Consider the following 55,371-nt stretch of genomic DNA (forward strand, 5'->3'; position numbering starts at 1 on the left):
GTTCGACAACCTCTATGGCTGCCGTGAAAGCCTCGTGGATGCCATCCGCCGTGGCACCGATGTCATGATGGCTGGCAAGGTTGCCGTCGTGGCCGGTTATGGTGATGTCGGTAAAGGCTCTGCTGCCTCCCTCCGCAGCGCAGGCTGCCGTGTGCTGGTGACGGAAGTTGACCCGATCTGCGCCCTTCAGGCCGCCATGGAAGGCTATGAGGTCGTCACGATGGAGAATGCCGCTCCCCGTGGTGACATTTTCGTGACCTGCACCGGCAACGAAGACATCATCACCATCGAGCACATGCGTGAGATGAAGGACCGGGCCATCGTCTGCAATATCGGGCATTTCGACAGTGAAATTCAGGTCTCTGCCCTGCGCAACCACAAATGGACCAACATCAAGCCACAGGTTGATGAGATCGAGCTGGCTCCGAACCGCCGTCTCATTCTTCTGTCCGAAGGCCGTCTGGTCAATCTGGGTAACGCCACCGGCCACCCGTCCTTCGTGATGTCCGCCTCCTTCACCAACCAGACACTGGCCCAGATCGAACTCTGGAACGCAAAGACTGGCCAGTATGAGGCAGGAAAAGTTTATACTCTGCCAAAAATCCTTGATGAAAAGGTTGCGGCTCTCCATCTTGCCAAAGTGGGAGCCACGCTCTCCAAAATGACACAGGCCCAGGCTGATTATATCGGGGTTTCCCCGACCGGGCCGTTCAAGCACGATCTGTACCGTTACTGATCACTTTGCCGTCCGTTCCCTGCCATCACTCCGGTGGCAGGGAACCGCTGACCACTTACTCCTGTTTCAGGGAAGGAACATATCATGGGTCTTTTCAACGACATCGTTTCCAAGGTCTCCGGCTTCGCCAAGAGCCTGTTCGGCTCCTCCACGGCAGACGCTGCCGAAACTCCGCAGCCCGATGCTGCTCCGGCCGCCGCTGATGCAGCAGCCCCCTCCATTGCTCAGGTGGATGTGGATGCCGTCCTGAAGGAACTGGCTGCCAAGGCAGGCCAACCCCTGAACTACAAGGAGTCCATTGTCGACCTGCTCAAGCTCCTCGGCCTCGACAGCTCCCTGAAAGCCCGCCAGTCTCTGGCTGACGAGCTGCACTATACCGGGGACAAGAACGACACGGCCACAATGAATGTCTGGCTCATCAAGCAGGTCTACACCGAGCTTGCCAACAATGGCGGCAAGATCCCGGCTGGCTGGGGTCACTGATCCCCATTCCTGGCAGGAAACTTCCTGACCAGACAAAGAAAACCCCTCCGCCCATTCATGAGCGGAGGGGTTTTCTTTGTCCTCAGATATCCAGCAGCAGACGGCGCGGGTCTTCAATCAGCTCTTTCAGCCTCACAAGGAAACTGACAGCCTCCCGCCCATCCACCAGACGATGATCGTAGGAAAGAGCCACATACATCATCGGACGGATGACCACCTGCCCATCCACCGCCACGGGACGGTCCTGGATGGCATGCATCCCCAGAACACCAGACTGCGGCGCATTGAGAATGGGGGTGGAGAGCAGCGACCCGAAAATACCGCCATTCGTGATGGTGAAGCTGCCGCCTTCAAGCTCCTTCAGGGCAAGGCCGCCCTTGCGGGCACGTCTACCATAATCGGCGATCTGCCGCTCCAGTTTGGCAAAACCCAGCGTCTCAGCTTCCCGCAGGACAGGGACAACCAGCCCCCGTTCCGTTCCCACGGCAATGCCCAGATTGACGTGATCCTGATAGACAATTTCATTGCCTTCAATCCGGGCATTCAGCACCGGAAAATCCTTCAGTGCCCCCACGATGGCCCGTGCAAAGAAAGACATGAACCCCAGACGGGCACCGTCATGCTTCTTCTCAAACAGGTCCCGATACTGGCTGCGCAGAGCCTTGACGGCACTCATGTCGACTTCATTGAATGTCGTCAGGATGGCCGCATTGTTCTGGGCCGCCTTGAGATTACGGGCAATGGTCTGACGCAGACGACTCATGGGCACACGCCGCTCCCCTGTCACCTTCCCGGCAGAAGCCTTTCCAGACCCGACAGAGGGCGGTACGGGAGCTGTCTGGATGACCGTCCCTCCAGACACTGTGTCAGACACATCACTGCCCGACACGGCCGGACCATGATCCGTCACATTCTGTTCAGCCGTCGTCTGGAGTGACACGTCCCGTTCCTTTAAGGCCTGCGGTTCAGGAGCCGTAGCCTGATCATCCACATGGGCAATCACCTGCCCGACCTCGACATCGGTCCCTTCCGCCAGGTCATGTTTCAGTTTTCCGGCAACCGGTGCGGGTACATCCAGTGTGACCTTGTCCGTTTCCAGCTCCAGAACAGCCTCCCCGGCCTGCACGTAGTCGCCGGACTGTTTCAGCCAACGCATCACGGTTGCCTGTTTCAGGCTTTCACCAAGCACAGGGACCTTAATTTCAACCGTCATCGTGACTCCTGCCATTCCAGAACTTGAAAAACAGGCCTGCCCCCCTACATGCCGGGGGAGGTCCAGCCTCCATGCTTTATTATATCCCCTGATGCGGGGATAGGGTAAAGCCTTCTCTCTGTCTTTTCACTTTTCTTGAGGGACATGTCATGTCTTACTCTCCCCCTCCCTTTCTCCAGTCTGATCATGTTTCATCCCGTACACGCTCCATCCTGCTCAGAAGAATGGAGCAGGAACAGGGCAGACGAGAAAATCTGTCCCCGGAAGCTTTCCAGCTTCTCGAGACCGTCTGTGATGACATCCTGCCCCAGCAGTTTCTTCTGGGTGATCTACGTCTCAATCTGGCTGTCATGATTGATCAGTCCCTTGCAGGATCGGGTGATGGTTGGCGTTTTGCTGAACTGCCTGCCGACCTTCAGGCATGGGAAGATGGCCTGACGTCACTGAATCAGTATGCCCAGGCTCTTTTTTCGCAGAATTATACCGCCCTTCATGCTGACCAGAGAGGCGTGGTTCTGGACCAGGCTTTTGACGGAACATTGCCAGAGCATGATCAGGCTGTTTTTTCACCTGAACAGATGGCATTATGGAGCGGTGACTTACGCCATAACATCGTATCCTTTTTTCTGGCGCATCCTGTCGTGCAGGACAGGCTGGGAATTTCAGCCAACATGACAGGAGGAGATCATATAATTCAGGGATTTAAGGCTGATTCCCTGACAGACAAGGAAGGCTTTGAGCCAGATCATAAACGCCATTTCATGGCTCAGTCATAGATCAGAAATATGGGGTCTGACTGCTTGTTTATAGGATCAGAAGAACCGGTTCGTAGAGCTGGATCACGGTGTTCCTTGGAAGACATGTTTCAGTGCTTCGTTCTGGTGTGATGCAGTTTTTTTCGTCTGACTGTCGAATATCACAACAGTTAAATTATAAATTTATAATTTAGATGATGTAGAAAAACCTTGTGGAAACTGGGGTACCCGGTTTTCTGAAAATGTACCCCAGCTTGCTCACAGTGTGTACAACTCCACAAAACAAGGAAGATCAAGGGATGCAGAATGTTATCCCTCCTTTTCCACAGAACCCCTGTGTACAATCCCCTTTTTATAAGGGGGTACAGTACCGTCCCCGGTACTCGGTACCTCATCTCCTGTCAGGCAGTAATGTCCCCATGTACCCCAGTACGAACGTCTTTCATTCATGAACGGATAAGAAGAGTCTCATGAGCCAACAGAATTCTCCCAATTTTTCTCAGGATACTGTCGATGTTGTCGTTATTGGAACGGGAGCAGGTGGTGCCCCCCTGACGGCCCGGCTTGCCATGGCTGGGCGTCGGGTTGTGGCACTGGAGGCGGGACCGGCTTTCAGTGCCCGGTCCCATACGCCGGATGAACCGGCGGCCCAGGAACTGTACTGGCTGCATGAACGTCTGTCAGGTGGCGGGACGCCTCAGGCCTTTGGTGGTAATAACAGTGGAACGGGCATAGGGGGGTCCCTTCTTCATTACGGAGCCTTTCTGCCCCGCATGGATGCCCGGGATTATCGGCTGTTCAGCGAGAGTGGCAAAGGTGTCGACTGGCCCTTCGGTGCGGAAGAGCTTCAGCCTTATGTGGAAGAGGTGGAACGTTTCATCGGCGTGAGTGGTCCAGCGCATTATCCGTGGGACGCCGACCGTCATTATGCCTATCCGCCGCTGGCACCCAACATGGCGGCTCTGAAAATGCGTCAGGCCTGTGACAATGTCGGGCTGCGTCATGCTGATGGTCCCGTGGCCGTGATTACGAAAGATCATGACCAGCCGCATTTTGGACGGCGGGAACAGTGCGTGAACTGTGGAGCCTGTCATCAGGGCTGCCGGAACGGGGCGAAATCAGGTGTGGACAACACATATCTGCCTCTGGCCTGTGCTCATGGGGCAGAGCTGCGTCCTGGCTGCATGGCGACGGGGTTTGAGCGGGATAGCCAGGGACGCATTACGGCAGTCATCTATGTGCGGAATGGTCGGGAAGAGCGGCAGAAATGCAGGGCTGTGGTGCTGTCCGCCGGGGCCGTGGAAACGGCCCGTCTGCTGCTGAATAATGGTCTGGCGAACAGTTCCGGGCAGGTGGGCCGTAATTACATGACGCATGTTTCCACGCAGGTATGGGGCATCTTTGATGAGGAAACCCAACCGAACAAGGGTTATCCGTCCCTGACCATCTCTGAAGACATGATGCGGCCGAAGGATGCCGATTTTGCAGGGGGATATCTGCTCCAGTCTCTGGGCATGATGCCGCTGACATGGGCTGCCAATCTTGTCCGGGCCGATGGACGGCGTGGTGAGGCACTCAGCCGTACACTGGCTGCCTATAATTACAGTGCCGGGATTGGCATGCATGGTGAGAGTCTGCCAAGCGAGAAGAACCGTGTGACGCTTTCTGACGAGAAGGATGCTTTCGGTCTGCCCAAGCCACGGATTGACCATACATATGGGCCGAATGAGGAAGCCATGCACCATCATGCGTCCCGTCTGATGGTGAAGATGTGGGAGTCCATCGGTGCGAAGGACATCCGTATCATCAGCCGTGCGGCCCACATGATCGGGACCTGCCGGATGGGGATGGATGCGGGGGCGGCCGTGGTCAATCCATATGGGCGCAGCTTTGACATCGACAATCTGTGGATCAGCGATCACTCTACCTTCCCGAGTTCTGGAGCGGCCAATCCGGCCCTGACCATCATGGCCCTGTCCCTGCGGACGGCAGATGCCATGCTGAAACAGGTTTGAAGGGCCTTTAAGGCCATGTGAGGGCTGCTTGACAGTGCAGCCCTCTTTCACCTAGGAAGAAAGCCGACCTGACGGTGGCGGCGTCCTGCCTTGCCTGCCGGGTCATCTCCTTCTTACCGGAAGGCAGTTTTGCCGGTTTTCGTGGGATGGTTTCTCGGACCGTCCAGGCTGGCTGGTCTGCCTGTGGCGTGGCCCCTGCATGGCTGTGCAGGTATCCGGCCTGTATTCTGGTTCTACGTCCATCCCGCTTTTCTCCCCACCGGGGCACATCAAGGCGCATCATTTCATGCATCTCGCCGAACTGAAGAAGAAATCTCCTGCTGATCTGCTGGCTTTTGCTGAGGAACTGGAGGTTGAAAACGCATCGTCCCTGCGCAAGCAGGACATGATGTTTGCCATCCTCAAGAGCCTCGCCGAGCGTGACCAGGCAATTTATGGTGAAGGCACACTTGAGATCCTGCCGGATGGCTTCGGCTTCCTGCGCAGCCCGGAAGCCAACTATCTGCCCGGTCCGGATGACATCTATGTGTCTCCTGCACAGGTGCGACGTTTTGCGCTGCGGCCCGGTGATACGGTGGAAGGCGAGATCCGTGCCCCGCGGGATGGTGAACGGTACTTTGCGCTTCAGAAGGTCAACACCATCAATTTCGAGGCTCCGGAGCAGGTCCGGACCCGGATCAATTTTGACAACCTGACACCTCTCTTCCCTGAACGCCGTCTCCGCATGGAGACTGAGCCGAAGGGTGAGGTCAGTGCTGCCCCGGCTCCGGCCAAGGGCAAGGGACGTGACCGCAAGGACCAGAAGGATTACACCTCCCGTGTGATCGATCTGGTCTCTCCCATCGGCATGGGCCAGCGTGCCCTGATCGTTGCCCCGCCAAGAACGGGCAAGACGGTGATGCTCCAGAGCATTGCGGCCTCCATTTCCGCCAATCATCCGGATGTGTTCCTCATCGTCCTTCTGATTGACGAGCGGCCGGAGGAAGTGACGGACATGGCCCGTTCTGTCCGTGGTGAGGTTGTGTCCTCCACCTTCGATGAGCCGGCGCACCGTCATGTGCAGGTGACGGAAATGGTACTGGAAAAGGCCAAGCGTCTTGTTGAGCACAAGCGTGACGTGGTCATCCTGCTGGATTCCATCACTCGTCTGGCCCGTGCCTATAACACCGTCGTGCCGTCATCCGGCAAGGTGCTGACTGGTGGTGTGGATGCCAACGCACTCCAGCGGCCGAAGCGTTTCTTCGGTGCGGCCCGTAACATCGAGGAAGGTGGCTCCCTGACGATCATTGCCACGGCCCTGATTGATACGGGGTCCCGCATGGATGAAGTCATCTTTGAAGAATTTAAGGGAACGGGTAACTCCGAGCTGATGTTGGATCGCAAGCTGGCAGACAAGCGGACCTTCCCGGCTATCGACATCACCAAGTCCGGTACCCGCAAGGAAGAGCTGCTGGTGGATCGGGCCTCCCTCTCCAAGATGTGGGTCCTGCGCCGTATCCTTGCCCCGATGGGCACGATGGATGCCATGGACTTCCTGCTGGACAAGCTGCGCTACAGCAAGACCAATCAGGACTTCTTTGATGCGATGAACAACTGAGCATCAGACTGAACGTATCAGTCTAAAAGAAAAGGCAGGCCCCGTATGGGACCTGCCTTTTTCTGTGACGAGTCTGTTGGACTGGTTTTCCTTTAATGTGGGATCAGCATGTGGAACAGGCTGGCCACCAGAATGATGGTGACCGTGCCCGCTACCCAGAGGCCGAGGAACCAGCCCAGACGTTTGCGAAAAGAAGCCGGGACTTTCTTTTCATCGTATGTGGTGAATTTAGTGATATCCATCGGCTTTGGTGACCTTTCCACGGAAGAGATAATAGGAATAGATTGAGTAACCCGTGATGATGGGCAGCAGGATGACCGTTCCGGCAAGCTGGAAGAGCTGGCTGGGGACAGGTGAGGCGACATCCCACAATGTCAAGGTCGGGGGGACGGCATAGGGCCAGATGGTGATGGCCAGTCCAACCAGACTGAGCAGGAACCACCCTATTGTGCAGAGAAATGGCGTGATGGCATGGTCCCTGTCCAGAGTGCGCCACATCAGGAAACCGGCCAGAGCCACCAGCAGCGGGACAGGCAGGCAGAGCAGGATGTTCGGGAAGGCAATCCAGCGATGCAGATAGGGGGCATGAAGGAAGGGCGTCCAGCAGCTGACGGCAATGATGCAGAGCAGCATCAGGACGGACAGTGTCTTGGACCAGCGGCGGCACTGCTCTTCCAGCTCATCTGACGTGCGCCAGACAAGCCATGTCGTGCCCAGCAGGGCATAGCCAATGACAACGGACAGGCCACAGAGGACACTGAAGGGGGACAGCCAGTCCATGGGGTTACCAGCAAAAGCTCCATTGCTGGTGTGGATACCCTGAACATACCCGCCAAGAATGCATCCCTGACAGAAGGCGGCAAGGGTAGAGCCTGCCATGAAGCTCGTGTTCCAGAAGGTCCGGTGGCTGGGGGAATGCGCCATGATGCGGAACTCGAACGCAACGCCACGGAAGATCAGCGCACCCAGCATGATGATGATGGGGATGTAAAAGGCAGGCAGCAGCGTGCTGTAGGCTCCGGGGAAGACCCCGAACAGGGTCGCGCCTCCCAGAACCATCCATGTTTCATTGCCATCCCAGACGGGGGCAATGGTGTTGACCATGATGTCACGATGGTCCGGCTTCTTCTCGAAAGCGAAGAGCATGCCGATGCCCAGATCGAAGCCATCGAGAATGACATAGACTGAAATGGCCAGAATGACGATGAAGGCCCAGATGAAGGGCAGATAGTAGGCGAGGCCGGACATGTCAGGGTGCCTCCTTGTTCTGAGAGACCGTGTGATGGTGGCTTCCGAGGATCATGATGTCATCCTGGGCACTGTCGGCGGCTTCTGGCGCGGCACGGAGCAGGCGGACGAGCATCAGGAGGCCGGAGCCGAAGACGAAGACATAGACCACGACAAAAAGCAGCATGGAGAAAGACAGGCTGGAAAGAGCCAGTGGTGAGGCACTGTCTTTCGTGCGGAGCAGGCCATAGACGGTCCAGGGCTGGCGGCCCACCTCCGTCGTGACCCAGCCACAGAGCAGGGCCAGAAAACCGGCCGGTGCCATGAAGAGCATGACCCGCAGGAAGAGCGGATGCTCAAAGAGACGTTTCCTGTGGCGCAGCCAGAGCGACCACAGACCGCAGAGGAACATGAGGCCCCCCAGAGCAATCATGATGCGGAAGGAGAAGAACACGATTGGTGAAGGGGCACGCTGGTCCGCCGGGTAATCCTTCAGTCCGGGAACCTTGCCATTGATGTCGTGGGTCAGGATGAAGGACCCCAGAAGCGGAATGCCTATGGCATAATCCGTATGTTCGGTCTTCATGTTCGGGATGCCGAACAGCAGTTCGGAAGCCCGTCTTTCGCTTGTCCAGTCGCCTTCCATGGCGGCAATCTTGGCAGGCTGATATTTCAGGGTGTTCAGCCCGTGCATGTCCCCGGCCACGATCTGGAGAGGGGCCGTGACGACAATCATCCAGAGGGACAGGGAGAACATCAGGCGGACCGTACTGTCTGCCTGAATCCCGTTCTTTCTGGCCCTGAGCAGATGCCAGGCACCCGCTGCCGCCACGGTGAAGGCCACTGACAGCATGGCGGCCAGTGCCATGTGGGTGATCCGGTAGGGGAAAGAGGGATTGAAGATGATGGCCAGCCAGTCATGCGGCAAGAAGTGGCCTGTCTTCGGGTCGATGACATAGCCCCGTGGGGTCTGCATCCATGAATTGGAGGCGAGAATCCACGTCATGGAAATCAGTGTTCCCGTCGTGACGGCGCAGGTCGCAAAGAAGTGCATCCTGCGGCCCACACGGTTCAGCCCGAAGAGCATGACCCCGAGGAAGCCGGCTTCCATGAAGAAGGCCGTCATGACTTCGTAGGAGAGCAGGACACCGGTGATCGGCCCTGCCTTGGCGGAGAACCCAGCCCAGTTGGTTCCGAATTCGTAAGCCATCACGATCCCGGAAACGACTCCCATGCCGAAGACGATTGAAAAGACCTTCAACCAGTATTTGAAGAGATTCAAATAACGGTCATCATTCGTTTTTAGCCACATTCCTTCCAGAAAAGTGAGAAAGACGGATAACCCTATGGAGAAGGCAGGAAAAATTATATGTACGCCGACAGTAAATGCGAATTGTATTCGTGCGATTATCAGGGGTAAATCATGGTCTTGAACCATAAATAATCATTCCTTTTCGTTGAAAGAGGAAGAATTTAACATATTTTTATTATTTAAGTTCAGGTATTTTAGAAAATTGATTTTCTTTTTCTTCTTATAGGTATTTTTTAACTGATGGCCACACCAGTCCACCCGCATTCCGTTCCGGGTATGCGGGGTTATGGGAAGAAATTGTTTGTTAGAGAATGATGGTCCCGTTTTTCAGGGGGCTGAAGCCTCACGTTCCAGCTCCAGGAGAAAGGCTTTTGTCTCCGTTCCTTCAAACCCGCTATAGTCACCATATCCCCTGCCATGTGCAGGCAGAACACGATGGCAGGGAATGAGGATGAGCAGAGGGTTACGGGCTACGGCCTGTCCGATGGACTGGGGGCTGCTGCCGACCGTTTCAGCCAGTTCGCCATAGGTACGGGTCTGACCGTGGGGAATGGTACGCAGGGCGGCCCAGACACGTTCCTGATACGCCGTGCCATCGAGCATCAGGGGGATGGACTGGAAGTTCACAGCCTCGCCGTCAAAGTAATCCTGCATCATGTCTCGCACTTTCAGCAGGAGGGGGGTTTCGCTCTGGTCCCGTCCCCAGCCTTCATCGAGGGAGACGATCTGTCCCTCTTCTTCACTGAGGGTCAGGGCACCGAGAGGGGAATGGAAGGAAAGCTGTGGCATGGCGGTCAGGCTGCCCGTTTTGCAGAGGGGCGTCAATTCTTTCTTCGGGCCGCTGCTTTTCCTGCCTGAGTGCTGTATGAAAGGCTGCATGACCTCAGCCAGCCTATCCACCCATACCATTTTTGCTGTGGCAACCGGCCCGGTACAGGGGGCCATTGCGGTCATGCGTGTGAGCGGGCCGGACAGTGCCGCCCTGTTGGAATCTCTCTGCGGGACAGTGCCTGCTCCCCGTCATGCCAGCCTGCGGGTCCTGAGGCATGAAGGTGACGTGCTGGATCATGCCCTCGTTCTCTGGCTGCCGGGGCCTCGCTCCTATACGGGTGAGGACAGTTTCGAGCTGCATCTTCATGCAGGCCCGGCCATTGTGGAGGCGGTCGCTCAGGCTCTCGTGTCTCTCGGTGCCCGCCCTGCCGAGCCGGGTGAGTTCACCCGCCGGGCCGTACAGGCAGGGCGGATGGACCTGTTGCAGGCCGAGGCCATAGCAGACCTCATCGAGGCCGATACACAGGCCCAGCGGCATCAGGCCCTGCGTCAGGCCGATGGGGCGTTGAGTCAGCTTTATGGGGGCTGGGCATCCCGGCTGCGGCAGATACTGGCCCAGCAGGAAGCCCTGATCGACTTCCCGGATGAAGAACTCCCCCCGGAGGTGGAAGATGCCCTTCTGGCCGACTGTCGGACCCTGGGTGAAGGGATTCAGGCTCATCTGGCTGATGAACGGGGTGAGGTCGTCCGTGATGGCCTGAAGATTGTTTTGGCAGGTGCCCCGAATGTCGGAAAGTCCAGCCTGCTGAATGCGCTGAGTGGCCAGGATGCTGCGATTGTCACGCAGAAGGCGGGCACGACACGGGATGCCATTGCTGTGGACTGGATGATTGAGGGTATTCGTGTCCGGCTGATTGATACGGCAGGCGTGCGGGAAACGGATGATGAGATCGAGGCGGAAGGCATCCGCCGAACCATGCGGCATGTGAAGGAGGCGGATCTACTCTTTCATCTTGTCGGGCCAGGGGATGAAACGCCCCTGCTGGCGGACCATGCCATAAGGCTGCGGACAAAGACGGACCTCGCCCCGGCACAGTCGGGTGAGCTTGGCATCCACACGAAGGATGAAGCCGGGCTGGCTCCTCTGCGGGAGTGGCTGAAAGCCCATCTGGCCCGTCTCATGGCCCAGCGTGGCACCCCGCCCCTGACCCGTGCCCGCCATCGGGCAGGGCTGAAGGAGGCGCAGGAGCATCTGACCCGCGCACTGGAAGCCTCATGGCCGGAGGTGCGTGGTGAGGAGCTGCGACTGGCCATGCAGGCCCTCGGCCGGCTGACGGGCCATGTGGATGTGGAAGCCCTGCTGGATACGATTTTTGGTCAGTTCTGTATAGGAAAGTGACGTTACCTCAATGAGTACATCACCTACGCATATCTATGATGTCATAGTGGTGGGGGGCGGTCATGCCGGGACAGAAGCCGCCGCCGCTGCCGCCCGCTTCGGAGCCCGAACCCTGCTGCTGACGCACAGACTGGACACTGTGGGCAGCATGTCCTGCAATCCGGCCATCGGTGGTATCGGCAAGGGCCATCTTGTGCGGGAGATTGATGCGTTTGATGGCCTCATGGGCAAGGCGGCGGACCGGGCGGGGATTCATTTCAAGCTGCTGAACCGTTCCAAAGGGCCGGCGGTGCATGGGCCTCGGGCGCAGGCGGATCGCTCGCTTTACCGGGTTGCCATTCAGGAGCTTCTAGCCGCTACGCCCAACCTGACCATGCTGGCCGGGGCTGTGGGTGATCTGATTGTTGAGCAGGGCCATGTCCGGGGTGTGATCTGCGAGGATGGCCGCCGCTTCTCCGCCGGGGCTGTCGTGCTGACGAGTGGCACCTTCCTGCGGGGCGTGATTCATACAGGGCGGGTCAGTCAGCCCGCCGGGCGGATTGGCGATGCCCCGGCCACACAGCTGGGGAAACGGCTGGAGGTTCTGGGGCTGAAAATGGGCCGCCTGAAGACCGGCACTCCGCCCCGTCTGGCCCGTGACAGCATCGACTGGGAGGCCCTGCCTGCTGATGAGGGCGATGCCGAGCCGGAAGCCTTCAGCACGCTGACGACCTCCCTGCCCAATAAGCAGATCGTCTGCCGCATCACGCAGACAACCCCGCAGACGCATAGGATCATTGAAGAAAACCTACATCTCTCGGCCATGTATGGCGGTGAGATCACCGGGCGGGGGCCTCGTTACTGCCCGTCCATTGAGGACAAGATCGTCCGTTTTGCAGGGCGGGACAGTCATCAGGTGTTTCTGGAGCCGGAGGCCCTTCCGGGCAATCCGGGCGGGGAGCTGGTCTATCCAAACGGTATCAGCACGTCCCTGCCTGCGGATGTGCAGGCCCAGATGATCGCTTCCATGCCGGGACTGGAGACAGCCCGCATCGTCACCCCCGGCTATGCTGTGGAGTATGATTATGTCGATCCGCGGGAACTGCGCCCGTCTCTGGAGCTGCGGGCCCTGCCCGGCCTGTATCTCGCCGGGCAGATCAATGGCACGACAGGGTATGAGGAAGCAGGCGCACAGGGCCTTCTGGCTGGACTGAATGCGGCCCGTGCCGTGGCGGGCAAGGAGCCGCTGACGTTGGGACGGGAGGAATCCTATCTCGGCGTGCTGATAGATGACCTGACCCTGCATGGCATCAGCGAACCTTATCGTATGTTTACGTCACGGGCGGAATATCGCCTTCTGCTGCGGGCTGATAATGCTGATCTGCGTCTGACGCCAAAGGCCATTGAAGCGGGTTGTGTTGGGCCGGAACGTGAGGCGGCATTCCGTGAAACGGTGCGCCAGATTGATGAGGCAATGGAGGAAGCCCGGAAACCGGCCTTCCTGCCCCAGCACCTGCGGGAACATGGCATTGAGGTCTCGCAGGATGGACGGCGACGCAGCCTGCTGGATGTGCTGGCCACACAGGCTGATGAGGCCCAGGTTGCCAGCCTTGCCCCGTGGTTTGCCACTCTGCCGGTCCGTATCGGGCGGCATGTGCAGACGGAGGCCCGGTATGGCGGGTATCTCCGCAGGCAGGAGCGGGAGATTCAGCAGCTGAAAAGTGAAGCCGCGGTGCGCCTGCCGGATGATCTGGATTACGGGGCGATCGGGGGGCTGAGTCAGGAAATGCAGGAGCGGCTGAGTGCCGCCCGTCCTACTGATTTTGCCGCTGCCGGGCGTGTCCGGGGCGTGACCCCGGCGGCTCTCATTGCTCTGCTCGCTCATGTCAGGAGCCGTACATGATGACGCATGTTTCACATGAAACAGAAAAGAAGCTCGCTCATTTTGCCAGCCTGCTGACCCGCTGGAATGAGAAGATCAACCTCGTCAGTCCGAAGGATATTACTCATCTTCGCCAGCGTCATATTGAGGACAGCCTCCAGCTTGTCCCACACATTGCGGCAGATGCCCGGATAACGGACCTTGGTTCTGGCGGCGGTTTCCCCGGCCTGATCGTGGCCATTGCGACAGGAAATCCGGTCACCCTGATTGAGTCCGACCAGCGCAAATGTGCCTTTCTGAGGGAGGCCGCTCGGGAATGCGGTGCCCGGGTCACCGTGCTGGCAAAACGGATTGAGCAGGCGGATGTTGAACCGGCAGACATCGTGACAGCCCGTGCGCTGGCCCCTCTGCCCCAGCTGCTCGACTGGGCACGGCCTCTGCTGAAGGAGGAAGGCTATTGTCTTTTCCTGAAGGGAAGAAAAGCATCAGATGAGTTGACCAGTGCCCGCTCCGACTGGCACATGACATATGAAACCCTTCCCAGTCGAACAGACCCTGACGGGGCCCTTCTCAGGATCAGTGATTTCAGACGTGTCTAAAGCTGCCTCACACACTCCGCATATCATCGCTATTGCCAACCAGAAGGGAGGTGTCGGCAAGACGACCACCAGCCTGAATCTGGCGGCGGCTCTGGCACGGCATAAGCGTGTCCTGCTGGTGGACCTCGACCCGCAGGGAAATGCCTCTACCGGCCTCGGGCTGGAATATGATGAGCGTGGTCGTGGGACATATGGCGCCCTGCTGGAGGATGCTCCTTCTGAGGCGCTCCTGCGCCCCAGCGTGGTGCCAAAACTGGATGTCATGCCCGCCTGTGGTGATCTGGCCGGGGCCGAGCTGGAAATGATCGATCAGGACCGGCGGGAATATCGGCTGCGGGATGCGCTGCAACCGTTACTGAACCGTTATGATATTGTCCTGATCGACTGCCCGCCCAGCCTTGGGCTGTTGACACTCAATGCGCTTGTCGTGGCGCAGAGTGTGCTGGTGCCGTTGCAATGTGAGTTTTTCGCTCTGGAAGGGATCAGCCAGCTGGTCCGCTCCATCGAGCGGGTGCGCCTGGCCTTTAACGCAGATCTGCACCTGGAAGGGATCGTGCTGACGATGTTCGATACCCGTAACAACCTGTCTGCTCTGGTGGCAGAGGATGCACGGGGTTTCTTCGGGGAACAGGTCTTCAAAACGGTGATTCCTCGTAATATCCGCATTTCCGAGGCACAGAGTCATGGCCGCCCTGTCATGGATTACGCCCGCAGCTCTACCGGGGCACTGGCTTATGAAGCTCTGGGAACCGAGCTGCTGAAACGGCTGAAGAAGAAAGGCTGAGCGACGACATGGCAAAGAAGGCATCCCCTTCCTCCCGCAGACTTGGCCGGGGTCTGGCGGCTCTTCTGGGGGATCAGGCCCCCAATCTGGCTCGTGTCGGTGCCCCGCAGGGGGAGGTTCAGGTTCAGTCCCAGCCGGGGAGTCTGGGTGTGGACCTGCTGGCCCCCAGCCCTTTCCAGCCCCGCCGGGACATGAATGAAGACCGCCTTGCGGAGCTTGCAGATTCCATCCGCTCCCGTGGGGTGATCCAGCCTATCCTTGTCCGGCCGGACCCGGAGCAGAAGGGCCGATATCAGATCATCGCTGGTGAACGCCGCTGGCGGGCCTCCCAGAAGGCGGGGCTGCACGAGGTGCCGGTCTATATCCGCCAGCTTGATGACACGGATGCCATGGCGGCAGCCATGGTCGAGAACCTCCAGCGTTCGGACCTCAACCCTGTTGAGGAGGCGATGGGACTGCAACGGCTGTTACAGGATTACAGCCTGACGCAGGAGGAACTGGCCGGGGCGATTGGCAAGTCCCGCTCGCACATCACAAACACCATGCGCCTCCTGAACCTGCCGGAAGCCGTTCTGATCCAGCTGCGGGATGGCGGGCTGAGTGCCGGTCACGCCCGTGCCCTGCTTGGTCATCCGGACCCGGTGGCCGGTATGGCCGTCGTGCTGGAAAAGGGGCTGAATGTCCGCCAGACGGAAGACTTTGTGGCCCGTCTGAACAAGGCGGCCAAGGAAGACAGGGCTGCGGTGGCGTCTTCCGCCCCTGAGATTACCCGGCTGGAGGAAGACCTTTCGGCACGTTTCGGCCTGAAGACGCAGATCCGTTTCAACGGGAAAAGCGGCTCACTGAAGATCAACTATTCGTCTCTGGAGCAGTTCGAGGCCCTGATGGCCTGCCTGACCGGGCGGAGCTGATTTTTTTGATAAAATGTTTAAAATCCCCTTGTCAGCCCTCATGAGGGCTGATAAACATCCTTCGTTGGTTACCGGTTGTGGGCACATAGCTCAGTTGGTAGAGCAGCTGACTCTTAATCAGCGGGTCCTAGGTTCGAGCCCTAGTGTGCCCACCACAGTCGGACCGTTCCCCAGAGAATAGAAACAGTTTTCTTGTGTATCCGGAGCGGGCATCCGCTTTTGTGGTTTTGCAGGAAAGTTCATGATTCCGTTTCTTCTCAAAACAGTTCTGTCCGCCGTGCTGGTAGCCTCCATTGCTACGGTGGCCCGTCGTCTACCGGCTCTGGGTGCGCTTATTGCTTCATTGCCGCTTGTTTCCGTTCTGGGGATGATCTTTCTCTGGGCTGAAAAGTCTGATCGTGAGCTGATGGCAACGCATAGTGAGGCAACTTTCTGGTATGTAATGCCTTCCTTACCCATGTTCCTGCTTATGCCGGTCCTTCTGCGGCGTGGCTGGCCCTTTTGGAGCAGTCTGGCAGCTGGCTGTGTGCTGACCGTCCTGCTCTATTTTGCCGTTGTCTGGTGTGCCCGAAGATATGGGATAACGCTGTAAGAAGATCATAGATTTATAACCGTTTTAGGTGCAGGATATTAGCTATGATCATGGGATTTGGTCTCTAGGGGGTAAAACCGCTTTGATGTTATGAATTATGATAATATCCGATGAATCATGGTTTGTTTGGTATTACCACAGTTTTTAAATGGGTTGTGTTCTCTGATAAGGTGATGCTGTTTTCATAAAAATAGACAACTGTCATGTGCTGAGGACTATATGATGTATTTATGATGGTTTCTAGTGATGCTGTTGTATGTTCAGCCTGAAAAACCTCTTTTGTATGGAATATTTTTGCTGCAACGTCTTGACGCTCGTCAGTGAAGGATAGCGCGGGTACTTTATGAGAAGCTGGCTGATTGTAAGTCTGTTATGGACAGGCGAGACAGGATAGAATGGCGGTATCAGAACAGACGAGAGTGCTATGCGTGTAAGCGAGTTCAAGCCTCGGCCAGTCGCAGGGCGGCATCAGCCGGTGATAGCCCTGGTCGGGTGCGATGGAAGCGGGAAGTCCACTGTGGGGGCGGCCCTGCTGGAGCTGTTGCAGGCTGAGCGACCGACGGTGTTCTGTCATCTGGGCAAGCAGGCTGGCAACCTGGAGCGTACGCTGGCCCCTCTTCCTTTCATTGGTCCTTATGTGACGGGTAAGGCCAGGAAGGAGAATGGCAGGATACAGTCCGGGAAGAAGGCAGGTGCCCTGGCGGCCATATCCGGGTTTGTGCTGTCCATGCGGCGGGTCTGGCGTTTTGGTGTCATGCGGTGCAGGCATGAGCGGGGCCTGACAATCCTGACAGACCGTTACCCGCAGAATGTCGTTCCCGGTCCCATGGATGGCCCCACTCTGGCCAACCTGAATCGTGATGGTGTCTTCATATGGCTTTTCAGCCGGGTGGAGCGTGGTCTTTATGGGCGGATGGCCCGTTTCCGGCCGGATGTCGTCATAAGGCTGAATGTTGATCTTGAAACGGCGTTGCAGCGCAAGCCGGACCATGTGCCCTTCAAGCTGGCCCGCAAGATTGATGACCTGTCAAAACTGGAATTTGCTGGCGCACCAATCGTCGATATTGACGGTACGGAGCCGCTGGAACAGGTACTGGAGCAGGCTGAGGAAACGGTCCGCAGGGTGCTGGCCCTGTATCCGCACGGAGGTACGCAGGATCGTCGGGCAGGGAAGCTGGTTTCTCTTGTCGGGTGTGACGGTTCTGGCAAATCCAGCATCAGCCAGTATCTGGTCCAGCATTTTTCTGAGACCCGTCCAACCGTGTATGGGTATCTCGGCCTTGGGTCGGGGGACTTGGGGCGACGGATTGGTGCCCTGCCCGTCATCGGACAGGCCCTGGAAAAAAAGCTGAACCGGAAGGCCAGGAAAGCTCGCACAAAGGGCGAGAAGATGCCCGGCATGATGACGGGTCTTGTCCTGTTCGCTTTCTCTCTGGTCCGGATGAAGCGTTTCCTGCGGGTCAGGCGGGCTGTCGAGAAAGGGTTTCTGGTCGTGACAGACCGGTATCCTCAGGTCGAGATTCCCGGCCAGTGTGATGGTCCCGGCCTGTCTGCCGCTTACAGTAACAATCCGCTGATCCGGGTTCTGGCCCGTCTGGAACGGACCATCTATCACAGGATAGCAGCGTTCAGGCCCGACCTGATCATCCGTCTGAATGTTGATGCCGAGACGGCTCATGGCCGCAAGCCGGACCATGATCTGGAGGCTCTGAAGGTCAAGACGGAGCTGATGCCGAAGCTGAATTTCAACCATGCCCCTCTGGTTGAAGTGGATGCCCGCCAGTCTTACGAGGTCGTACAGCAGGAAGTTCTGGACCTGCTGAAAGCGCATGAAATCGTCTGAGGCTCAGCGGGGGCTGCGTTCCAGGAAAGCCCGGATACGCTGGGGAATCTCCTCGGGGGACTGGAAGCGGTCCCGGCGATAATTCTGCGTGCCATCCAGTTTCTTCTCGATCAGCCCGTCATGAAAGTCCCCCATCATGCCGTTGATCGTGGCCAGATATTCGGAGAGCTGATCCAGAGCATGGGATGGCCGGATGGTGCGTAGCGTATCATTGAAAGCCACACGGCGGCTGATGATCTTGCGCATGACATGGAATTCATGGCCGGTTGTGGCATCCAGTGTGCGGATCAGCTTTGCCAGTCTGGCATTCTCCTTTTTCTGGTAGGCGATGATTCCTGCGGCGTCATCTTCTTTCCAGAGAGCGATGGGCGTGGAAATCAGCCAGTAAAAGGCGGGGGACAGGGCGACCCAGAGAATGAGGCCATTGGTCAGCGTGGCCCGTCGCTGATGGTTCTTGAAGGCATCCTGCATGTTTCCCATGATGATGGTGACAATGTGCAGCAGGAGCGGATAACGGTGATGCCGGGTGAAGTTCGCACAGGCAAAGCGCATGTGCTTGAACTTGGCCCGGGCATATTTGAAGGTCAGTTGCTCGTCATCACTGGCCGTGCCGGAGAGGGCAATCTTCAGGATGAGACGGCGGAAGGCCCTGCGGTTCACGCCATGCTCCAGAAGCTGCCAGCAGAGATTATAGCCATCCTCCACTTCCCTTGCGTCACAGCGGGGTAGGACATCCTCCGGGAGGGGGGTGTCCGGATGGGGCACATCATCAAGGAGAACATGTTCAAAGACGGTATCCAGCATCGACTGGGGAAAAGCCGGTGTGCTGCGGCGGCTGGCAGAAGGGCGGAAGGGGAAGACGGGCATGGGTCTGGTTCTTCTTCTGAAGAGGCTCAGCTGCCGGATGTGGCAGACAGGTCGTTGCTCTGGCGTGTTTCCCGTTCGTGAGGAAGGATGATCTTGTTACGGCGCAGATAGGTCATGCCCATCATGGCGAACATGAGCAGGGTAGCAAAGAATATGCCCAGAGCATAGGCAAGCCCCGCTCCGTTCAGGCCATAATGATGCCCCATATAGACGAGCAGCGGAACATACACACAGACGGAGAAAAGCTGGGCCAGCATGATGTAATGGGACCGTCCCGCCGTATAGAGGACGCCTTCCATGGGCAGTCCGGCAGTGAAGAAGACCAGGGAGGGTGACATCCACATCATCAGCGTGGCGGCATCACCAAAACGGAGTCCGAACATGCTGATGACGGGTTTGCCGCCGACATAGACGACCAGCATGGCCAGAAGCCCCAGTGCCCCGGAAAAGACGCTTGTCCGCAGGGCCAGCTTCCACGGGGCGGAGGTCCGGGGGTTCATGAGGACGACTTCAGGATAGTAGCTCTTTTCCAGCAGCTTGGCAGGCCGCTGGACGGCATCCAGAAACTCCATGGCCAGTGAGTAAAGGCCCGCAGCGGACGTGCTGACGATCTTGCCCACGAGCAGCTTGCTGATCGGTTCCCAGACTGTTTCTAGAACGGTGGTGATGCTGGCTGTCCAGACGAAGCTCCACATGCCAGCGGGCATCTGCCGGGAGGCCCTGATGATGCTGGGGCGCAGCCCCTTCAGCAGGTCATGGCGTTTCAGTTCCAGCAGGGCCGTGCCCCAGAGATAGATCTGTCCGGCAAGAAGGGCCAGATACCAGGCAATGACGAAGCCGGTCAGCTTGGTACCGCTGACCCATGCCAGCAGGCATCCCACGGCACGGACGGTCGGAGTGATGAGCTGCTGCCGGGAAACGAGGTCTATGCGGTCGAACAGGCGGAGGATGCCATAGGCTGCCGTGCTGCCCATGCCGGGGATGAGCGTACAGTAGATCAGTACCAGCACCGTATGCTTGTCATGGATGCCCAGAAGCCTGCCAAAGAAGAGGAAGGCCAGGATGCCGAACAGCATGGAGAGCAGTCCGGCACATATGTCCAGCCCTATGGCCAGACTGATGCTGGTCTGCACCGTGCTGCGTTCGCCTTTCTGCCAGGGTACGGCGGCATAATGCAGGACGATCTGCCAGCTCTGGAACTGTCCGATGGCGGCGATGGTCTCAATGTAGGAGGCGATGAGGGTCAGGACGCCGAAATCATGCGGGCGGAGCGTCCGCCCCGTGCTGACAAGGGCAATCAGCCCGACAGCCGCACCGATCAGCTTGGTGGACCCCAGCTTGCCAGCGTTCTTCAGGATAACACGGAAGAGATCATCACCGAACCAGCTTTTCATCATGCAGGCTCTTGAAAGTCAGGAAGTTCGTTGATCGTGACAACCCGCCAGTGGCCGGCAATATGCTCGATGATGCTCAGGGAAAGATTCTGGATGCAGAAGCGCAGGGCTGTTTCCACGGGGATGTCCAGACAGTGGGCCAGTGTCATGCGTATGGCTCCGCCGTGGCTGAGAACGACCATGTCCTGCCCCGGCCTCTTCCGGGCGTACTCCTCCAGTGCCTGCCCGATGCGCAGGCGGACGTCCTGCATGCTTTCCCCTCCGGGGGGGCGTTCATCCGCAGCGATGGACCAGAAAGGGGGAGCGGGTTTCCGGAGAAGTGAGTGGAAGGTTTCGTGCGGCGTGCCGTTCCATTCTCCGATGGACTGTTCGACAAAGGCGGGATCAATCTCCAGAGGGGCAGAAAATGCGCCCGCTTTCTGGATGGTCAGGCCTGTCTTCCGGGCACGCTGGAGAGGTGAGGACAGCCAGGCGGCCCTGCGGGGCAGGCGGCGGGCCAGTGCCTGATAGGCAGGCTGCTGCCTGGTGAGATGCTGAGGACAGAGCGGCACATCCAGCGTGCCATACATGGTCTGCCGTGCCGTTTCTTCCACGATGGCGTGACGCACCAGCCAGAAGCGTGTTACCCCGGCAGGAAGTTCTGGTCTGTCCAGAAAATGTTCCTGAGGGTTTGGCAGGGGGGGGTGCATCACGAAAAATCTTTCTAGCAGATTAGCAGGTTGTTACCAGCGTATGCGTAAGACAAAACTGGAAGAGTCTTTAAGACTTTATGATAAGGGCGCATAGCGGGGAAGGAAACCGCTCTCAAGAAGAAGTTTCATAATTTATGACAGTCTTATGATTCCGGGAGTGGTCGATAGGAGATCACATATGGAGTGGGATGGAGAGAAACAGCCATGAATCTTGCAGAAGTAAAAATCCGTCTGGCCCCTCTGGTCAGGCTGTTCCGGACGGTCTGGCCGAAGAGTGGCAATGAAGTGTTTGTGCTGGATGGCAAATGGGTGATCCTGTTCCATGTCATCATCGTGTTCACGCTTCTCTTTTTCCATCTGATACTGGTGAACATGAAGGATTTCTGATGGTCCGGAGCGGCGTCTTCTGCCGGGCACGCCGTTTCATGATGAGGCTGGCGAGCAGATAGAGGTTGACACCACCAAGGCTGATCCAGAAGGGGAGCGGAATGTCGCTGTACCATGAGAGAATCAGCCCCCCCCATGAGAGCAGCAGGGCTCCCAGAACGGAACAGAGAATGCCTCTGGCGGGGGAAAGGCCCAGCTTCAGGGCGGCAGAGGCCGGGCCGATCATCAGGCTGAAACAGAGCAGTGCCCCGGCAATTTCCGCACAGGCGGCGGAGGCCAGGGCGGCGAGCAGAAGGAATAGCTGGCCCAGCCGTGTGGATGAGAGACCCTGTGCCTCGGCCAGGCTGGGGCTGAGACTGATGAAGAGCAGAGGCCGCCAGAGTACGGCCAGCCCTGCGAGGCAGATGGCGACCAGTCCTGCCAGCAGGCCGAGTGTCGGCATGTCCAGCCCCAGCACGTCTCCGAACAAGAGGGTCGTGGTCTGGGATGATGCCTCATTGGCTTCATGCAGGCACCAGACACCGATGCCAAGGCTGGCGGCAAGGATCAGGCCGGTCATCGTGTCCCGCTGGGCGGGATGCCCCCTGCCCTGTTTTTCCTGCCCCATGAAGAGGCCCCCCATCATGCTGGCGGCCATCATGCCCGTCAGGGGCGGGAGATGCAGCCAGACGGCCGCCGCTGCACCGCTGAAGCCGATATGGGGCAGCGCATGGGCAGCGAAGGCCTGCCGTCGCAGCAGCATGAACCAGCCCAGACTCCCCGCCAGCAAGGAAACCAGAAAACAGCCCAGAAAAGCGTGCTGCATGAAGGGAAAGGTAAAAAGGCCGGGTTCAGACATGCAGTGCCCCTTCCCTCAACGTGATGTCCCGTACGGGCAGCGGAAGGTCTTTCGTGCTGAGTGAACCGTGGGCCGTGATGAGCAGATTCATGCCCTTCTGCTGGTGGAGCCGGGTAAAGAGCTGGAGCAGGGCGTCATGGCTCTTATGGTCCAGTGCGGCGAAAGGTTCATCAAGAATGAGCAGGCCCGGGCTGTTGGCAAGAGCCTGTGCCAGAGCCACACGCTGCCTTTCCCCGCCGGAGAGGACACCAAGAGGGCGGTCCGCCAGTGGCAGGGCATCGACTTCGGCCAGAAGCTGTTCCGTCTTTCGGCGTGTCCTGCCGGGGTGTGGGAGGCCCCAGCATGTGCCCTTTAGGCAGGCCATGACGTGACTGATGACAGGCAGCATGGGGGCAGTTTCATCCGCCCGCTGGGGCATGTAGCCGCAATGATGGCGGGCCTTGGCAGGTGGAAGATTGTTGATGAGAAGTGTCCCGCCCTGAATGGGCAGAAGGCCCATCAGGGCACGGAGGAAACAGGTCTTCCCTGCCCCGTTCCGGCCACGGAGGATGGTCAGCCCTTTCAGGGGCAGGTCCAGCGTGGCGTGGTTTAGAATGAGATGCCGCCCGACTTGAAAGCTGACATCGTGGCAGGCAAGGTGTGCCTTTTTCACGGTGTGCCGGTGCCGTGGGGGGCTGTCTGCTTCAGGGCGTTTTCCAGTGCCGTGAGACGCTGGTTCAGCCAGTCCTGCCAGTGAAGTCCGGCAGGCAGGCTTTCCCCAATGGAGATGACAGGAAGGCCTGCCTGCCGGGCCAGTTCTTCCATCGCATGAGCCTGCGGGGCATCAATCGCCGGGTTGCGGACCAGAAAACGGATGGTTTTCTGCTTGATGGCCGTTTCCAGCATGGCGGTATCATAGGGGGAGAGGCCGGACTCATTCATCAGGGCTCTGGCCCAGCTCTGGTCGGTCATGTCCAGTCCGGCGGCCAGAAGGAGGCGTTCCCCGGCAGGTTCTGTCATGGCAAAGGGGGCACCGTGATCCGTCTGGTCGATGACATCCAGACGGCGGGCAATCTGGTCGATCTGTTCTTCGAACCGGGCCAGGCGTTCATCAATGTCCTGTCTGGCCTGGGGTACCGTATCGGAGAGCCATGCGGCGACCTGCTGGGCGGTCTTGCGGACCGTGGGGAGATCAAAGAAGAGGTGCGGGTCCGTGCCGGACAGCCAGCCTGCATAATCGGCGGCAAGGAAGAGCTTTATGGAGGCAGGAAGCAGCTTCACGGCCCAGTCATCATAGGTGGCACCATTGAGCAGCACGGCATCACTGGCGGCCAGCTGACGGGCCATGAGGGGTGAAGGCTGGAGGTGATGCGGGTCCATGCCTTCACTGGTGATGAGGGAGCGTGTCCGCAGCGCAGGGCCACCGATCTGCTGGGCGATGTCGCACCAGACGGGTTCCACGCAGCTCAGCAGCGGGGCCGTATGTGCCTGGTGGTTCTCCTCTGCCCCGGCATGGGCTGGATGAGAGAGAAGACCAGCCATCACTGTCAGGAAAAGCAACAGGCAGGTGAAAGAACGCATTGTGAACATGGAAGCCCTTCAGGCCGTAAGCAGATGAAATGTTATATAATAACATTTCATTCACCTGAAAAGGAACGTCAACGTCTCTACTGTGACGTGACAAAGGTGATCTGCCCCTGGGGGGATAGTCGCCAGTGGGGTGGCTGACGTATGCTGCTACCGTTCGTTAAATAATGATACGGTGTTGCATCATGGCTGAAGCATTGTCAGAAAATGCACACGACCTCCGTCTGGTCGATATTTCACCCGATTACTGGTACCCCATCGCTTGGTCCAGGGACCTCAGGGCAGGGAAGGCCATTGGCCGCAATTTCAGTGGCCAGCCGATTGTGCTTGTCCGTCCGAAGAGAGGGCCGGTCTATGCTCTGGAGGACAGATGCGCCCATCGGCAGGTACCCCTCAGCGAAGGGGTTGTTGAAGGCGGGACCATCAAATGCGGCTATCACGGCTGGGCTTACAGCCGGAAAGGGGACTGTGAGGACATTCCCTATCTGGGCAAGGACGAGAACCAGAAGCGCATCCCCAACTGTGTCCGCCCTTACCCCTGCATCGAAACGGGGGGCATGATCTTCATTTTCCCGGGGGATCCCCGGAAGGCATGGAAAACCCCGCTGCCGGAGCTGGCTCAGGTGGGCAACAGGGCTTTCAAGACACGGCGTTTCAATCCATCCGTGAAGTGTCATTACACCTTCATGCATGAGAACCTGATGGACATGAACCATCAGTTCCTGCACCGGCGGCAGATGGGACAGATCAAGGCCCGTTATCTGGGCGGTGATCAGGGAGACGGGTATGTGGAGGCCCGGTACAGCTTTGCCCGTGTGGGCAGTGAAGGACAGCCTCTGGCGGAACGGCTGATCTTCGGCAAGCATAAATATGACCCCAGCAAGCCGCAGCCGGTGGAAGAGGTCGTGACCATCCGCACATCCTATCCGTATCAGAGCCTGCATATTCACGATAAGGATGGCGATCTCATCATGCAGCTCTTTGCCGTTTATGTGCCGGATAGTGGTGATGGCCAGAGCTGCCAGACATTCGGGCTTCTGTCCGTCCTGCGTCCTAAAGTGCCTCTTCTGCTGGACCTCATCTGGCCGGTTCTGGGCGTGTTCACCAACCGCATCTTCCATGAGGACAAGGACATCGTGGAGATGGAGCAGAAGGCGTGGAACGAACAGGGCGGCGACCGGAACATCGAGGTCTTCCCCATCGTGAAGAAACTGCGTCATCTGCTGCGGTCTGGCGGCATTGCCCGTCAGGCCATACAGGAAGCCTGACGGGACAGGAGAGGCACACATCATCCGATGGGCCTCTCCCCTGCTTCATTTGTAGCCGAAGAGGTGGCGGAGATCGTCGCTCAGATGCTGGAAGGCATCCTCGTTGCTGCGCCGCCGTCTGTTGCCCTTCTCGGATATGACCGTGACGGTCACGGTCATGCCGGCGGCGAGGTTGAGGTCTGCCGGAACGGCATCAAGGCTGATGCGGACGGGAATACGCTGGGCCAGCCGCACCCATGTATAGACAGGGTCCACCATCGGCAGGCCAAGAGTATTCGTCAGGGCATTCCTGCTGGCGATGCCACGGGTGATGCTGTGAACATGCCCGTAAAGGGGCGTGTGATAGCCCATCAGGTCCATGCGGACGGGATCGCCCACACTGAGGTCATGGACCTTCACTTCCTCAAAATACCCGTCTACCCAGAATGAATTCGTGTCGATGACATGGATGTTCACCTGCCCTGCCGAGGCATAGTCTCCCGGTCTCATGGTCAGGTTGGTGACGATGCCATCTATGGAACTGCGGACGGTCGTGCGGTCCAGATTGATCTGTGCCTGCCTGCGCTGGGCCAGGGCCGTGCTGTAGATGGCACGGGCCTGCTGGGCCAGAGCCTCATACTGCGTCTTTTCCTCCTGCGAGACGGCGGCTCCCGGAATGGCGTGACGCCAGCGGGCCTGATTGAGGCGGAAGTCAAGGTCGGCCTTCGCCTTGTTCACGTCCGCATCGGCTTTTTCAAGGGTGACCTGATAATCGAACGGGTCAATGACATAGAGTGCATCCCCTTTATGGACCTGCTGGTTGTCATGTACCGGCACGGAGACAATCTGCCCGGAGACACGGGGTGCAATGTTGGCTACCTGCACACGGACCTGCCCGTTACGGGTCCACGGGGCGGCGGTGTAGTAGTCCCAGAGTACGACGGCCACGAATCCGGCCACGCAGAGGACGGAGGCCGTGACGGAAAAACGGATGAGGCGGTAGGCACGTGTAAACACTGGCAGCCTTATAGCAGAATGGTGAACAGGCCGAGTAGGCAGATCATGATGGCGAACTGTGCCAGCGGCGGGTTGGCAAAGAAACGCCACAGCCGCATTTTCTGCAGGGTAAGCCGTAGCAGGAAGGTGCCCAGCAGGGCGAGGGCCAGATCAATGATGAAGGACGAGACAAACAGCCCGTCCAGATTGATGACAAGATAATGGTTTACCATCGTCTGCGTCCTATTCCGTAATGGCGGAGAGCAGACCTGTTCTGCCGGAGGAGGAAGTGGACTTCTTCAAGCCCCGCAGCGCAGAGGACTGCCGTGACATGTGCATGATCATCATGTGTCTGGGCCTGCATGAGCATCTTTTCTGCCATGAGGGGCAGATGGTCTTCCAGTGAGGTGAGCGTCATGCGGGTCAGGTCAGCCTGTAGGGTTCCGGCCAGGGGGGTAAGGGACGGATACTGGCAGGCGGCCTTGAGGTCCAGCTCCAGCCGGGCCAGGGCGGTGGTGAGGTCGGCCAGACTGATGAAACGTTCGCAGATGCGCCATGCCGCCTTTCCTTTTTTCTGTCGGCTGATCTCCTGAGTGAGCGTGTAGAGCTGGTGGAGACGGTCATATTTGCGGCTGAGCAGGGCAGCCGTGAAGGGAGGTGACATGAAGGCGAATTGGCGTTCCAGCTCCCGGGCGATGGAGAGGGTGATGCGGAAACGTGTCAGCCGTGGGCGTGGTGGAAGGAAGAGGATGAGAAAGAAGGCCGTGATTCCGGCGGCGCAGAGGTAGAAGGTATTGCGGTCCATGAAACTGATGAAGTTGTAGTCGTGGTGGTTGTTCAGCCCCAGAAAGACGAAGAAAAAAGAGGCGTAATGCGATCCGATGGCGGATGTGGCTGGATTGATGATGAGCAGGCAGCTGAACATGACCTGAAACAGCATGATGATGGCCATGCCGGGCATGGTGCTGACATGCGGAAGGATGAAAAAGGAGGTGATCCCGGCCGTCAGGATGCCCAGTGGCGTGCCGATCAGGATGCCACGGCCAAAGGAGGCACTGTCAGGCTGCGTGATGCCCAGACAGAGCAGCATGGCGCACTGGGAGAGAGCCGTGGAGGCACTGGGCAGGCCACTGCCGATGAACAGGGCCGCCGCCGCACTGAAGCAGAGCAGAACCCTGATGGCATTGATGAAGGCCGCCACCTTGTCCGGGTGAAAGGCAAACTGGCTCATGGCCTTTACCGTGCCCAAGGGGGCGGCCTTCAGGAGTGTATTGAGGCCTTTGCGGCTGCTGTGGCGGCTGGCGATCAGGCTGGCCGTGCGCTCCAGCCGCCATGCATCGGCCCGGCTCAGCTTCGGGGCCTCTGGTGGAAGACGTTTCAGCAGGTCGGTCATGAGGGCTTTCCGGTCCGTTCCCGGGGGGGCGTGCATGTCCGAGCGTGTCAGGGCCATGACGGCAGGGCTGACGGTCGCATGACGCATGAGGACCAGCAGGCTGCGGCAGCAGGACAGGGCCGTGACCATGCCGATCAGGCAGACCTGCGCCCCTTTGCTCCTCAGGCGGCCTTTTGTCAGTTCCGTGCGGGTATCATGAATCTGGTTGGCAAGGGAGAAGACCGTGCTGGAGAGGGCGACGGTTTCCAGTGACGTGAGGGTGGGAGTCGCATCATCAAGTGCAAGATGGGTCTCGTGGCGGACGTCGGCAGCGGTTTTCTGAAGGCTGCGTACGAGTTTCTGCCAGACATGGGGTGTGCCGGAAAGAAGGGCCACCGTGGCGATGGAGGCTACACCGATCATGACGGTCGACACACGGGCCACTGTGACGTGAAAGGCATCCTGAGGCGAATCAATGTGGGCAATGGCGATCAGGGCCACGACATAGCCAGAAAGTAACGCCCCATAGGCCCGGAAGCCCCGCCGTAACGTGCCGACATAGGCGCATATGGCCATCCAGACGGCACAGCCTCCCAGAAGAAGCTGCCGTTCCTGCCCGCACATGGAGACGAGACAGAGAGCGACGACACCGCCGATTAGGGTTCCCACGACACGATAGAAGGCCTTGCTGAGGGCCTGTCCCCGTAATGGCTGTGCCAGCAGCATGACCGTTACGGCGGCACTGGCGGGCGAATCAATCTGTGTCCAGAAAGCGACGATGAGGGACAGCGTGAGGGCCGCCCAGATGCGCAGGGTGAAGCTCCACCAGCCCGGCTGGAAGAAGGCCCCGGCTTTCGTCAGGAGCCGGTCCATCATCGTGACGTGCCGATGTTTCACGTGTGTCATGATATGACGGCGTAGTCAGCTCCGCGTTTCAGGCAGCACTGTAAGCCACGACAGATTTTAAGAGGAAATTTGGTGGAGCCAATCGGGATCGAACCGACGACCTCTTGAATGCCATTCAAGCGCTCTCCCAACTGAGCTATGGCCCCACTTTTGCACTGCATCAGGGATGCACCGTGCGGGGAGCATATATCCTTACATGACTGGAAAAGGCAAGGGGGAAGATGCAACTTTTTCCATAAATTATTGCCCTGCCCTCCGTTTTTCTGTCAGACGGGCAGCGCATCATGCTGGCGCAGGGCTGCCAGCAGCGGGATCAGGGGCAGCCCTGCAATGGTATCGCTGCTGCCGGAAACGGAGTCAAAAAGCTGTATGCCCAGCCCTTCAATCCGGTAGCACCCCACGCAGGACAGGATGGCCGTACCTTCCGTCTGGAGATATTGGGCCAGAAAGTCATCTGAGAAAGGCCGCATGGTCAGGGTCGGGCTGGCGACATGAGACCAGAGTGTCCGTCCGTCTTTCCAGAAGGTCACGGCCGTATGCAGGGCGTGTGTTTTCCCCCGCAGGGCCTGAAGATGGGTGCGGGCTTCGGTAAGGTCGGCCGGTTTGGCGAAGGCCCTGCCTTCCAGCTCCAGAATCTGGTCCGCCGCGATGATGAGCCGTCCGGGGTGCCGGGGAGAGGCCGCTTCTGCTTTGGCGTGAGCCAGAGTCAGGGCCGTTTCCCGTAAGGACAGGCCATCCTTGTGGGCCCGCTGGCGCAGGGCGTCTTCATCCACATCCACGGGACAGCAGGTGACAGTGACACCAGCGGCATGAAGAAGCTGGCGGCGGATGGCGGAGCCGCTGGCAAGAACGGGCATGAGGGGCACTCCTTACGGTCTGTTGAACAGCGGCTATCATATCATTCCGTTCCGTGACAGCAGATCATTCCGGAGTTGACGCCCGCGGCCCCTGCGGGGCAAGGATGATCCTATGGATGTCATACGATGGATATGGCCATGGCAGAGGGGCCTCCCCCCCCCTCTCCTTTTCCGGAATTTTGAACAGGGCACAGGCATGACACAGCAGGACAGGGCAGCTCCCGCAGGAATGGCAACGAAAGACAAACCGCTTCTGCGGGCCTTGAAGGGTGAGGCTGTCTGGCCGCCGCCTGTCTGGCTGATGCGGCAGGCCGGGCGTTACCTGCCGGAGTTCCGGGCCATGCGGGAGCAGGCGGACTTCATCACGCGCTGCATGACACCCGACATCGCCGTGGAGCTGACGTTACAGCCCGTCCGCCGCTACGGCATGGATGGAGCGATCCTGTTCTCGGATATTCTCATCCTGCCGTGGGCGATGGGCCAGGACCTGCGCTTTGAGGAAGGGCGTGGCCCGGTGATGACACCCATCCGCAGCGAGGCGGACCTTGCCCGGCTGGATGAAGGCCGGATGATGGAGGCCGTGGCCCCCGTGCGGGAGGCCCTGCGCCGCCTGCGGGTGGAACTGCCGGATGAGACGACCCTTCTCGGCTTTGCAGGCAGTCCTTTCACGGTGGCCTGCTACATGGTCGAGGGGGGCAGCTCCCGTGATTTCGCCCATATAAGGGCGATGATGCAGAATGACCCGGCCCTGTTCGACAGGCTGATGGACATTCTGACCCGCAACACGGCCGAGATGCTTTGCGGGCAGATCGAAGCCGGTGCGGAAGCCGTCATGCTGTTCGATTCCTGGGGGGGCATCCTGCCGCCGGAGGCGTTCCGCCGGTATGTGATCGAGCCGACACGGCAGATCGTGGCGCATATCTGTGCCCGTCATCCTGATGTGCCGCTGATCGGCTTCCCCCGTCTGGGCGGTGTCATGGTGGCGGAATATGCCGAAAAGACCGGCATCAATGCTCTGGCACTGGATACGGTGGCGGACATGGCCAAAGTGGCGGAAATGGTGCCGGAAACGGTGACACTTCAGGGCAATCTTGACCCGATGATCCTGCTGAATGGCGGTGAGGCCCTGAAGGCGGAGACACGGCGCATCCGGGACAGTCTCAGGGGGCGGCCGCATGTGTTCAATCTGGGGCACGGTGTCATCAAGACCACACCGCCGGAGCATGTGGCCACGCTGGTTGAGACGATCCGGGACGTCTGATCATGAAAGATGGAGTGCGGCAGGGCCTGAAGCTGGTCATTTTTGACTGTGATGGCGTGCTGATCGACAGTGAAGGCCCGTCCTGTCGGGCAACGGCGCAGTTTGCTCGGTCGCTGGGCGTGAACATCTCCGATGAAGAAGGGCTGGCCCGTTTTGCGGGCAAGGCCCTGCCGCAGGTGGTCAGGGAGCTGGAAGCGGAGCTTGGCCATCCCCTGCCCCCCGGTACGCATACGAAAATGCGGGATAATCTCGTCAGGCTCATGAAGGAAGGTGTCGCCCCCGTGGAGGGGGCCATTGCTCTGCTTGAGGCTCTGGCAGCGCGGTATGTGCCTGTCCGTGTCGGCTCCAATTCCTCCATGACGGAAATGGAGGCCAAGTTCGGCTGTACCGGAATGGACCGTCTCCTGCCGGAAGAACGCATCCATTCCGCAGCGGATATGGGAAAGCCCAAGCCGGACCCGGCTGTCTATCTGCGTGGTGCCGAAATGGAGGGCGTCAGGCCGGAGGAAACGGTGGTGATCGAGGATAGTGACACCGGGGCTGATGCCGCCCGCCGGGCGGGCATGTCCTGCATCCTGCTGCGTCCGGCCTCTCACCCTATGCCTGCGTTCTGGCCCGTGGAAGGGTTTGTCCGGGTGGAGCATCTTGATGAGGTCATGCTTCTGCTGGACGCTGCCCTAGCTCCAGCTTTTCGGCAGGGATAGCCGCAAGATGGCCACAGGTGGCGTTCATGTCTGATTCTGATGGCTGGATCAGAAAGTACGGAGGGTAACTGGATTATGGCACTGTTTCTGCTGAAGCATCTGAACTGGCTCGTTTCACTGCACATCATGGCATTCGTGTCATGGATGGCGGGACTGTTCTACCTGCCCCGCCTGTTTGTCTACCATACGCAGATAAAGCCCGGTTCCGAGGAAAATACCCGTTTCTGCCTGATGGAACGCCGTCTTCAGAAGCAGATCATGGCGCCGGCCATGATCGTGACCTTTTTTACCGGTGCCCTGATGGCATCCCTGCCAGGGGTGGTGAGCTGGTCTTCCGTCTGGTGGTGGGTCAAGCTTCTTTGCCTGCTGGGCATGTTCATGTTTCACGGAGCCTGTGCCGTCTGGCGTCGTGACTTTGCAGCAGGCCGGAACCAGCGGAGCGAGCGTTTTTACCGCATTGCCAATGAGGTTCCGACCATCCTGATGGTCCTCATCGTCATCATGATCGTGGTGAGGCCATAAAGGGAGGGCAAAGCCCTCCCCATGTTTCAGTGAGCGTATGGGCAGGAGCCGTATCTGTTGTCTTCCGGTTGGCTTTTTAGGCAGGAGAAAATGAAGAGCGGCAGACTGCCCACGATGGTCAGGGACAGGAGAAGCTACCATCCCGACCGTCCTGTATCATGCAGGCGTCTGACGCAGGCAGCGGCGAAGGGCACGAGCACTATCCCGTGAACGATTGACATGAGTACGGCAAAATAGAAGTAGAATGCCGTGTTGATGACAAACGGCATATAGGCGGAGATGACGGTTGCACCGTGGGGTGGGCGTGGCAGGTCAGGGGATGTCATGATGTATCCGGGAGGATTTAATCATGTTCCCCGAAGAAAGCCACATGCTTCTGCATGGTCCGTTATTTCCGGAGTGGAAATGAACGCTGAGACCCGATCAGTGGTGATGTGACCGCTTCTTTCTGGCTTCCCACTGTTTCTCGTCAGCAACAGCCTTTCTGATGAGCGTATGCTCGTGATGGCGGAGAAAGAAGAAGGAGCCGACCAGCAGGGTCACGATGCAGACAGCCAGCCCTATGCCGACCGGGCCGGTGAAACTGTCAATCTGGCTCCCCAGTTCATATGGGACGAAAACGTAGCAGACCCCCCAGAGCAGCCCGCCAAGCGCATTATAGATGGTGAAAGAGACCCACGGCATGCGTGAGGCCCCGGCGAGAATGGCGATCAGGATACGCAGGAAGGCAATGAAACGGCCAAGCAGGACCCCGGCTCCGCCAAAACGGCGGAAGAGGTAACGGCCCAGAGTGAGGCGGTCCTGATGCAGGCCGACCTTGTGGCCATATTTTTCCAGCAGCCGATAGCCAAGCTGATAGCCGATGAGATAGCCGATATTGTCCCCGATGATGGCCCCGCTGACAGCGGAGATGACCAGCCCTTCCGGGGTAAAATGATGCGCATGGGATGAATACAGGGAAGCCAGGATTAGTAGGCTTTCAGCCGGTAGAGGAATTCCTGTACTTTCCAAGACGATGATGGTCCCCAGTATCAAATAGGCATAAAGTGGGGGCAGATGTTCAAGAAAAGTGGAGAGATGCTGTATCAGGGGGAGCTTCCTTTAGAAACGGGCATCATGCCGCACCAGTCCAGTTAGGAAAAACCGGGTTTGTGATGGCCTCTCAGTGTGTTGTCCTGTCAGAATACCGGGGTAGTCTGAAACAAGGCAAGAGCGTTTTTGCAGGAGAGACATCATGACGTCAGCCCTTTCTTCAGGCCAGCTTTCCCGTCCCTGGGTCACGCCGGAGCTGATGACACGCCGGACCCGCAGCTTCGCGGAGATACGGGCCGTGGGGGGCTGGGTCCTCTGGCAGGAGCGGCGTCCTGATGAGCAGGGGCGGTGTGTCGTGGTCGGGCGTGCGCCTGATGGAACCCTGCATGACCTGACACCACCGGAGGCACAGGTGGGGACGGACATGCATGTCTATGGTGGCGGAGCCTGGGCGGCTGAATGTCACGGGCCGGACATGCTTGTGGTGTTCAGTGACAGCAGAAAAGGTGGCCTCTGGCGCAGTTTCAATGGTCGTGAGGCACAGCCGCTCTGTCCTGCCACCGGGCCGGAGGGTGTGACATACCGCTATGCCGACCTTTCTTTGCGTGACGGACGGCTCGTCTGTGTGCGGGAGGTGGAAACAGCCACCGGTGAAGAGCGGGCAGACCTTGTGGAAATTGATGCACAGGGCACTATCCGTTCTCTCCAGAGCGGGGCGGATTTCTACATGTCTCCCCGTCTCTCGCCTGATGGCCGGTTTCTGGCCTTCATCGCGTGGCAGAATCCTCACATGCCGTGGACGGAAACAGGCCTTCACGTGATGGACCTGTCCGGTTCCGGCGAGACGCTCTGCCTCGCTGGGGGAATGGGGCAGGGCTGTAGCGTGATGGGACCATTCTGGGACGGGCAGCGGCTTTATGCGCTGTCTGACGCTGCCCCGGCTGATGCCCTTTCCGGTTATGACCGGCACTGGACGCCCGTTGCCTTCGAGCCTGGGAAAGCGGCGGATTCTGGGACTGTGACATGGAGGGACTGTTCTCTGCCCCCGGCTCCGGCCGAGGTGGGGCTGCCTGCCTGGGTGTTCGGGCAGTCCTGCTGTGCGGCCCTGTCAGGCGGGTGGCTTCTGGCCCGTGCCGTGCGGCATGGCGTGCCTGTGACCCTGCTTCATGAGCCGGAATCCGGCTGGAGGAATGTGCTGGCCGGTGCCGTGCCGGATGATGTCCCCGTACCGCTGGGCGATGGGGAGCGGTTTGCGTGGCTGAACAGCCCGCCCGATGCGCCCCCTGCCCTGATGATCGGTACGCTGGATGGGGCAGCGCAGGAGCGGGAAATCGTCCATCGGGCATGGGAGCTGCCACCAGAGGTCGTTGCGGCGGACATCGCCCTGCCGGAAACACTGTCTTTTCCCGTGGAAGACGGGCCGGGGCCGCTTTGTGCCCAGTTCTACCGTCCGGCACAGGGGCCGCATTGTGAGGCAGTGATGGGGAAACCACCGCTTGTCGTGATCGTTCATGGTGGTCCGACCGGACAGGCCCGGACGGACCTGTCTTTCAAGGTCCAGTGGTGGACATCACGGGGCTTTGCCGTGCTGGATGTCAATTACCGTGGCTCTACCGGCTTCGGCCGGGCGTACCGGGAGGCACTGGATGGACGCTGGGGCGTGCTGGATGTTCAGGACTGCTGTCGGGCCGTTCAGGGTGTGATTGAAAAAGGGCTGGTGGACCCGCAACGCTGCGTCATCCGTGGCAGCAGTGCCGGGGGGCTGACGGTCCTCTCCGCTCTGGCGCAGTCCGATCTGTTCGTGGCGGGAACATCCCTTTATGGCGTGACGGACCTGCGGGGGCTGGCTGAGGAAACGCACCGCTTCGAGGCCCGTTATCTGGATGGCCTTGTCGCTCCGTGGCCGGAGGAAGAGGCGGTCTATCTCGCTCGCTCGCCACTCTCATGGCCGGAGAAGATCACGGCCCCCGTACTGTTCCTGCATGGTGATGCCGACCGTGTCGTGCCGCTCTCTCAGGGGCAGGCGTTACAGAAGCAGCTCCCGGCATCGTCCCTGCATGTCTATCCGGGGGAAGGGCATGGTTTCCGGGATGCAGACGTGATTGCGGATTCCCTTGCCCGGGAGCTGGCTTTCTATCGGGATGTGTTTACCGGCCGGAGGAATGCCTAGCGCATCCTGCCTTTCTGATGGGGAAGGGTCTGGCTGAGGCGGTGAATGACGGTGAGGGCGGCCACAAGGGCCAGAGAGCCGATGAGCGTGACCCCTAGAGCCTGACTGATCATGACCCCTCTGGGGCCATAATGGACGCCAATGGCGATGAAGGGGATGGTCCCCAGCGTTGCCCGTCCCCAGTTGAAGGCGGTGGAATAGAGCGGGTGGCCCAGATTGTTGAAGGCCGTGTTGGAGACAAAGAGCAGCCCGACAAACATGTAGCTGGCCACCGCCCAGTGGCAGAAGAGCCGGACCAGTTCCACTCCCACCCCCTGGACATGGAATATCTGGAGGATCAGCGGCTCACCAAGGGCGAAGATCAGCCAGTCCAGCCCGACACAGAGGGCCGTGAGCTTGAGGGCGGAGAGGAATGTTTCCTTTACCCGATGTGGCTGCCGTGCCCCGAGATTCTGCGCCATGATGGGGCCGACCGAGCCTGTCAGGGCGAAGACGAAGGCAAAGGCCACAGGCACCATGCGGTCCACCACGGCCTGACCGGAGACAGCCTCCAGCCCGAAGCGGGACATGGCATGGGTGACGATGAGATTGCCGATGGGCGTGGCCATGTTGGTGCCGATGGCGGGCAGGGCGATGGAGCCGATGGCCCGGCTGGCATTGGGGATCATGTTCAGGCGGGGGCGTTCCAGCATGTCATGCCCCCGGAGATTGAGGAACCCGCTGAGGGAGATGACGCAGCGTGACAGCACGGTGCTGATGGCGGCTCCTTCCAGCCCCAGATGCAGCCCGAAGATCAGGATGGGGTCCACGATGATCGTGCAGGCTGCTCCCGTCAGGGTCACTCTCATGGCCCTTCGGGCATCACCCACGGCCCGCAGGAGAGAGGAAAGAGCCATGCCGAGGCAGACCAGAGGCAGGGCCGGCGAGGTGATGTAGAGGAAGTGCGTGGCATGATCCAGCGCAGCACCGTGGGCACCAAGCAGGGCAAGGAGGGGGCGGGCCAGAAAGGCGGTGACCAGCCCCAGCAGGCTGGTGACGGCAAGCATGAGGACCAGAAAGGCCGAGGCCTGCCGTCTGGCACGGAAATGGCGGCAGGCACCGATCAGCCGCCCGGTACTGGCCCCCAGCCCGATGGACATGCCGAGCGAGACGGCCACCTGCACAAACCCCAGTGAGGTGGCGAAGGCGATGGCTGCCGTCAGGGTGGGGTCATGCAGATGGGAAATATAGAAGAAATTGAGCAGGTCCACGAAGAAGACGGCCATAAGCCCGATGGCACCCGTCCCGGCCATGGTGATGACATGGCGCATGATGCTGCCATGAACGAACCGTGCCCGTCTGGCTCTCTGCTGTGCGCAGGGCTGGCTTTTCACGCTTGCGGGCGTGATGGGTGTGGAGACCGACGTGAGGGTGGAATCAGGCTTGGGCTGCATGGCCCCTCATTCTGCCCTGTTTGCCAGGGCAGGGCCAGTGCAGAATGAGAGGAAGGTGGCGTGTCTGATATGCCCGTGAGGTCATTCCATTCCGATGAGTTTCCATTTCACCTGGTGATAATGGGCACGGGGGTCATAGAGGGCGACATGCAGCTTGTTTTCTTGCGGTCAGATGATAAGAATTGTCTGCGGGAGTAGTGGCGTTCTGTGATTAAGGGTCTCGCTCATGAAAAAACCTCGTTTCATGGTAGGGGAATGGTAAGGAGCTGTCTTCCCAAAGAGGGAGAACCTTCTTAATCTGGTATCCGTTCTGGGAGGAGAAAAGACGTCTCATGTCTGTCCGGCGGTTCTTGCGCATGATGGTGGGGGTGATGCTGTGTCTGATGATGCAGCTGCCGCCTCTTGTCATGCGTGCTGCCCCTGTCAGCGGGATGGATGCATTTTCTTCAGTCCGGTACGTTCATATGTATGAAAACCGGTCCCATGATGAGCTGCTGATGGCGGGCATGGGCATGATGGCGGAAGAGATGTCTCCGGCCCGGGCGAACATGGAAAATGACATGGCACCCTGCTGCCAGAGCCATCATGCGGTCTGTCAGGCCGGTCTGCCACCGGAAGGCCAGAAGCTGGAGTCGGTACAGCTCTGGCAGAAAGCATTCCTTTTTCATGAGGTCCGGCTCTTCCTGCGCTCCTCCACAGTCCAGCCCTGGCGGCCACCGGCCACCCTGCCTGTCTGACCTGTCTTTCTGCTGCCTCTGATGAGGTAGCATTCCATGTCACGTCTTTCAGGGACATTTTCATGTCACGTCATTTCATGCTGCGCCGCCAGTTCCTGACGGGTCTGGGGGCGGCAGGCTCCGTCATGGCCCTGCCGGGATCAGGCCGGGCCGTCTCCACCACAGTCGAATCTCTCCCGCCTCTGGAGATGGAGCTGCACATAACCCGCCGGAAGGTCCATGTTGCAGGGCGCAGAGGTGAGGGGTACTGCGTCAACGGCCAGATGCCCGGCCCGGTCCTGCGCTGGCAGGAAGGGCGGGAGGTCCGCATTCATGTCCATAATCATATGGATGAACCGACATCCCTGCACTGGCACGGCATCCGCCTGCCGAGTGACCAGGATGGCGTACCGGGACTGAGTTTTGCCGGGATTCCGGCCGGGGGGCAGTTCACCTATTCTTTCCCGGTCCTTCAGAGCGGAACATACTGGTATCACAGCCATATGGGGCATCAGGAATCAGCCGGTCTCTATGGTGCCCTGATCATCGAGCCTGCTGGTCCGTCTCTGCTGCCGGAGGCTGGTCAGGACCATACGATTCTGCTGTCGGACTGGTCTGACGTGTCGGCAGAGCAGATTGTCGACAATCTCAAGATGCAGGATGACTATTACAATTTCCGCCAGCGCAGTCTTGCGTCCCTGCCGGAAGAAAGCCGCAGGGCCGGTGGTCTGGGGGCGGCCCTGAAGAGCCGTCTGCAATGGTCCCACATGAGGATGAGTGCCACGGATATCTCCGATGTCAGTGGCGTGCTTTATACCTATCTCATGAATGGTGAGGCCCCTGCCCGGGGCTGGAGCGGACTGTTCCGTCCGGGAGAACGGGTCTGTCTGCGTGTCATCAATGCGGCAGCCATGACACTGTTTGACGTGCGTGTACCAGGGCTGGAGATGCAGGTGGTAGAGGCGGACGGGAATCCTGTCGTGCCCGTGCCGGTTGATGAGTTCCGCATTGGTCCGGGTGAGACCTATGTCGTGATGGTGACACCGCAGAAGGCGCAGCCTTACACGATTTTTGCCCAGAGCGAGGACCGCACCGGCTATGCCCGGGGTACGCTGATGCCACGATATGGTCTGCTGGGCGATGTTCCGCCGATGGATCCCCGGCCCGTGCGGGGCATGGTGGATATGGGCATGGCCATGTCCATGAAAGCAGGCATGAGGCCCATGAAAGGCATGGTGATGCCTCCCGTCATAAAACGCGCGCCAGCCGATGAAATTGATGATCCCGGCCCGCCTCCCCTGAATGTGGAGAATCAGAATGTGGCGGCCAGCCCGGTGGACCGTGTCAGCAGCCCGGGCGATGGTCTGGAAGACACAGGCCGCCGTGTTCTGGCGTATAGTGACCTCGTGGCCCTGCGGCCTCCACCGGATCAGCGTCCGCCTTCACGGGAGATCATCCTGCATCTTACGGGGAATATGGAGCGGTACATATGGGGCTTCAATGGCCGGAAATATTCCGAGTCCGGGCCAATCCATCTGGTCCGTGGTGAGCGGGTCCGTTTCACGGTCATCAATGATACGATGATGGAACATCCCCTTCATCTGCACGGCCTGTGGAGCGAGCTGGAGAATGGGGCTGATGACCAGCATCGGCCCCTGAAACATACGGTCATTTCGCAGCCCGGTTCCCGCATGAGTGTGCTGGTGACGGCGGATGCACCGGGCGTGTGGGCTTATCACTGCCATCTCATGTATCACATGCAGACGGGCATGTTCCGGGAGGTGGTGATCTCATGAAAACAGGAGATACGCTGTTTCCGGTTCTGCTGGTGTGCCTTCTTGCCGCGCCGGTGCAGGCCATGGACGGGATGGACATGGCCCGTTCCACATCTGATGAAGGGAAAACCAGTCATGGCATGAGTGGAATGACCATGTTGGATATGGGCGACATGGTCATGTCAGATTCAGATATGGAAGGCATGGACATGCCGGGCATGACCCGGCCCCACCCGGCTGCGCCGAAAGTAAGGCCTTCCGGAAAGCCGTCATCGGGGACGAAAAAGCCCCGCATCGTCCACAAGGCTGTGGATGCACCTGCTCCCGTGGTGGATATTGGCCATCATATGCACGCTATGGACATGGGCCGCTGGTTTCATGGTGTGCTGGACGAATTTGAAGGCCGGTATCAGGCAGGCGGCAAGTCGTCGCTCCGCTGGGATGGCGAGGCCTGGTATGGTGGGGATTACAACCGTCTCTGGCTGAAAAGTGAGGGCACCATGACAAAGGGCAGGGTTCATGATGGGGACCAGGAACTGCTCTACAGTCGGGCGATCTCCACATACTTCAATTTTCAGGGGGGTGTCCGGCTGGATCTGGACAGCCGCCGGACCCGTGCCTGGGGTGCTGTCGGTGTGGAAGGTCTGGCCCTGTACCAGTTTGAGGTACAGGCAACGGGCTATTTCAGTGACCGTGGCGTGGCGGCACGGTTTGAAGGGTCTTACGACATTTTGCTGACCAACAGGCTGATCCTTCAGCCTCAGGTGGAGCTGAACCTTTACAGTCGGGCCGATCCGAGGCGGCAGATCGGGTCGGGGCTGGCGGACATCGATACCGGGTTGCGGCTGCGCTACGAAATCTGGCGCAAGATGGCTCCTTATGTCGCCGTGACATATGATTCACCCCTGACACAGGGGCGGCACATGGTCCGGAAACGGGGTGAGAGAGCGAGTGAAGCCCGGTTCACCTTTGGTATCCGCAGCTGGTTCTGATGATGGGTGACAGGCCCTGTTTCGCATGGGAGAGCAGTCCTTTCGTGAGGAACAGGGCCATTTTTCTGGCGGAAAAATGCGTCTTTATTAGATCAATGATGTCAAAATAAAGACAATTATGACAATAATAGGAATATCTATTTCACATACACCTATTTTCTATCAGAAAATTCCTTTGTAAAAATCCGTATTAAATTTGCCTTAACCAAAATGACCTAAGCCATGTCCCGTTTTCATAATGGCTGACGGGATATATACATGGCCATAGCATTAATCAGGGTGGAAGCCGGCACAGCCACTATCTACGGTAGTGGCCCATTGCCCAGCCTTCTGGATGTTGGCGGGCTTTCATCCATCGTGGTGACCCGGACACAGGGCACGCCAGCGGGTGACCCTGTGCAGGTGGATCTATCTTCTTTCATAGGGCAGCTGCGGGGAGACTGTTCCATTACCGTAAAGGGTGGGGCAACGGTTTATGTCGGCGGCGGGCTGGTCAATCTGGGGCTGGGGAATGCGCTGACCCTGGATGGCGGTCGGCTTGTCATCCGGTCCAGCCTGCTGAGTGCGTCCGCAGTGTCGTCCATCACGGTGGGGCCGAATGCCGGGGAGCTGCGGATAGAGCCACAGGGTTTTGGCGTGCGGCTTGATGTACCCGTCAATTTTGTGGACGAACAGGGCCGGGCAACGACCAGGATTCCTCCCAATTTTGTCATGGACTTTCCGAATACGCAGTTTGTCGGGGCTGTCTATGATCTGACCACCAACCGGACGACCATTGGTGACGGGGTGGATGCTCTGGGGATCGTGAGCATCGGGCGGACGACGACGCTCAAGGGTGACCCGTTCAATCTGCGGGCCAATGGAAAGCCGCAGAAGGACTTCTGGGGGAACATCACGGGTTATGGGTACAATTTCACCAGAAACAATGGCCATGATGACGGGCGGGGCGGTGTCATAACCTGTTATCTGCCCGGCAGTCTGGTCCGGACGGATACGGGGGCCGTACCGGTGGAGACGCTGGCAGTGGGGGATTCAGTGCCTGTTTTTACGGTGGATGGCCAATCACGGGGGCTTCGGCAGGTGACATGGGTCGGGCAGGGGCATGTCACCGTCCAGCCTGAACTGCCGGATGATGAGGCTGGCTGGCCTGTATGCATCCGCCAGAATGCGCTGGCGGACAATGTGCCCTGCCGGGACATGCTGGTGACGTCCGAGCACTGTCTTCTGCTGGACGGGCATTTCATTCCGGTCCGGATGCTGGTCAACGGGTCGTCCATTTTCTACGACCGGAGCCATGCTGAATATGATTACTGGCATTTTTGAAGTCGAGCCTCATGCCATCGTTGAGGTGGATGGTGCCCTGACGGAAAGCTATCTGGATACGGGGAACCGTCATGGTTTCGTGTTTCAGGCGGGCCGGTGGGCTGACCGTGGCAGCCGCTGCTGGGAGCGGGATGCGGCGGCCCCGCTGGGAGTCCAACGGGGGCTGGTGGAGCCGGTATATCGTGCGCTTCAGGAACGTTCCGGGTAGGGAACATATGAAGAGAAAGAGCTGGTGACTGACCCTGACCTGACCGTGACGTGTCTCTCAGGGCAGGACCTCCCATTGGTCTGGAAGACGGGACAGCGTTACCTGTTCCGTCTGACAGACGGGTGTGATGAGGTGCTGCTTTCCTCCCGTGTCAGCCGCCCCTGTGACGTGATCGGCCCCTTTGTGGATGACAGACGCTGGCTTGGGGTGCCGGTCGGCCGTGTGCAGCTGTTCTGGGGTGATGGCACACGGGAGGACGTGACGGGATTCCTCTCCGCACCACGGGAGGATGGATGGGACGTGCAGGAGGCTTCCCCCAGCCGCTTTTCCTCTCCATCGAGCTGCTGGCGGGTGGACCTTACCTCTGTGACGCTGATCCTGCTGCTGATGAGGGCAGGGTCAGGCTGGAAAGCGGCATGGTCTGAGCTTGTGATCCCGGACGGGCATGGTGGACAAGCCATGCCTGTCTGGCCATATCAGGAAGGTGATGGCCATTCAGGTCATGGCATGATGGTATGTGAGGGAGGAGCTGGATCATGGCACAGGGCAGAACCGTACTGGTGACGGGTGGAACGTCCGGCATCGGGTTGGCGATTGCGGAAACATTCGCACGGGCAGGGGATAATCTCATCCTGCTGGGCAGCAGTCCGGAGCGTGATTATACGAAGGCCATTCAGACCGTGGAGGCGGCAGGCCGTGAAGCGGGCCATGATGTGCGTGTCTGTGCTCACGGTGTGAACATCACGGATTTTGCCGCCGTAAAGACGGCGATGAAGACCATCAGTGAAAAGGCAGGATCGCTGGACGTGCTGGTCCATTCCGCAGGGGTGTTCTTTGGCACGCCTATCACGGACGAAACGCCTGATGCGTTCGACAGGATGATGACCATAAACGTCAACGGCATGTGGCACGTCGTGCAGGCGGCCCTGCCTTTCATCCGGCGCAGGGAAGGTGATGTGGCGGGTGGGAAGATCGTGGCGATTTCCTCCATTTCCGGGTTTTTCGGGTTTGCGGGTTATGCCGGCTATGCGGCCAGCAAGGCGGCCGTGACGTCTCTGGTCCGCACTCTGGCACTGGAGCTTGGGCCGCTGGGCATCAACATCAATGCCGTGGAGCCGGGGCGTGTGAAGACGTCCATGCATGATGCGCTGATCAATGATCCCACAAAGGCGGAGGCCCTGAAGGCCGTGGCGGAGGCCAACCCCAGCAAGCGGAGCTTCTCATCGCCGGAAGATATTGCTGCCGTGGTGCAGTTTCTTGCCAGTCCGGGGGCCGTGGCCCTGCATGGAGCTGCCATCGTGGTGGATGAGGGGACATCACTCGGCCTCGTCTGACGGTTTCCGGCTCTCATGATGATTGTGAATGGCCTCTTCCTGTCTGGTTAACAGCTTGAAAGCGGGAAGGGCCTCTCCCATATCTGCACCATCTTTCGGCGGCGGGGCAGGATGGCCGCAGAAGATGAAGCCTGTATGGAGCCTGCCATTTTGGAGGAGAGCAACGCATCATGAGTGATGGCAAGAACGCAGCGGAGATGAAGCAGCACAGTTTCAGTGCCGAGGTCGGGCAGCTGCTCGACCTGGTCGTTCATTCTCTTTATTCCGACCGGGAAATCTTTCTGCGTGAGCTGGTCGCCAATGCGGCTGATGCCATGGACAAACGCCGTTTCGAGGCCCTGACCAGCCCGGCCCTGTCCCTGCCGGAAACGCCGTCCATCCATATTTCCACCGATAAAGATGCCAAAACGATCACGCTTTCCGATGACGGGCTGGGCATGAGTCCGGAAGAGCTGACTCAGAATCTCGGCACGATCGCCCGGTCCGGCACCAAGGCGTTTGGTGAGAAGCTGAGCAGTGCCAAACCGGAAGAGCGTCCGAACCTGATCGGTCAGTTCGGTGTGGGCTTCTATTCCGCTTTCATGGTGGCGGACAAGGTGGATGTCGTGTCCCGTCGTGCCGGTGAGGATGTGGCCGCCCGCTGGGTCTCCGAAGGCAAAGGCTCCTACAGCCTCGGCCCAGCCGAGCGTGACCGGCCGGGGACGGACATCGTCCTGCATATGAAGGAGGATGCCGAGGAATTCATTGATCCGTGGCGTCTGCGGAGCATCATCCGCAAATGGGCTGATCACATCGCCTGGCCTGTTGTGCTGCATGAGCCGGATGAGGACGGCAAGGAAAAGGAAGAGACCATCAATGAGGGCAAGGCCCTCTGGCTGCGTCCGAAATCCGAGATCACGTCCGAGGAATATACCGAGTTCTACCGTCATGTAGCCCGTGCGTTTGATGAGCCTTACGCCACGCTGCACTGGAAGGCTGAAGGCACGGTTGAATTTGCGTCTCTGCTGTTCCTCCCCGGTGCCCGTCCGTTCGACTTCATGGAGCAGAGCAGCCGTGAGAGCCGCCTGCATCTGCATGTGAAGCGCATGTTCATCACGGATGAAGCCAACCTGGTGCCGAACTGGCTGCGTTTCGTGCAGGGTGTGGTTGATACGGATGACCTGCCGCTGAACGTCTCCCGAGAGATGCTCCAGTCCACGCCGGTTCTGGCCCGCATCCGCAAGGCCGTGACCAAACGTGTCATCAGCGAGATCAAGAAGCGGGCACAGGAAGGTGGTGAGGCTTTCACCGGCTTCTGGAACAATTTCGGCCTCGTCATCAAGGAAGGTCTCTGGGAAGATTCCGAACACCGGCAGGAAATTGCCGAGTTCTCCCGCTTCCACTCCACACATGATGATGAGCTGACCACGCTGGATGATTATATCAGCCGCATGAAGCCGGAGCAGGAGACCATCTATTATCTGGCCGGGGACAATCTGAACGCCCTGAAGGCGTCCGCCCAGCTGGAAGGTTTCCGTGCCCGTGGTCTGGAAGTTCTGCTGCTCTCCGATGCCGTGGACAGCTTCTGGCCGGACCGTCTCCATTCCTACAAGGACAAGACGTTCCGCTCAGTGGCGCAGGCTCATGGTGACCTTGAGAAGTTCGCTCCGGAGACCGAGGAAGAAGGCGAAGCCGCTGATGTGGAGAAGCTGGCCCCTGCCCTGAAGGAGGCCCTTGGTGACGCCGTGAAGGATGTCCGCAGCACCGTGCGTCTGACAGGCAGTGCCGTGGTAATGACAAGCGAGGGGGGACCCGACCTGGCCATGCAGCGTCTCATGCGCCGTTCCGGGCAGGAGATGCCAGCCCTGCCGCCGGTGCTGGAGATCAATCCCCGTCATCCGCTCATCCGTGCGCTGGCAGAGCGTGTGGAAAAGGGCGAGAGCGTCAGTGAACATGCCCGCATCCTTCTGGACCTTGCCCGTGTCCAGGAAGGCGAGGCTCTGCCGGACCCCAGCGGCTTTGCCCGTACTCTCGCAGGCCTGCTCGCCGGGACCGTGGAGAAATAAGATCAGACCAGGTGTCTGATGGAATAGAAGGGGCTGCACATGGGAATGTGCAGCCCTTTTTCATTGGTGGGTGGGGTTTACGGTTCGTCCGTCAGTAGCGCAGGCAGGACTTCCTTGAGGCTGCGGGAGGCATTCTTGCTGTTCTGGCGCAGTTCCGTGAGGATGGTGGCGTCCTCCGTCAGGGAGAGTTTTTCTGCCAGCAGCAGGAGCAGGGCGAGGGAGGTGCGCAGGCGGGCAATGTAGCCTGCAATGTCCAGCATGACGCCCAGAAGGTGGGCGGGAACATCTCCTGAAGGAAAACAGGTCACGACCGTATCCAGCAGGCCGGACAGCGTGTCAGACCCGTTGCGGGGTTTCTCCCCATGCGTGCGCAGGAGATGGGCGATCTGCCGTTCCTGCTCACGGTTCTGGTCCAAGATGGTGGTGATCCAGTGCTGGAGAGGAAGAGGCGCAGCCGGACGGCTGAGCAGTTCCAGCAGGCTTTCCCGCAGCGTGCCCGTCAGGACGAGATGGGCGTGCAGCCGTTCCAGATAGGTGGGGCGTATCGAGGATGGTTCAGCAGGATGACGTGACACGTCTTTCTCCAGTGCGGGAGGGGAAGAGGGGCACGTCACGGGTGCCCTGTCCTCTGGGACGGGGCAAGCCTAGCCCGCCTGACGGCTCTGCGGAACAGGGAGGGAACGGTTTTGCTGCATGGCAGCCTTACCGTGAAGGCGAAGCTTCAGCATCAGGCCGCCCGGCATAATGGCGGGCGATGACGGTGCAGACGAAAAGCTGGAGCTGGTGGTAGATCATCAGCGGCAGGACGATGATTCCGGCGGAGCCGGGGAAGATGACGCTGGCCATGGTCACGCCGGATGTCAGGGCTTTCTTGGAGCCACAGAACTGCAATGTGATGTCATCTTCAATCGTCTGTTTCATCAGCCTGCCCAGCAGGTAGGTGATGCCCAGTGCCAGAGCGAGCAGCAGCGCATCAGCAATTCCGACTCTGACAAGCAGGAGAACGGGAATGCGATGCCAAAGGCCCTGAAGGACTGCCGTGCTGAAGGCGGAATAGACCAGCACGATGATTGAGCCACGGTCGCTACAGGAGATGAGAAATTTGTGACGGTGGACGACAGGCCCCAGCCAACGCTGGACGCACTGCCCCAGAATGAAGGGCAGGAGCAGTTCTTCCGCCACGTTGAGGATGGTCTGGAGGCCGGAGCCGCCGCTTCCGCCATGGTCAAAGAAAAGACCACTGAGCAGGGGGGTGATGAGAATGCCCAGAATGTTCGAGACCGTGGCGGCACAGATGGCTGCCGGCACGTTGCCCCGTGCCATGGAGGTCAGGGCGATGGAAGACTGTATGGTGGAGGGCAGACAGCAGAGGAACAGCATCCCTGCCCAGAGGTCCGGCCCCAGAAATCCGGAGGAGGACAGGAGATGGGCCAACCCGTACAGGCCTGCCCCCAGCAGGGGGAAGACGGCAAATGTGACGAGAAGCGTGCAGCCCTGTAACCGCCAGTTCCTGACACTGTCGATCAGTGCCCTGCGTTGCAGCTTGGCCCCCTGAAAGAAGAACATCAGCATGATGAGCAGTGTCGTCAGGCGGGAGAGCCACGGCTGCCAGGCCAGTGGGCAGGGCAGGAACGATGCCAGAAGAACCGCACCGATCAGGCACATCAGGAAAGGGTCGGGGCGTCTCATAAATGATGATCCCTGCGGCTGGAGCAACATGGCGATGGAAAGGCCATTCCGTCAGGAGATGGCCGGTGCAGAGGGAACGGTAAAGCAGAAGCTCCCTGCTGCCAATGAGTGAAGCGGCAGGATGGTGATACAGAATCAGTATAAAACATTTTTTATAATTAATGGTAAACAGCTTGCAAAACAGGACCGGATAGGGGCATTTTTCCGGCGACCTGAAATCGGGTCATCTTCATCAGAGTGCAGGGAGGGGGCGGATTATGACCGTCAATCGGCGTATGGTTCTGGGATCATTTCTGGCAGCAGGTGCGCTTCTGGGTGGCCGTGCCCGTGCCGCGGCTGCTCAGGGTGGGAGTGCGCCAGCGCAGCCCAACAATGCCCATGCGGAGCCAGGGAATGCGGCAGCGGCAGCCCCCCAGCCCGTACATGAGACGCTGGCAGACAAGCAGTATCGTCCGAACATTCATTTCTCCCCGCCAACAGGGTTCATGAATGACCCGAACGGGCTGATTTTTGATGGGCACTACTACCATCTCTACTATCAGTATAACCCCTTTGGCCCCTACGCAGGGCATGTGCATTGGGGCCATGCTGTCAGTACGGACCTCTATACATGGCAGGACCTGCCCATTGCGATCCGTGAGACGGAAGCCGGGGAAGCCTATAGTGGCTGCGCCGTGCTGGACAGGGACAACCGTTCCGGCCTGTTTCCGCCCCGTACGCAGGAGAAACCACAGCCGGGGTCTGTCGAGACAGCCGCCCAGAAAGCCGCCCAGCTTTTCCCGTCTTTGCCGGAAGATGAGCAGGAGCGGCGTTCGGTGGACAGGCAGGCACAGGGTCTGCTGGATGAAACCAGCACGAATACGGGTCTTCTGAAGCAGCTGAATGACCATCCCGTTTCCCGTGACCAGTCTCCTGTCCCCATGGCACCGGCCCTGCCGCCGATGGCGGGTGGCCTCGTGGCCATTTACACCCGGGCAACGCCCCAGCGTCAGACACAGTATGTGGCGTGGAGTCCTGATGGCGGGCTGACACTGAAGGATTATGAAGGCAACCCGGTGCTGGATATCGGGCACAATTCCTTCCGTGATCCCAAGGTGATCTGGCACGCTCCGACTGAAAAATGGGTCATGGTCGTAGTGCGCTCCCGTGAGCACAAGGTCTCCTTTTACGGATCATTCGACCTGAAGCACTGGATGCATCTGAGTGATTTCGGCCCATCCGGCATTACCGGTGTGGATTATGAATGTCCGGCTCTGGCCGAGGTGGAGGTGGAAGGGGAAACGCCCGGTGAAAAACGCTGGGTCCTGTTTGTGTCCATCAATCCAGGCGGGCCGCAGGGGGGCAGCATCACGCAGTATTTTGTCGGACAGTTTGATGGTGAGCGTTTCACGCCCGATGACACGATCGTGGACCTGACGGATTTCGGCAAGGACAGCTACGCTCTCCAGACTTATGAGAACATGCCGGGGAACCAGACGGTGTATGTCGCTTGGCTGGATAACTGGCAGTACTGTGAAGAGCTGCCCAACAAGAGCTGGCGCGGCATCATGACCATCCCCCGCAAGGTCGTGCTGCGGCGTGACACGTCAGGCTGGCTGCGGATTGCCCAGAATCCCTACAGGCTGGAGGCTCTGCGTCAGCCCGCCATCCCGTTTGCCCTGTCCCGTCTGGAACCACAGAGCAGCCGTCAGGTTGCCCTGCCAACCGGGGAGGCGGTGGAACTGCTGCTTGACGTGTCGCTGGAAGACCGTTCCAGCAATCTCCCCGATGGAGATCAGGGGCGGGCCGGACGTTTCGTGGTGGTTTTCTCCAACCGTCAGGGGGAAAGCCTGAGCATCGGCTTTGATGGTTTCTCCTGCCAGCTCTGGCTGGACAGAAGCAACCTGCACGGCTTCAGCCATCCCTTCTTCACGGGGACATTCTCGTCAGCCCTCGTACCGGGCAGCCGGCGTGTCAGCCTGCGGATCGTGCTGGATGCCTGCACGCTGGAAGTCTTCGCCAATGAAGGCATGTCCGTCGGCACGGCCCTGATCTACCCGGCCAACCCTCTGGAAACGCTGAGTCTTCAGGTCACCAACGCTGCGGCGGTGATCCATAAAGTGGCCCTCTATCCCCTGCGGCAGACGGTGGACCGCATGGAACAGGGGTGATCCGCTCCCCTGAGGTTCCGTCCCGGATTTGTCCGGGGCGGCCCTTTTCCGTCAGATGACGGCCAGCGCATCCTTGCAGCTTGGTGGCGGGAAGGCCTCATCAAGGGCCGCCAGATCATCCTGCGTGAGCCGGATTTCCTGAGCGACGATGTTGATGGTCTGATGATGGGGCGTGGCCGCCTTGGGAATGGCGATCATGTTCCGGCGGCGCAGCACCCAGGCCAGTGCGATCTGTGCCGGGGTGGCATGGCCGAGGCTGGTTCTGTGCTCACGGGCAATGGCCCGCAGGACGGGGTGGTGCAGCAGGTCACCTCCCTGGCCGATCGGGCAATAGGCCATGTTGGTGATATGCGCCCGCTCATCCCGTGGCAGAAGATCATACTCCGTGCCCCGATATTCTAGGCTGTACAGAATCTGGTTGACGAGTGGATAGGCCCCCAGTTCTGCCAGCTCGTCCATGTCGGCCGTATCGAAGTTGGAAACGCCCCAGTCCCTGATGAGGCCCCGTTCCCTCAGTGTCTCGAACGCATAGAGCGTTTCATTGAAGGGAATGGAACTGCGCCAGTGCAGCAGATAGAGGTCCAGATACTCCGTGCCGAGATGTTTCAGTGAGCGTTCACAGGCTGTCAGCATGTCCCTGTAGGACGCATGCTGGGGCAGGACCTTGCTGATGAGAAAGGCCTGATCCCGCCGCCCCCGCAGGGCCTCGCCGATCACGCTCTCCGAGCGGCCATGACCGTACATTTCCGCCGTATCAATGATTCTGAGGCCCGCATCTAGTCCGATCTGGAGGCTGCGGATTTCATGTGCCCGCTGGGCGGGATCATCGCCCATGCGCCACGTCCCCATGCCGAGGGCTGGAAGAGTGATGCCATTTCTGAGCGTAACAGTGGGGTGGTGGGAGGCTGCCGTCATGATGATACCCTTCCTTCGCACAAGAGGGTGGACTCGACTTTACTTCAGAAGAGTAAGTCCGCTCATGGCAGAGGGGAAGATATTTTATATGAAGGCTCCCTTACCGTCTGTCAGAACGTGACAGCATGGCACATCATGCGATGGCGAGCCGGTCAGTTTTTCGGGAAGCGAAATGGTGCCCAAGGGCGGGATCGAACCACCGACACTGCGATTTTCAGTCGCATGCTCTACCAACTGAGCTACTTGGGCACCGGGCCACGGCGACAGGGCCACCCGGCTATGGAGAGGGGTTTACCCTATGCCGGGTGGGTGATCAACCCTCTTTGCAGAAGAAAATGCACGGACCCGCTCCCTGATTCAGCAGGGCATGAGGGCGGGTCTCATGGCCTGTGGCGGGAGGCCTCTTCTGCCAGGCGTGCGGCTTCGGCTTCCAGCTCTTCCGGGTCATTATCCTGTCGCAGGGAAGGCACACGGTACTCCCCCTTGAACCAGCGGCCAAGGTCCACATCGGCGCAATGCCGGGAGCAGAAAGGACGGAAGGCCGTGACGGTGGGTTTCTGACAGATCGGGCAGCTCATGAAAGACTCCAGCAGGATGATGGAGAAACAGGATGGCTGTGAAGGGTAAGGCGTTGACCCGTGGCATGGAAGAGGTCTTCCAGTGCCACGGGGTCGGCTTCCAGTGCCCTGATGATGGCGGGGGGAGCGTGGAGCTGGTTGCCTTTCAGCCCTTCACTGACGATGCGCTGGAGAAGGACCAGCCCCTGCCCGTGGGGGGAGCTGTACAGTTCATGCAGCGGTGCCCGGTGGCGGGGTCGGGTCATTTCCAGCAGGCCGCTGGGCGTGATGCCGGTGATGCGGGGCTGGAGCGGGTCCTGTTCCCTGTCAGCCGCCTTGCGGAGGAAAGGGACAAGAGCGGGCCGCTTGCTGCTGCGGACTCCCGCCGGGTCGATTAGAAGGGTGCCGGAGAGATTGCGGAGCCTGATTTCCCGCAGCAGCGGGCCAAAACAGGCCAGATTGGCAGCGAAGTCCGGGTTCTGGTGGGCGTCCAGATCAATGGCCGTCAGGGCATGGGTGGGGGTGATGTGGGCGATCAGCGGCCCGACTGACGCATCAGGGCTGGTAAGGGCTGCCCAGTCTGCTTCCAGCACGTCATTAAAGCTGCGGCTGACCCGTTTCAGACGGGAATGCAGGGAAGCGGGCAGGCGGGCCGCCAGTGCGGCATCATCAACGATCAGGGGGCAGTCGTCAGGGGCCTGCCTGAGGATGTCGTCCAGTGGCGTGGGACCGGGCGTGATGAGACGTGGCGCAGTCCCGGCCTCCACACCATCCGGGACAGGAAGGGCACGCAGGCGCAGCCCTTTCCCATTCTGGGCCGAACGTGTCACCTGGGCGCAGACAAGACTGCCTTCAGCAGGCAGTTTCCGGCCTTTCATGAACCCCGTCTCCGTGGGGCCAGTCAGCCCCACGAACGCACCGCCCAGATGGGGGGCATGGGCCGTGATGCGGACGACATGCACGTCACCCCAGCCATCCGGGGCACCGGGCCGCCAGAGGGTGACATCCAGCAGCGTATCATCCTTCAGCAGGGCGATGCGGATTTCTCCCGGCGCACTGGCAAGGCGGATTTCCATGAGGGTCAGGGCAGCCAGTGCTGTCCGGCGGGCAGGGGCTGACCCCGGAGCAGCTGGGCCGTCTCGAACAGAGGGAGGCCGATTACGCCGGAGGGGCTGCCTCCCACCTGCCGGATGAAGGCTGCCGCCTGCCCCTGCAGTCCATAGCCTCCCGCCTTGCCGTGCCAGTCTCCACCGTCAATGAGGGCATCAATCTGCCGGGTGGTCAGACGGTTGAACGTGACATGGCTTTCCACCACACGTTCACAGCACCGGCCTTTGGTCCATTGTTCTGTGGGCTGGCAGACAATGGCGGTAATGACCCTGTGGCGGCGGCCGGAGAGCAGCATGAGGCAGCGTCGGGCCGTGTCGGCATCTTCCGCCTTGGGCAGGATGCGCCGCCCCGCAGCCACGACCGTATCCGCCCCGATGATGAGTGCAGGTCTGTCATGGGAGGCGGCAACATGGGCGGCCTTGGAGCGGGCCATCCGCAGGGCGTAAGGGCGGGGCAGTTCGTCCTTCCGTGGCGTTTCATCCAGGTCCGCCGGGCAGATGGCGTCCGGCTCCACCCCGATCTGGCGGAGCAGCGCAATGCGGCGGGGCGAGGCGGAGGCCAGGATGAGAGCGGGCCGGGAGGAATCAGCCATGAGGGGGGATATGGTCCTGTCTTCCGGAAGTGTTATTTGAAGCGGAAGGTGATGCGACCCTTGCTGAGGTCATAGGGGGTCATTTCGACATTGACCCGGTCACCAGCCAGCACACGGATGCGGTTCTTGCGCATTTTGCCGCTCGTGTGGGCAAGGATGGTGTGTTCGTTATCGAGCGTGACGCGGAACATGGCGTTGGGCAGAAGTTCAGTCACCGTGCCGGTAAACTCGATCAGGTCTTCTTTAGGCATGAATGTCCCTTGCAGGAAGTGGGTAAAAATTGTGCGGGCCACGCGACCAGCCTCGGGAGAGGGCTGGCTGCGTAGCCCAGTCATAACGGCGCATTATGTGCGGGGAGAGGGGGAGGACGTCAAGGTTTTTTGCTGGATGGAGCGGGATCGGGCAGGAGGGCTTTTGCCTGCCAGCAGTACCATGTCAGGGTGGAGCGGTGGGGGCTGAAGGAGGCCGTGGCCTCCCGCAGCTGACGGGGCGTGGGGCGGAGGGGCAGTTTTTTCAGTCTCTTCCAGCCTTCCTGCACGCCGAGGTCTCCGGCTGGCAGGACATCCGGCCTGCCGAGATGGAAGATGAGCAGCATCTCGACCGTCCATTGTCCCACGCCACGCAGGGAGGTCAGCTGCCTTATCAGCGTGGCGTCATCAAGCTGGCGGGCTTCGGTAGGGCTGGGGACAACTCCTTCAAGGCGGCCCCGGGCGATGGCCCGCAGGCTGGCAATCTTGGCCGCAGAAAGGCCGCAACGGCGCAACGTGTCATCCTCCAGAGCCAGGAGTTCCTGCGGGGCGGGCGGAGGGCCGTTTTCGTTGCGGTCTGCTCCGAGGGCGCAGAGCCGCCTGAATATGGTTCTGGCAGCAGCATTGTGGAGCTGCTGGCCGGTCACGGCCTTGATGAGCGAGGCATAAGGGGTCTGCGTCTGACTGTCGGGCGTGATCTGTTCAGGCAGGCGGCAGGGACCGGCAATGGCGATGAATGCCGCCAGATTGGCGTCCTGAGTGAAGCAGGGTGGCAGGGAGAACATGAAACGAACCTCGGCTATGGAATGAGGCGGGGAAGGGAAAAGGCAGTTACAGAAAAGTAAGTGGTGAGAAGGTTTCCGGTGATGACAACATGGCCCTTTCTGGGGCACAAGGGAGGGGTCATGACCCTTACCATTCTGCGCCCCTCTTTCAGCCAGCGGGTTTCCTGCCCGTGACACTGCCGGACAATGCCCCTGATCCACGGCGTCGGGAGCGTCTGGGTGATTACGCAGCCCCGGTGGCCGGGTTGCGGACGGAGGCACGCACGCCCATGCGGCGTACGCAGGTCCTGGTGGACCCGCCTCTTATCGGGCCGCTGTTTCTGGCTGCCAGTGTTCATGGCATCGCTCTCTGGATCATGCTCCAGACCAGTGCCGCCGTGCATGGGACACCCAATGGCACGCAGCAGCCTCAGGTGGAGATGGTGTTTGATGCGCCGCCCGTCAGACACAGCATGCAGGGGCCGCCAACGCATGAGGTAGGGGGGGCCACCAGTGCCCCGGCCCCCACCACACCGGAGGAGGCCACGCCTGCCCCGCTGGAACCGACCCCGCACACGCCTTCCTCACCACAGATGACGCCTTCACCGACCGGAGAGCTGACCAATGCGGAAATGTCGGAGAAGCCGATTTCCAGGGCAGCTCCCCGTCGGCCACATCGGAGCCGTGCGACGCCGACACACCAGCATGTGACCCGCCAGAGTGAGACGAACCCGTTTGCCCATCCGATGGACCTGTCCTTTGACGGGGAGCCTGCGCCCCATCCCCGCAAACGGGGGCGGCGTGGTGGCACACGGGGGCCGGTCGATTTCTCTCTCGGGCCGCTCAGCCTGAATGGGCAGATCAATGCACCGTACAAGACGAGCAGCAGCGTCAGAGGCGTCAGCTCTGATTACGGCAGCGAGATTGACCGCTGGGTGAGGAATCACATGTTCTATCCCGACGAGGCCGTGCAGAATGGGGAGGAAGGCCCCGCCTCCGTCCATGTGGTGATTGACCGGACCGGGAAGGTCATCCGTGTGCGGCTGACGGATTCATCCAATTCCTATGCGCTGGATGCGGCAACGGCGGGGATGTTCCAGGGGGCACAGCTTCCCCCTGTTCCGCCGGACATGCAGGGGGATCATTTTGATCTGGATGTGACGATCCATTACATGCTGATCCGTCATTAGTGGCCCGTGCTGTTCCGTCTTCCTGTGGTCATGGGCAGGAAAGGGCGTTAAGCTGTCAGGCATCGTCTAAATATTGCAGGGAAAGAGGGCTGTTCATGCGCTTCTGTCGTGCGCTGCTGGTATCGGGGCTGTGCGTCCCTCTCCTCGGGCTGGGGGGCTGCCTTCAGGTTTACAGGCCATTTGCCCATAATCCGGGCAGTCAGGCCCAGCATCTTGTGCGGGACAATATCCCTCCCGTGCGGCTGGCTGTTCCTGTCCCCGTACCGGCGAAGGCTCCGTGGCGGGCCGCCACGGCCATGTGGGCACGGGATGTGGTGATTGCTCTGGTGGGCCAGTCCATTCCGGCCGTGGCGAAGGTGCCGGAACCGGGGGACTGGTGGGTGCGTCTGGGGGCTGTCCGGGTGGAAAATGGGGGCATCCGCCCCCGCTATGCGATTGTCGGGCCGGATGGCCGGGTGAAAGCCCGTGGTTTCGGGGCCGTGATTGATGAGGAAGGCTGGCGTAGTGCTGACCCCGAGGCCCTGAATACGGTTGCGCTGCAGATGGCTCCCGAGATTGCCCGTGAGCTGACGGAAATCCAGACACGGATGATGATGGATGACCCGAAGAGCCTCATGCACCGTTCGGCCCGCATCTGTTTTGATGGTGTCACGGGCGCGCCGGGTGATGGCAACAAGTCGCTGGCCGAAGCGTTCTACATGATGCTGCCTGATGGCCGTAACAGCGTACAGACCACGCATGACGGGGCTGATTACATCGTGAAGACGGAAGTCAGCGTCAGACCGTCCCCGGATGCGTCCGCCCCGGATGAGGGGCCGAAGCAGCAGGTCACGATCATCTGGCATGTGCTGACCCCGCAGGGTGTGGAGGCCGGTGCGGCCACGCAGGTGCATGACGTGGCCGCACATTCGCTGGATGGCCCCTGGGCTGACGTGGCCGGTGCCGCTGCGCAGGAAGCTGCCGAGGCCGTGCGGACCATCGTCACCAACTATTCGGGACGGTCACGGAAGGCCGCCATGGCCCAGCCGGACATTGGCGGCAAGGCTTCCAAGGAAAAGGATGGCATGAAGAAGTTTGTATCGGCTCCGGATCAGGAGGGAACAGGCTCCACGAAGTGAGGGGATGCGGGGCTGGGAGTGCATCCGTCTTTTCCACGGGAACAGTGGATGTTCCGACAGGTCCTTTCAGGACGGGGCTGGTAGGAATAGACAGGGGCAGGCAATCAACTTATAGACATGAAGACCATGTAATAAATGGATTGCCATACGCCTCTTTACTCTGGAAACAGCTCTGATCCTGTGCGCATTCGTCCATTGCTCATCTGCATCTGCCAAAATCTATCATCCTGATTTTGACTGTACCCATGTAAACAGGGATGAACCGGCCCAGTTTCTTTTCTGTTTGGATTCTGAAGCCGCAAA

At 59.6% G+C, this 55,371-nt stretch carries 55 protein-coding genes and 3 tRNA genes (1 of these 58 running past the window's edge); 30 read left to right on the forward strand and 28 right to left on the reverse strand.

The features are described 5' to 3' along the window. Together ahcY and NQF87_RS05465 are read left to right on the forward strand one after the other, a co-directional pair. Positions 1-736, forward strand: the 3' portion of a protein-coding gene (ahcY, locus tag NQF87_RS05460; protein ID WP_266127421.1) for an adenosylhomocysteinase. Its footprint begins 563 nt before the window's first position; the window shows 736 of its 1,299 coding nt (coding positions 564-1,299); its start codon lies beyond the left edge, outside the window; its stop codon occupies positions 734-736. Positions 737-820: 84 nt separating this feature from the next. After that, on the forward strand, positions 821-1,219 hold the full coding sequence (locus tag NQF87_RS05465) for a DUF3597 domain-containing protein (RefSeq protein ID WP_266127422.1): 399 nt from the start codon (positions 821-823) through the stop codon (positions 1,217-1,219). An 82-nt stretch (positions 1,220-1,301) separates the two neighbouring features. On the opposite strand, the gene sucB is transcribed toward NQF87_RS05465, so the two are convergent. Continuing rightward, a complete protein-coding gene (gene sucB / locus NQF87_RS05470; RefSeq protein ID WP_266127423.1) occupies positions 1,302-2,432 on the reverse strand; it encodes a dihydrolipoyllysine-residue succinyltransferase in 1,131 nt (376 codons plus the stop codon). Between the two features lie 149 nt (positions 2,433-2,581). On the opposite strand from sucB, the gene NQF87_RS05475 reads away from it, so the two are divergent. The 3 genes from NQF87_RS05475 (at position 2,582) to rho (ending at position 6,799) form a co-directional block, all read left to right on the forward strand. Continuing rightward, positions 2,582-3,208 carry a gluconate 2-dehydrogenase subunit 3 family protein gene (locus tag NQF87_RS05475; RefSeq protein WP_266127424.1) on the forward strand — a complete coding sequence of 209 codons (627 nt, stop codon included), beginning with the start codon at positions 2,582-2,584 and terminating at the stop codon, positions 3,206-3,208. Between the two features lie 449 nt (positions 3,209-3,657). Beyond that, complete coding sequence (locus NQF87_RS05480) at positions 3,658-5,202, forward strand: GMC family oxidoreductase (RefSeq protein WP_266127425.1); 1,545 nt, start codon at positions 3,658-3,660, stop codon at positions 5,200-5,202. 286 nt (positions 5,203-5,488) lie between these two features. Then, a complete protein-coding gene (gene rho, locus NQF87_RS05485; RefSeq protein WP_266127586.1) occupies positions 5,489-6,799 on the forward strand; it encodes a transcription termination factor Rho in 1,311 nt (436 codons plus the stop codon). 92 nt (positions 6,800-6,891) lie between these two features. On the opposite strand, the gene NQF87_RS05490 is transcribed toward rho, so the two are convergent. The 4 genes from NQF87_RS05490 to NQF87_RS05505 all read right to left on the reverse strand — a co-directional run bounded on the left by NQF87_RS05490 (position 6,892) and on the right by NQF87_RS05505 (position 10,127). Beyond that, positions 6,892-7,041 carry a hypothetical protein gene (locus tag NQF87_RS05490; RefSeq protein WP_266127426.1) on the reverse strand — a complete coding sequence of 50 codons (150 nt, stop codon included), beginning with the start codon at positions 7,039-7,041 and terminating at the stop codon, positions 6,892-6,894. Continuing rightward, positions 7,028-8,047, reverse strand: a complete 1,020-nt coding sequence (gene cydB / locus NQF87_RS05495) for a cytochrome d ubiquinol oxidase subunit II (RefSeq protein WP_266127427.1) — start codon at positions 8,045-8,047, stop codon at positions 7,028-7,030. The genes NQF87_RS05490 and cydB overlap by 14 nt, the downstream gene beginning before the upstream one ends. 1 nt (position 8,048) lies before the next feature. Further along, a complete protein-coding gene (locus NQF87_RS05500; protein ID WP_266127428.1) occupies positions 8,049-9,464 on the reverse strand; it encodes a cytochrome ubiquinol oxidase subunit I in 1,416 nt (471 codons plus the stop codon). A gap of 201 nt (positions 9,465-9,665) precedes the next feature. Beyond that, entirely contained in the window at positions 9,666-10,127 is a 462-nt protein-coding gene (locus NQF87_RS05505; RefSeq protein ID WP_266127587.1) for a methylated-DNA--[protein]-cysteine S-methyltransferase, read from the reverse strand. 88 nt (positions 10,128-10,215) lie between these two features. On the opposite strand from NQF87_RS05505, the gene mnmE reads away from it, so the two are divergent. The 8 genes from mnmE to NQF87_RS05545 all read left to right on the forward strand — a co-directional run bounded on the left by mnmE (position 10,216) and on the right by NQF87_RS05545 (position 18,098). Then, positions 10,216-11,508 carry a tRNA uridine-5-carboxymethylaminomethyl(34) synthesis GTPase MnmE gene (gene mnmE, locus NQF87_RS05510; protein WP_266127429.1) on the forward strand — a complete coding sequence of 431 codons (1,293 nt, stop codon included), beginning with the start codon at positions 10,216-10,218 and terminating at the stop codon, positions 11,506-11,508. A 10-nt stretch (positions 11,509-11,518) separates the two neighbouring features. After that, positions 11,519-13,390 (forward strand): tRNA uridine-5-carboxymethylaminomethyl(34) synthesis enzyme MnmG, encoded by a 1,872-nt coding sequence (mnmG, locus tag NQF87_RS05515; protein ID WP_266127430.1) that lies wholly within the window; start codon positions 11,519-11,521, stop codon positions 13,388-13,390. Continuing rightward, positions 13,390-13,968: a 16S rRNA (guanine(527)-N(7))-methyltransferase RsmG gene (gene rsmG / locus NQF87_RS05520; RefSeq protein ID WP_266127588.1), complete on the forward strand. Its 579-nt coding sequence runs from the start codon at positions 13,390-13,392 to the stop codon at positions 13,966-13,968. Before mnmG ends, rsmG begins: the two co-directional genes overlap by 1 nt. Then, a complete protein-coding gene (locus NQF87_RS05525) occupies positions 13,952-14,752 on the forward strand; it encodes a ParA family protein (RefSeq protein WP_407652020.1) in 801 nt (266 codons plus the stop codon). Before rsmG ends, NQF87_RS05525 begins: the two co-directional genes overlap by 17 nt. Before the next feature lie 8 nt (positions 14,753-14,760). Next, entirely contained in the window at positions 14,761-15,663 is a 903-nt protein-coding gene (locus tag NQF87_RS05530; RefSeq protein ID WP_266127432.1) for a ParB/RepB/Spo0J family partition protein, read from the forward strand. 79 nt (positions 15,664-15,742) lie between these two features. Next, positions 15,743-15,818: transfer RNA gene (locus tag NQF87_RS05535), tRNA-Lys, on the forward strand. Positions 15,819-15,904: 86 nt separating this feature from the next. Continuing rightward, positions 15,905-16,255, forward strand: a complete 351-nt coding sequence (locus NQF87_RS05540; RefSeq protein ID WP_323670712.1) for a DUF3147 family protein — start codon at positions 15,905-15,907, stop codon at positions 16,253-16,255. Between the two features lie 424 nt (positions 16,256-16,679). Then, positions 16,680-18,098, forward strand: a complete 1,419-nt coding sequence (locus NQF87_RS05545; RefSeq protein ID WP_266127433.1) for a nucleoside/nucleotide kinase family protein — start codon at positions 16,680-16,682, stop codon at positions 18,096-18,098. Between the two features lie 3 nt (positions 18,099-18,101). Here NQF87_RS05545 and NQF87_RS05550 read toward each other — a convergent pair whose 3' ends face one another. The 3 genes from NQF87_RS05550 to NQF87_RS05560 are packed head-to-tail and all read right to left on the reverse strand — an operon-like array spanning position 18,102 to position 21,048. After that, complete coding sequence (locus NQF87_RS05550) at positions 18,102-18,965, reverse strand: hypothetical protein (RefSeq protein ID WP_266127434.1); 864 nt, start codon at positions 18,963-18,965, stop codon at positions 18,102-18,104. A 26-nt stretch (positions 18,966-18,991) separates the two neighbouring features. Next, complete coding sequence (locus tag NQF87_RS05555) at positions 18,992-20,362, reverse strand: lipopolysaccharide biosynthesis protein (RefSeq protein ID WP_266127435.1); 1,371 nt, start codon at positions 20,360-20,362, stop codon at positions 18,992-18,994. Further along, entirely contained in the window at positions 20,359-21,048 is a 690-nt protein-coding gene (locus NQF87_RS05560; protein WP_266127590.1) for a histidine phosphatase family protein, read from the reverse strand. The genes NQF87_RS05555 and NQF87_RS05560 overlap by 4 nt, the downstream gene beginning before the upstream one ends. A 207-nt stretch (positions 21,049-21,255) precedes the next feature. Between NQF87_RS05560 and NQF87_RS05565 the strand changes: the two genes are divergently transcribed. Continuing rightward, entirely contained in the window at positions 21,256-21,438 is a 183-nt protein-coding gene (locus tag NQF87_RS05565; RefSeq protein ID WP_266127436.1) for a hypothetical protein, read from the forward strand. Here NQF87_RS05565 and NQF87_RS05570 read toward each other — a convergent pair. From NQF87_RS05570 to NQF87_RS05580, 3 genes are read right to left on the reverse strand one after another with little or no spacing between them, the layout of a single operon-like run. After that, on the reverse strand, positions 21,389-22,276 hold the full coding sequence (locus tag NQF87_RS05570) for a metal ABC transporter permease (RefSeq protein ID WP_266127437.1): 888 nt from the start codon (positions 22,274-22,276) through the stop codon (positions 21,389-21,391). The genes NQF87_RS05565 and NQF87_RS05570 overlap by 50 nt on opposite strands. Continuing rightward, positions 22,269-22,928 carry a metal ABC transporter ATP-binding protein gene (locus NQF87_RS05575; RefSeq protein ID WP_266127438.1) on the reverse strand — a complete coding sequence of 220 codons (660 nt, stop codon included), beginning with the start codon at positions 22,926-22,928 and terminating at the stop codon, positions 22,269-22,271. Before NQF87_RS05575 ends, NQF87_RS05570 begins: the two co-directional genes overlap by 8 nt. Then, positions 22,925-23,845 carry a metal ABC transporter solute-binding protein, Zn/Mn family gene (locus NQF87_RS05580; protein ID WP_266127439.1) on the reverse strand — a complete coding sequence of 307 codons (921 nt, stop codon included), beginning with the start codon at positions 23,843-23,845 and terminating at the stop codon, positions 22,925-22,927. The genes NQF87_RS05575 and NQF87_RS05580 overlap by 4 nt, the downstream gene beginning before the upstream one ends. 182 nt (positions 23,846-24,027) lie before the next feature. Between NQF87_RS05580 and NQF87_RS05585 the strand changes: the two genes are divergently transcribed. Further along, a complete protein-coding gene (locus NQF87_RS05585; protein WP_266127440.1) occupies positions 24,028-25,110 on the forward strand; it encodes a Rieske 2Fe-2S domain-containing protein in 1,083 nt (360 codons plus the stop codon). 45 nt (positions 25,111-25,155) lie between these two features. On the opposite strand, the gene NQF87_RS05590 is transcribed toward NQF87_RS05585, so the two are convergent. The 5 genes from NQF87_RS05590 to NQF87_RS05610 form a co-directional block, all read right to left on the reverse strand. Further along, a complete protein-coding gene (locus NQF87_RS05590) occupies positions 25,156-26,106 on the reverse strand; it encodes an efflux RND transporter periplasmic adaptor subunit (protein WP_266127441.1) in 951 nt (316 codons plus the stop codon). A gap of 8 nt (positions 26,107-26,114) precedes the next feature. Continuing rightward, on the reverse strand, positions 26,115-26,318 hold the full coding sequence (locus NQF87_RS05595) for a DUF1656 domain-containing protein (RefSeq protein ID WP_266127442.1): 204 nt from the start codon (positions 26,316-26,318) through the stop codon (positions 26,115-26,117). Then, positions 26,312-28,363, reverse strand: coding sequence for an FUSC family protein (locus NQF87_RS05600; RefSeq protein ID WP_266127443.1), 2,052 nt, complete (start codon positions 28,361-28,363; stop codon positions 26,312-26,314). The genes NQF87_RS05595 and NQF87_RS05600 overlap by 7 nt, the downstream gene beginning before the upstream one ends. A gap of 70 nt (positions 28,364-28,433) precedes the next feature. After that, a tRNA-Ala gene (locus NQF87_RS05605) sits at positions 28,434-28,509 on the reverse strand. A gap of 120 nt (positions 28,510-28,629) precedes the next feature. Next, a complete protein-coding gene (locus tag NQF87_RS05610; protein WP_266127444.1) occupies positions 28,630-29,220 on the reverse strand; it encodes a Maf family protein in 591 nt (196 codons plus the stop codon). 229 nt (positions 29,221-29,449) lie between these two features. Here NQF87_RS05610 and hemE point away from each other — a divergent pair, with 229 nt between their 5' ends. The 3 genes from hemE (at position 29,450) to hemJ (ending at position 31,707) form a co-directional block, all read left to right on the forward strand. Next, a complete protein-coding gene (gene hemE, locus NQF87_RS05615; RefSeq protein ID WP_266127591.1) occupies positions 29,450-30,481 on the forward strand; it encodes a uroporphyrinogen decarboxylase in 1,032 nt (343 codons plus the stop codon). Positions 30,482-30,483: 2 nt separating this feature from the next. After that, positions 30,484-31,185 carry an HAD family hydrolase gene (locus tag NQF87_RS05620; protein WP_266127445.1) on the forward strand — a complete coding sequence of 234 codons (702 nt, stop codon included), beginning with the start codon at positions 30,484-30,486 and terminating at the stop codon, positions 31,183-31,185. Between the two features lie 75 nt (positions 31,186-31,260). Beyond that, positions 31,261-31,707 (forward strand): protoporphyrinogen oxidase HemJ, encoded by a 447-nt coding sequence (gene hemJ, locus NQF87_RS05625; protein WP_266127446.1) that lies wholly within the window; start codon positions 31,261-31,263, stop codon positions 31,705-31,707. A 134-nt stretch (positions 31,708-31,841) separates the two neighbouring features. Here the strand turns inward: hemJ and NQF87_RS05630 are convergent, their stop codons facing one another. Both NQF87_RS05630 and NQF87_RS05635 read right to left on the reverse strand, forming a co-directional pair. Continuing rightward, positions 31,842-32,033, reverse strand: coding sequence for a DUF805 domain-containing protein (locus NQF87_RS05630; RefSeq protein ID WP_266127447.1), 192 nt, complete (start codon positions 32,031-32,033; stop codon positions 31,842-31,844). Positions 32,034-32,130: 97 nt separating this feature from the next. Then, on the reverse strand, positions 32,131-32,718 hold the full coding sequence (locus tag NQF87_RS05635) for a DedA family protein (protein ID WP_266127448.1): 588 nt from the start codon (positions 32,716-32,718) through the stop codon (positions 32,131-32,133). Between the two features lie 223 nt (positions 32,719-32,941). Here NQF87_RS05635 and NQF87_RS05640 point away from each other — a divergent pair, with 223 nt between their 5' ends. Then, positions 32,942-34,909, forward strand: a complete 1,968-nt coding sequence (locus NQF87_RS05640; RefSeq protein ID WP_266127449.1) for a S9 family peptidase — start codon at positions 32,942-32,944, stop codon at positions 34,907-34,909. On the opposite strand, the gene NQF87_RS05645 is transcribed toward NQF87_RS05640, so the two are convergent. Next, a complete protein-coding gene (locus NQF87_RS05645) occupies positions 34,906-36,342 on the reverse strand; it encodes an MATE family efflux transporter (RefSeq protein WP_266127450.1) in 1,437 nt (478 codons plus the stop codon). The genes NQF87_RS05640 and NQF87_RS05645 overlap by 4 nt on opposite strands. 332 nt (positions 36,343-36,674) lie before the next feature. Between NQF87_RS05645 and NQF87_RS05650 the strand changes: the two genes are divergently transcribed. The 8 genes from NQF87_RS05650 (at position 36,675) to htpG (ending at position 44,735) form a co-directional block, all read left to right on the forward strand. Further along, on the forward strand, positions 36,675-37,079 hold the full coding sequence (locus NQF87_RS05650) for a hypothetical protein (RefSeq protein WP_266127451.1): 405 nt from the start codon (positions 36,675-36,677) through the stop codon (positions 37,077-37,079). A 62-nt stretch (positions 37,080-37,141) separates the two neighbouring features. Further along, positions 37,142-38,854 carry a copper resistance system multicopper oxidase gene (locus NQF87_RS05655; RefSeq protein ID WP_323670713.1) on the forward strand — a complete coding sequence of 571 codons (1,713 nt, stop codon included), beginning with the start codon at positions 37,142-37,144 and terminating at the stop codon, positions 38,852-38,854. After that, complete coding sequence (locus NQF87_RS05660) at positions 38,851-39,825, forward strand: copper resistance protein B (RefSeq protein WP_323670714.1); 975 nt, start codon at positions 38,851-38,853, stop codon at positions 39,823-39,825. Before NQF87_RS05655 ends, NQF87_RS05660 begins: the two co-directional genes overlap by 4 nt. Positions 39,826-40,083: 258 nt before the next feature. Further along, positions 40,084-41,148, forward strand: coding sequence for a Hint domain-containing protein (locus NQF87_RS05665; protein WP_266127452.1), 1,065 nt, complete (start codon positions 40,084-40,086; stop codon positions 41,146-41,148). Further along, positions 41,129-41,356 (forward strand): hypothetical protein, encoded by a 228-nt coding sequence (locus tag NQF87_RS05670; protein WP_266127453.1) that lies wholly within the window; start codon positions 41,129-41,131, stop codon positions 41,354-41,356. The genes NQF87_RS05665 and NQF87_RS05670 overlap by 20 nt, the downstream gene beginning before the upstream one ends. Before the next feature lie 24 nt (positions 41,357-41,380). Continuing rightward, a complete protein-coding gene (locus NQF87_RS05675; protein ID WP_266127454.1) occupies positions 41,381-41,920 on the forward strand; it encodes a hypothetical protein in 540 nt (179 codons plus the stop codon). Beyond that, a complete protein-coding gene (locus NQF87_RS05680; protein WP_266127455.1) occupies positions 41,893-42,690 on the forward strand; it encodes an SDR family NAD(P)-dependent oxidoreductase in 798 nt (265 codons plus the stop codon). The genes NQF87_RS05675 and NQF87_RS05680 overlap by 28 nt, the downstream gene beginning before the upstream one ends. Before the next feature lie 170 nt (positions 42,691-42,860). Beyond that, positions 42,861-44,735 carry a molecular chaperone HtpG gene (gene htpG / locus NQF87_RS05685; RefSeq protein ID WP_266127456.1) on the forward strand — a complete coding sequence of 625 codons (1,875 nt, stop codon included), beginning with the start codon at positions 42,861-42,863 and terminating at the stop codon, positions 44,733-44,735. A 77-nt stretch (positions 44,736-44,812) separates the two neighbouring features. Here htpG and NQF87_RS05690 read toward each other — a convergent pair whose 3' ends face one another. Together NQF87_RS05690 and NQF87_RS05695 are read right to left on the reverse strand one after the other, a co-directional pair. Continuing rightward, positions 44,813-45,349, reverse strand: a complete 537-nt coding sequence (locus tag NQF87_RS05690; protein ID WP_266127457.1) for a DUF892 family protein — start codon at positions 45,347-45,349, stop codon at positions 44,813-44,815. Between the two features lie 88 nt (positions 45,350-45,437). Continuing rightward, complete coding sequence (locus NQF87_RS05695; protein WP_266127458.1) at positions 45,438-46,424, reverse strand: bile acid:sodium symporter family protein; 987 nt, start codon at positions 46,422-46,424, stop codon at positions 45,438-45,440. A 257-nt stretch (positions 46,425-46,681) separates the two neighbouring features. On the opposite strand from NQF87_RS05695, the gene NQF87_RS05700 reads away from it, so the two are divergent. Further along, complete coding sequence (locus NQF87_RS05700) at positions 46,682-48,574, forward strand: glycoside hydrolase family 32 protein (RefSeq protein ID WP_266127459.1); 1,893 nt, start codon at positions 46,682-46,684, stop codon at positions 48,572-48,574. Positions 48,575-48,625: 51 nt separating this feature from the next. Here the strand turns inward: NQF87_RS05700 and NQF87_RS05705 are convergent, their stop codons facing one another. The 7 genes from NQF87_RS05705 to NQF87_RS05735 all read right to left on the reverse strand — a co-directional run bounded on the left by NQF87_RS05705 (position 48,626) and on the right by NQF87_RS05735 (position 52,781). After that, positions 48,626-49,489, reverse strand: a complete 864-nt coding sequence (locus tag NQF87_RS05705) for an aldo/keto reductase (RefSeq protein ID WP_266127460.1) — start codon at positions 49,487-49,489, stop codon at positions 48,626-48,628. A 173-nt stretch (positions 49,490-49,662) separates the two neighbouring features. Beyond that, a tRNA-Phe gene (locus NQF87_RS05710) sits at positions 49,663-49,738 on the reverse strand. Positions 49,739-49,869: 131 nt separating this feature from the next. Next, the gene (locus tag NQF87_RS05715; RefSeq protein WP_266127461.1) at positions 49,870-50,067 is read right to left on the reverse strand and encodes a DNA gyrase inhibitor YacG; all 198 of its coding nucleotides are present in this window, start codon (positions 50,065-50,067) and stop codon (positions 49,870-49,872) included. Further along, the gene (locus NQF87_RS05720) at positions 50,064-51,122 is read right to left on the reverse strand and encodes a ribonuclease E/G (RefSeq protein ID WP_266127462.1); all 1,059 of its coding nucleotides are present in this window, start codon (positions 51,120-51,122) and stop codon (positions 50,064-50,066) included. The genes NQF87_RS05715 and NQF87_RS05720 overlap by 4 nt, the downstream gene beginning before the upstream one ends. 5 nt (positions 51,123-51,127) lie before the next feature. Then, entirely contained in the window at positions 51,128-51,748 is a 621-nt protein-coding gene (locus NQF87_RS05725; RefSeq protein ID WP_266127463.1) for a Maf family protein, read from the reverse strand. Between the two features lie 32 nt (positions 51,749-51,780). Further along, on the reverse strand, positions 51,781-51,999 hold the full coding sequence (gene infA, locus NQF87_RS05730; RefSeq protein WP_043559458.1) for a translation initiation factor IF-1: 219 nt from the start codon (positions 51,997-51,999) through the stop codon (positions 51,781-51,783). 119 nt (positions 52,000-52,118) lie between these two features. Beyond that, complete coding sequence (locus NQF87_RS05735; RefSeq protein WP_266127464.1) at positions 52,119-52,781, reverse strand: DNA-3-methyladenine glycosylase family protein; 663 nt, start codon at positions 52,779-52,781, stop codon at positions 52,119-52,121. Between the two features lie 170 nt (positions 52,782-52,951). Here NQF87_RS05735 and NQF87_RS05740 point away from each other — a divergent pair, with 170 nt between their 5' ends. After that, on the forward strand, positions 52,952-53,950 hold the full coding sequence (locus NQF87_RS05740) for an energy transducer TonB (RefSeq protein WP_266127465.1): 999 nt from the start codon (positions 52,952-52,954) through the stop codon (positions 53,948-53,950). A gap of 95 nt (positions 53,951-54,045) precedes the next feature. After that, positions 54,046-55,068 (forward strand): hypothetical protein, encoded by a 1,023-nt coding sequence (locus tag NQF87_RS05745; RefSeq protein WP_266127466.1) that lies wholly within the window; start codon positions 54,046-54,048, stop codon positions 55,066-55,068. Positions 55,069-55,371: the final 303 nt, after the last annotated feature.

The organism is Bombella dulcis (assembly GCF_026385505.1).
Classification (GTDB): Bacteria; Pseudomonadota; Alphaproteobacteria; order Acetobacterales; family Acetobacteraceae; genus Bombella; species Bombella dulcis.

Bases quoted from the DNA above. Each gene is read 5' to 3' on its own strand.
- NQF87_RS05465 (WP_266127422.1), top strand. From the start codon at position 821: ATGGGTCTTTTCAACGACATCGTTTCCAAGGTCTCCGGCTTCGCCAAG.
- sucB (WP_266127423.1), bottom strand. From the start codon at position 2,432: ATGACGGTTGAAATTAAGGTCCCTGTGCTTGGTGAAAGCCTGAAACAG.
- NQF87_RS05475 (WP_266127424.1), top strand. From the start codon at position 2,582: ATGTCTTACTCTCCCCCTCCCTTTCTCCAGTCTGATCATGTTTCATCC.
- NQF87_RS05480 (WP_266127425.1), top strand. From the start codon at position 3,658: ATGAGCCAACAGAATTCTCCCAATTTTTCTCAGGATACTGTCGATGTT.
- rho (WP_266127586.1), top strand. From the start codon at position 5,489: ATGCATCTCGCCGAACTGAAGAAGAAATCTCCTGCTGATCTGCTGGCT.
- NQF87_RS05490 (WP_266127426.1), bottom strand. From the start codon at position 7,041: ATGGATATCACTAAATTCACCACATACGATGAAAAGAAAGTCCCGGCT.
- cydB (WP_266127427.1), bottom strand. From the start codon at position 8,047: ATGTCCGGCCTCGCCTACTATCTGCCCTTCATCTGGGCCTTCATCGTC.
- NQF87_RS05500 (WP_266127428.1), bottom strand. From the start codon at position 9,464: ATGGTTCAAGACCATGATTTACCCCTGATAATCGCACGAATACAATTC.
- NQF87_RS05505 (WP_266127587.1), bottom strand. From the start codon at position 10,127: ATGCCACAGCTTTCCTTCCATTCCCCTCTCGGTGCCCTGACCCTCAGT.
- mnmE (WP_266127429.1), top strand. From the start codon at position 10,216: ATGACCTCAGCCAGCCTATCCACCCATACCATTTTTGCTGTGGCAACC.
- mnmG (WP_266127430.1), top strand. From the start codon at position 11,519: ATGAGTACATCACCTACGCATATCTATGATGTCATAGTGGTGGGGGGC.
- rsmG (WP_266127588.1), top strand. From the start codon at position 13,390: ATGACGCATGTTTCACATGAAACAGAAAAGAAGCTCGCTCATTTTGCC.
- NQF87_RS05530 (WP_266127432.1), top strand. From the start codon at position 14,761: ATGGCAAAGAAGGCATCCCCTTCCTCCCGCAGACTTGGCCGGGGTCTG.
- NQF87_RS05540 (WP_323670712.1), top strand. From the start codon at position 15,905: ATGATTCCGTTTCTTCTCAAAACAGTTCTGTCCGCCGTGCTGGTAGCC.
- NQF87_RS05545 (WP_266127433.1), top strand. From the start codon at position 16,680: ATGCGTGTAAGCGAGTTCAAGCCTCGGCCAGTCGCAGGGCGGCATCAG.
- NQF87_RS05550 (WP_266127434.1), bottom strand. From the start codon at position 18,965: ATGCCCGTCTTCCCCTTCCGCCCTTCTGCCAGCCGCCGCAGCACACCG.
- NQF87_RS05555 (WP_266127435.1), bottom strand. From the start codon at position 20,362: ATGATGAAAAGCTGGTTCGGTGATGATCTCTTCCGTGTTATCCTGAAG.
- NQF87_RS05560 (WP_266127590.1), bottom strand. From the start codon at position 21,048: ATGCACCCCCCCCTGCCAAACCCTCAGGAACATTTTCTGGACAGACCA.
- NQF87_RS05565 (WP_266127436.1), top strand. From the start codon at position 21,256: ATGAATCTTGCAGAAGTAAAAATCCGTCTGGCCCCTCTGGTCAGGCTG.
- NQF87_RS05570 (WP_266127437.1), bottom strand. From the start codon at position 22,276: ATGTCTGAACCCGGCCTTTTTACCTTTCCCTTCATGCAGCACGCTTTT.
- NQF87_RS05580 (WP_266127439.1), bottom strand. From the start codon at position 23,845: ATGTTCACAATGCGTTCTTTCACCTGCCTGTTGCTTTTCCTGACAGTG.
- NQF87_RS05585 (WP_266127440.1), top strand. From the start codon at position 24,028: ATGGCTGAAGCATTGTCAGAAAATGCACACGACCTCCGTCTGGTCGAT.
- NQF87_RS05595 (WP_266127442.1), bottom strand. From the start codon at position 26,318: ATGGTAAACCATTATCTTGTCATCAATCTGGACGGGCTGTTTGTCTCG.
- NQF87_RS05600 (WP_266127443.1), bottom strand. From the start codon at position 28,363: ATGACACACGTGAAACATCGGCACGTCACGATGATGGACCGGCTCCTG.
- NQF87_RS05610 (WP_266127444.1), bottom strand. From the start codon at position 29,220: ATGCCCGTTCTTGCCAGCGGCTCCGCCATCCGCCGCCAGCTTCTTCAT.
- hemE (WP_266127591.1), top strand. From the start codon at position 29,450: ATGGCAACGAAAGACAAACCGCTTCTGCGGGCCTTGAAGGGTGAGGCT.
- NQF87_RS05620 (WP_266127445.1), top strand. From the start codon at position 30,484: ATGAAAGATGGAGTGCGGCAGGGCCTGAAGCTGGTCATTTTTGACTGT.
- hemJ (WP_266127446.1), top strand. From the start codon at position 31,261: ATGGCACTGTTTCTGCTGAAGCATCTGAACTGGCTCGTTTCACTGCAC.
- NQF87_RS05630 (WP_266127447.1), bottom strand. From the start codon at position 32,033: ATGACATCCCCTGACCTGCCACGCCCACCCCACGGTGCAACCGTCATC.
- NQF87_RS05640 (WP_266127449.1), top strand. From the start codon at position 32,942: ATGACGTCAGCCCTTTCTTCAGGCCAGCTTTCCCGTCCCTGGGTCACG.
- NQF87_RS05645 (WP_266127450.1), bottom strand. From the start codon at position 36,342: ATGCAGCCCAAGCCTGATTCCACCCTCACGTCGGTCTCCACACCCATC.
- NQF87_RS05650 (WP_266127451.1), top strand. From the start codon at position 36,675: ATGTCTGTCCGGCGGTTCTTGCGCATGATGGTGGGGGTGATGCTGTGT.
- NQF87_RS05655 (WP_323670713.1), top strand. From the start codon at position 37,142: ATGTCACGTCATTTCATGCTGCGCCGCCAGTTCCTGACGGGTCTGGGG.
- NQF87_RS05660 (WP_323670714.1), top strand. From the start codon at position 38,851: ATGAAAACAGGAGATACGCTGTTTCCGGTTCTGCTGGTGTGCCTTCTT.
- NQF87_RS05665 (WP_266127452.1), top strand. From the start codon at position 40,084: ATGGCCATAGCATTAATCAGGGTGGAAGCCGGCACAGCCACTATCTAC.
- NQF87_RS05670 (WP_266127453.1), top strand. From the start codon at position 41,129: ATGATTACTGGCATTTTTGAAGTCGAGCCTCATGCCATCGTTGAGGTG.
- NQF87_RS05680 (WP_266127455.1), top strand. From the start codon at position 41,893: ATGGCACAGGGCAGAACCGTACTGGTGACGGGTGGAACGTCCGGCATC.
- htpG (WP_266127456.1), top strand. From the start codon at position 42,861: ATGAGTGATGGCAAGAACGCAGCGGAGATGAAGCAGCACAGTTTCAGT.
- NQF87_RS05695 (WP_266127458.1), bottom strand. From the start codon at position 46,424: ATGAGACGCCCCGACCCTTTCCTGATGTGCCTGATCGGTGCGGTTCTT.
- NQF87_RS05700 (WP_266127459.1), top strand. From the start codon at position 46,682: ATGACCGTCAATCGGCGTATGGTTCTGGGATCATTTCTGGCAGCAGGT.
- NQF87_RS05705 (WP_266127460.1), bottom strand. From the start codon at position 49,489: ATGACGGCAGCCTCCCACCACCCCACTGTTACGCTCAGAAATGGCATC.
- NQF87_RS05715 (WP_266127461.1), bottom strand. From the start codon at position 50,067: ATGAGCTGCCCGATCTGTCAGAAACCCACCGTCACGGCCTTCCGTCCT.
- NQF87_RS05720 (WP_266127462.1), bottom strand. From the start codon at position 51,122: ATGGAAATCCGCCTTGCCAGTGCGCCGGGAGAAATCCGCATCGCCCTG.
- NQF87_RS05725 (WP_266127463.1), bottom strand. From the start codon at position 51,748: ATGGCTGATTCCTCCCGGCCCGCTCTCATCCTGGCCTCCGCCTCGCCC.
- infA (WP_043559458.1), bottom strand. From the start codon at position 51,999: ATGCCTAAAGAAGACCTGATCGAGTTTACCGGCACGGTGACTGAACTT.
- NQF87_RS05735 (WP_266127464.1), bottom strand. From the start codon at position 52,781: ATGTTCTCCCTGCCACCCTGCTTCACTCAGGACGCCAATCTGGCGGCA.
- NQF87_RS05745 (WP_266127466.1), top strand. From the start codon at position 54,046: ATGCGCTTCTGTCGTGCGCTGCTGGTATCGGGGCTGTGCGTCCCTCTC.